Raw genomic sequence first — 57,671 nt, 5'->3', positions numbered from 1 at the left:
CCGGTCGACGCCATCCTGTGGGCCACGGGCTTCAAGGCCGCCCTGGCACACCTGGACCCCCTGCGGCTGCGCAACGAACTCGGCGGGATCACCATGCGCGGCACCCAGGTGGCCGGCGAACCCCGGGTGCACCTGGTCGGGTTCGGGCCGTCCCAGTCCACCGTCGGCGCCAACCGCGCCGGCCGCCAGGCGGTCACCGGCCTGCTGCGGCACTGGAAGGCCACCGCGGCGCCCGCCTGACCGACGCACGGACCGGACACCGCCCGCCTGACCGACGTACGGACCGGACACCGCCCGCACGCCTGCCCCCCCGCGTCCCCACCTACCCGAGCCCGAGCAGGAGTTCGGTGAGCTCGGCCGGCATGGTGATCATGCAGTCGTGGCCGGTCTCCAACTCCCACACCTGCGCCGGGGCGCCGTTGGGCTGCAACGCGGGGACGGGACGCCGGGCGAAGCCTTCGGGCTTGCCGGTGACACAGTGGATGTGCGTCCGGGGGATCGCGCGCACGGCCGGGTTGTCCAGCCGGACCGGTTGCCGCAGGCAGCGCACCGGGTGGTCCGACAGCATCGAGCGCAGCCAGGCGACGTCCGCCGGGTCGGTGACCCCGAACAGACCGGCGGGCGGCGGCATTTCGGGGAGCGGCGGAACCCGCCAGCCGCTCTCGGACTTCTCGGCGCGGTCGATCAGGTCCTGGGTGACGGGCAGGACATCGGCCGCGCTCTCGCCGTCCTCCGGGACCATCGCGTCGAGGTACACCAGCCGCGCGACCCGGTCCGGGACACGGTTGGCCGCCGACGAGATCACCAGCCCGGCGTAGCTGTGTCCCACGAGGACCACCTCGGTGAGGTCCTGCCCGGCGATCAGACCGACGATGTCGTCGACGTGCGTGTCGAGCCCGATGTCGCGGCTGAGCAGATGCGCCGTGTCCCCGTAGCCGGTCAGCGACGGTGCGAGCACCCGGTGTCCGGCCGACGCCAGCAGCGGGACCACCCTCTCCCAGCACCGCCCGCTGTGCCAGGCGCCGTGCACCAGCAGATACGTCGTCATGGTCGTGCTCCTCGCTGTGCTCCGCCGTGTCCGGCCGCGACGGGTCGGGTGAGCGGTACCTGTCCGCCCGGCGGGCCGACGGCCAGGCTTGTCGCCCGTGCCCCGACCGAGCCAGGGCCCCCGTGGTCCTGGGGGTGACAGGACCAGGCACGCGGGCGGCCGTGCGTACTACGGTGGCGAGATGACCGGCGAACCCAACCCGCTGGGCGACTACGTACGCGCCCGCCGTGAACTCGTCTCTCCGGAACAGGCCGGCATTCCGGTGGTGGGGACGCGGCGGGTACCGGGCCTGCGCCGGGAAGAGGTCGCGATGCTCGCCGGCATCAGCGCCGACTACTACCTGCGCCTGGAACAGGGCCGCGACCGCAACCCCTCCGCGCAGGTCCTGGAATCGCTCGCCCGCGTGCTCCGACTGGACGAGGACGCGACGGCTCACCTGTTGCGCCTCGGCGCCGGTACCTCCCGTCGGCGCCGGTCCAGGCCCCGGCCCCGGAAGGAGACCGTGCCCGAGGGCATCGCCAAGCTCGTCGCCTCCCTCCCGCTGCCGGCGATCGTGGAGGGGCGCTACTTCGACGTCCTCGCCGCCAACGCCCTGGCGACCACGCTGTCACCGCGCCTCGTGCCGGGAGGCAACCGCCTGCGGGACCTGTTCCTCGACCCCGCCGAGCAGGCCCTCCACCCGGACTGGAGGGACGCCGCCGGAGGCATGGTCGCCGGCTTCCGCCAGTCCGTCGGCACCGACACCGACGACCCCCGGTTCATCGAACTCGTCGGCGAACTCTCCCTCGCCAGCCCCCACTTCAGCCGGCTCTGGGCCCGCCACGACGTGGAGGCGTGCGAAGGCGAACCCAAGTACCTGGACCACCCCCAGGTCGGTCGCCTCCGACTGAACCGGGAGCGCTTGGGTATCGGTGGTACGGCAGGCCAGACGCTGGTCGTCCACCACCCGGATCCCGGCACCGACGACGCCGACAAACTGGCGCTGCTCGCCTCCGTGGCCGCCACAATCCAAGATCATGTACAGGACAGCCCCTAGGATGGCCGGCCACCGTGCTTGTATGTGTAGAGCGTTGCGTTCGTCGCGGAAAGAAGGCCCATGGGCACCAAAGAGGCCGCACTTACACCATCACCCCTCCTCGGCGACTCTCTGGACGGCCGGTCGGCCGGCCCCATGGTGCCGCGCCTGGTCCTGGGAGCACGGTTACGCCGGCTGCGGGAGGAACGGGACGTCTCCCGTGCGGCCGCGGGACAGGTCATCCGGTCCTCCCGGTCCAAGATCAGCCGCATGGAGGCGGGCCGCCACCGGTTCAAACCGCGTGACGTGGCCGATCTGCTGACCTTCTACGACGTCACGGACGACGCCGAACGCGCCACGTTGATGGCGCTGGTGGACCAGGCCAACACCCCCGCCTGGTGGCAGTACTACAACGACATCGTGCCCGCCTGGACGCAGACGTACCTCGGGGCCGAACAGGCCGCGAGCCTCATCCGCTGCTTCGAGGTGCAGCGGGTTCCCGCCCTGCTCCAGACCCCCGACTACGCGCGCGCCTCCATCCGCCTCGCCCACCCGGACGCTCCCGCGGAGGAGATCGACCGGCGGGTCACCCTGCGGACGACACGGCAGCGGATCCTGGACCGGCCGTCACCGGCCCAGCTGTGGGCGGTGATCGACGAGGCGGCACTGCGCCGACCGGTGGGCGGCGCCCGTGTCATGCGCGAGCAGCTCCGGCACCTGATCGAGATCTGCCGGCTCCCGCAGGTCTCGGTGCAGGTCCTGCCGTTCCACGCCGGCGCCCACGCGGGCGAGGCCGGTCCGGTCACCATCCTGCGTCTGCCCGGCGGCGAGTTGCCCGACGTCGTCTACCTCGAACAACTCACCACCGCTCTCTATCCGGACCGGCCGGCCGAGATCGAGTGCTACTGGGACGTCATGAACCGCCTGGTCGTCGAGGCCGAATCACCGGACGAGACCCCTACGATCCTGCACCGCATCCTCCAGGAGACCTGAACCGACGGGAGATCTCAGTCGACATCCGACGGGAGACCTGCCCCCCCCGGCCCGGCGGCCCTGCTCAGCGCTTGAGGGCCACCCCACCGTACTGATGCACCTCGGCGGGCAGGTCAAGGGCCGCCGTGTCGGGACGCCAGCGCGAGCACGACGTCACGCCCGGTTCGAGCAGTTCCAGCCCGTCGAAGTAGCGCGCGATCTCCTCGGGGCTGCGCAGGATGTACGGGATCGAGCCGCCCTCGTTGTACTGCTGGATGGCCGTGACGTAGTCCTCGCTGGTGCTGGTGCTGTCGTACTGCACGAGGAAGCTGCCTGAGGGCAGGCCGGCCACGAGTTCCCGCACGATGGAGCGCGCCTCGTCATGGTCCTCGATGTGGCCCAGGATGCCCATCAGCATGAGGGCGACGGGCCGGTCGAAGTCCAGCGTCTTCGCGGCCTCCCGCAGGATGGTGCTGGGGTCGCGCAGGTCGGCGTCGACGTAGTTGGTGACGCCTTCCGGTGTGCTGGTGAGCAGCGCGCGGGCGTGGGCCAGGACCAGCGGGTCGTTGTCGACGTAGACGATCCGGCTGTCCGGGGCCACCCGCTGGGCGATCTGGTGGGTGTTGTCGACGTTGGGCAGTCCGGTGCCGATGTCCAGGAACTGCCGGATGCCCTCCTCCGCGGCCAGATGACGGACCGCGCGGGCCAGGAAGTAGCGGGCGGCGCGGGCTCCGGTCTCGATGCCGGGGAAGATCTCGCGGAAGGCGTCGCCGGCCACCCGGTCGACCTCGTAGTTGTCCTTCCCTCCCAGCCAGTAGTTCCAGATCCGGGCCGACTGCGGCACAGACGTGTCGATCTTGGCGAACGCCTCCTGCGCGGAGTTGGCTGCCTCATCAGTCATGGACGCTCCTGCGTGTACGTAGAGGGAGAACCACGAACCGTCGAACACCAGTCGTGGAAGCCCACGTTATGCCCCGAGGAGCGACTCATGTGAACCATCCGCCCCAACTACCTCTGCTCGGCGGCCGGTTGGTGGTTGGTTGGCGGGTCCGTCGTCATGTTTCTCACCCTGTTCTCATCGCAGTGGGTGCAGCGGCGTCAGCTCGGGGGCCGGGCGCCCGGTGACGATCGACTCCGCCAGCAGCTTGCCGCTCAGCGGTCCCAGGGCGATGCCCCACATGCCGTGGCCGCCGCAGACGTGGACGCGGGGCGAGCGGGTCGGGCCGACCAGGGGCAGACCGTCGGCGGTGCACGGACGCGGGCCGGCCCATGCGTCGGTACGGCGGTCGAAGTCGGCCGCGGGGAGCAGTGCACGGGCCGCGGCGACGATCGCCTCGATACGACGGGGATCGGCGGGCCGGTCCGGTGCCGTGAACTCCATCATGCCCGCCACCCGCACCCGGTCCCCGAGCGGAGTGCAGACCACCCGCTGCTCGGCGAAGTACGTGGGCCGGCCGGGCAGCCCCTCCGCGGGCAGGCTGAAGCTGTAGCCGCGCCCGGACTGCACCGGGGTGCGCACCCCGAAGGGCGCGGCCAGCCGGCCGAGCCGGGCACCCGGGGCCAGGACGGCTGCGTCGGCCCGCAGAGAGGTGCCGTCGGAGCTCAGGACGACGACGTCCGAGCCCAAGTCCCGGACCCGGGTGACCTCCAGGCCCGTGAGGACCTTGCCGCCCCGGTCCCGCACCGCGTCGGCCAGCGCCGCGACGTACGCCCCGGGATTCAGATGCCGCTGGCCGTGCAGGAGGACGCCCGCGTCGACGCGGGCCGAGAGCGCCGGCTCCTGCTCGCGGGCCTCGGCCCCGGTGAGCAGGTCGTAGGCGACGTCCTGGCCCGCCGAGCGCACCGCGTCCAGCTCCGCGACGAGCGCGGCACGCCCGGCCGGGGAGGTGAACGCGAGCAGGCACGGGTCGCCCGCGCGGGTCGGCTCGGCGATCCCGCCCTCGGCCAGTTCGTCGTACGCCGACAGCGCCCCGCGGTTGAGCGCGGCGAGCGCGGACATGGCCACCCGCCAGTGCCGGTGGGTGCAGTTGCGGGTGAACGCCAGCAGGAAACGGGCCAGCCGGAGGTCCGCGCGCGGAGGGACGTAGACCGGGGAGGCGGGGGAGAGCAGGGTGCGCAGGCCCAGCTTCAGGGCGGCCGGTTCGGGGAGCGGGACGGTCAGGGCGGGGGACAGCCAGCCCGCGTTGCCCCAGGACGCCCCGGCCGCCACGCCCTCCCGGTCGACCACGGTGACCTCGACCCCCGCCTCCTGGAGGAACCAGGCGGTCGCCAGCCCCGCCATGCCCGCGCCGACCACGACGGCGCTGCGCGGGCTCACGGCCGGACCCCGTCCGCCGTCGCCACGGCGGGCCTGCGCTCGCCGACGAGCGTCGCCTGCTCGAAGGCGTACCCGGCCCGCAGCACCGCCAGGTCCCGCCGGTGCGGCCCCACCAGCTGGACGCCGACCGGCAGTCCCGCCGGGGTGAAGCCGGCCGGGACCGACAGCGCCGGGCAGCCGGTCATCGTGATCAGGTAGGCGGAGCGCATCCAGTCCAGATACGTCTCCATCGCGGTGCCGTCCACCGAGGCGGGGTGGGCGAGTTCGACGGCGAAGGGCGCCACCTGGCTCACCGGCAGCAGCAGAAGGTCGTAGCGCTGGAAGAACTCCCGTACCCGGTGGAAGATCTCGGCCTGGAGGAGCTGGGCGCGGCCCAGGTCGGGGCCGGCGAGTTTGCGGCCCTCCTCGATGTTCCAGACCACGTCGGGGGACATGCGCTGCCGGTGTTCGTCGAGCAGGGGGCCGTAGGCGAGTTCCATCTGCCAGGCGCGCTGGAGCAGGAACGCCTCGTCGGCGCCGGACAGGTCCGGGCAGGTCTCCTCGACCTCGCAGCCCAGCGCCGCGAACACCTCCACCGCGCCGCGCACCACGTCCCGCACCTCGGCGTCGACCGGCACGCTCCCGCCCAGGTCGGGCGACCAGGCGACCCGCAGGCCCCGGACGTCGCTGTCCAGGCCGCCGGTGAAGGCGGACCCTGGCGTCTCCAGGGCGAGCGGGCTGCGCGGATCGGGGCCGGCCAGCACCGACAGGGTCAGGGCGACATCGGTGACCGTGCGGGCCATGGGGCCCTTGACCGACAGCTGTCCCCACGGCGCCTTGTCGGGCCAGGACGGGACCCGGCCGGGGGAGGGGCGCAGGCCGACCACGTTGTTGAAGGACGCCGGGTTGCGCAGCGAGCCGCCGGTGTCGCTGCCGTCGGCGATCGGCTGCAGGCCGGCGGCCAGGGCCGCTCCCGCGCCGCCGCTGCTGCCGCCCGCGCTGCGGGAGAGGTCGTAGGGATTGCGGGTGGCGCCGAAGACCGGGTTGACGGTGTGCGAACCCATGCCGAGTTCGGGCACGTTGGTCTTGCCGATGGTGATCGCGCCCGCCGCCCTGAGACGTTCGACGACCAGATGATCCCGGGTCGGTATGTGGTCGGCGAACATGGGTGAGCCGTACGTGGTGCGGATGCCCGCGGTGTCGTGGAGGTCCTTGTGCGCGACGGGCAGCCCGTGCAGAGGGCCCGGTTCCGCCCCCGACACCAGACGCTCGTCCGCCGCGGCGGCCTCCTCCAGCGCCCGGTCGGCGACGAGGGTGACGATCGCGTTCACCGACGGATCGACCCGCTCGATCTGTTCGAGATGGGCGGTGACGACCTCGCGGGCGGAGAGCTCGCGGCGCCGCACGGCGGCGGCGAGGTCGGTGGCGGTGCGGAAGCACAGCTCGGCGGGGTTCACAGTCCTCCCAGGGTTTCCTTGAGTTGCACGACGGCCAGCACTCCGAACAGGACGAAGGAGCTCGACAGCAGCACGTTCGACAGGAGCTTGTTGCGGTACGGCCTCTCGATGCCGCGCCGGTTGAGGAGCACCAGCAGCGCTCCCGACAGCAGCGGCAGGATCAGCGAGCCGACGGCGGCGTAGGTGAGCACCAGGCGGACCGGGCGCCCCATGAAGGTGACCACCACGGAGGCGACCGCGCAGTAGAGCACGAACCCGCGGAACGGGCGGCTGCGCTGGCCCATCTGGCCCTCGGCGTCGGCCTCCGGGATGCCGCGCAGGGTGCGCAGCGAGTCGGACAGCAGATAGCACAGCGCGTTGAAGCCGCCGACCAGCGCGCTCAGCGTCACCAGGAAGAAGGTGCCCAGGAACAGCACGCGCGCCACCGACCCCAGGTCCGCGCCGAGCGGTTCGGCCAGCGCGGCCAGCCCGTCGTTGCCGGTGATCGTGCGGCCGGTGCCGTACAGCAGGCCCGTGCCCACGATCGAGGTGCACACCACGAACAGGAACGTGACCGCGTAACTCACCCCCGCGTCCGCACGCATGACGGGCAGCCAGCTGCGGTGCTGCCAGCGCTTCTCCCGCACCCAGTAGCTGTACGAGGCCACACCGGCCGTGCCGCCCACCCCGCCGACCAGGGCGAGCACCGTGATCATGTCGCCCTCCGGCAGCCGCGGCCGCAGCGAGGTCACCACGGCGGACGGGTCGTCCATGGTGACGAGCGTGGCCACCGCCAGCACGACCATGCCGAGGAACTTGGCCAGCATGAACCCGCTCATCACCCGCTCGAACACCGCGTACCGGCCCACGTACACGAGCCCGGCCGACACCAGCGCGATCACCACGGCCACCGGCCGCAGGGGCAGCGCGGGGAACAGCGTGGACAGCGCCAGCGAGGCCACCGAGCTGAGCGCCGCCCCGTACAGCAGTCCGATGACCAGCACGAAGACGAAGAACGCGGACGGCAGCCAGCGCCCCGCCGACCGCAGGCTCGCGATCACCGTGAGCCCGGTGGCCAGGTACAGCCGCCCCACCGCCTCGGTGAGCGCGTACTTCAGGACGACGCCGACGAGGATCGCCCACATCAGGGCCATGCCGTAGCCGGCGGCGCCCGCGAGGGAGGTCACCATGTCACCGGCGCCCACGCTGGCGGCCGCCAGGACCAGCCCGGGGCCGAGGACGGCCAGCTGGCCGCGTCGCGTGGCGGGGGCGTGCGAGGGCGGCGCGCTCAGGTACCGAGGGGGACTGTCGGGGGGAGTCGCGGTCACGTCGGCCATCTCCTATGTCGGGGAGTCATGGGAGTCACAGGTCGTACGGCGCATGCGGGCGGCGTCTCTCCGGCAGCGTCGGGCACGCTGACGGAAGGGAACAAGAACCCCTGGGAAAATGACGGAATCGGCCATACGCTCAGACCGATGGACGCACCGCAGACCGGCCCCGTGGCCGATTCACTGGACCGCCGCATCATCAGCGCCCTCCAGGTCGACGGCCGTGCCTCCTGGCACCGCATCGCCGCCGCGCTGGGCGAACCCGAACGCACCGTCGTCCGGCGCGGCACCCGCCTGCTGGACTCCGGACTCGTCCGCATCGGGGCCATGGCCACCCGCGGCCGCAGCACCGTGGTCGCCGTGCGCTGCGCCCCCGGCCAGGCCCGCGTCGCCGCCACCGCGCTGGCCGGCCGCCCCGACTGCGTGTTCGCGCACGTCCTGACCGGCGCCTGGGACTGCGTCGCGGAGGTGCAGTGCCCGCGCGACCGCCTGCCGGGATTCGTCATGGACGAACTCCCGGGGCTGCCGGGTGTCGTACGGACGTCGACCCTTCCGGTGCTGCGCCATGTACGGACGATCCGGGAGTGGCACGCGGGGCTGCTCACCGAGGAGGAGATCGCGGCACTCACCGACGGCGCTACCGTCCCCTCCACAGCCGTAGCCGCAGCCACGGACCCCGACGCGGCCTCGGCCGATGTCCTGCCGCCGCCCGACGACCTCCGTGAACTCACCCGCCCCGACCGGCTGTTGCTGCACGCCCTCGCCGAGGACGGCCGCCGCACCTACGACGAACTCGCCCGCGTCTGCGGCGTGTCCGAGGCCACCGCCCGCCGCCGGCTCGGCACCCTGCGCCGGGACGGCCGCGTCCGCGTCCGCGCCGTCATCGAACCGGCCCTCCTCGGCCTCCCGGTCGAAGCCGTGCTGTGGGTGCGCTCCGCCCCGGCCGCGGTGGCGTCGGTGACAGCGGCACTGGCCCGATCGACCCATGTGCGCTACGCCAGCTTCGTCACCGGCGAACGGCAACTGCTCGCTTTGACCGCGTTCCCGGACGAGGGGGCACTGCATGACTTCGTCACGCGGTCCGCCTGGCTGCGCGACGTCGTCTCGGTGGACGTGTCGATGGTCCTCGGCACGCTGAAGCGCGGTGGGATGCTCGTGTCCCAGTGACGCGGCCGACTGCGTGCCACCGGGGGCGGCGCATGCGATGCCGCGGGTGCACGATCAGCTGTGGTGCGTGGTCGTGCTGTCCGTTTCGGGGCCGGAGGCATGAGGGGGCGGCGTCGTGAAGGAGAGCCCGGTGAAGTCACGGCCCTGGATCACGGGCCCCGAGAAGTGGCCGCCCGAGATCTGGTTGTGGACCTGGCTCTGGTCCGTGCGTACCGAGACGGCCAGCTCACGCCATCGCCGCAGGTCCGTCTCGAAGTCCGCGTCCACCGAGGCCCGCGCCGCCAGTATCGCGCTCAGTGCCTGGGCACGCGTGGGGTCTGCGGGGGATTCTTCGAGGAGGGCCAGTTCGGCTTCTCCCGAACCCGCGGCTGCGGTCGGGTCGTTCGTTTCGGCAGAGCGTCGGAAGGGGCGCCGTACCAGGGAGGACAGGCTCATCCACGCCTGCCGGCCGGCTTCTCCACCGGCTCCTGCGGCCAAAGCCGCCAACAGTGCGACTGATATGGGCTCCACACCCGTACCGCCCTCCGTCTGCGTGGGGCCGTGGGCCCCTCTCGGTGCCGGTCGGCTGGTCTCCACTGTGCGGTGCGGGGGTGGAGGCTTCAAGACCTCCTCGCGGCACGGCCGGTGAGGGGGTGGATGGGGTGGCTGTGTGGTGCCACCCCGGTGGGGTGTCCCGGATGGGGAGTTCAGCTTCGGTCAGGGGTGTGACCGTGGGGAGAACACGCGGCCTGTGTACGCCGCCTTATTCAGATGATGATGCAGCGATAGACGTCGGCCCTGACGGTCGAGGTGGGTTCGGCGGCGGAAGCGGGGGACGCCGCTATGGCAAGAACACCCAGCATGGCGGCGACCGTTACTCCGGCAGCCCGAAGGCCCATTTTGCGCACGTGCGTGTGCCCTTCTTTGTGCGAATTTGACGAGGGGAAAGCTACCACCAGCCCAGGGCAGGTCCGAAATTTTGAACTAAGGTCACCAGTTCGGGACGCGGGGCGTGTTGGGTCGACGATTGGTTTCCTATTGAATTACATCGACCCCGCCACACTGGCGTTCGATTGCGTGGCCGCCGATAGGACCTCGGTGAGGGCCTTTTGTGCGGACATTGTTAAGTCCATGTCATGCATACGCTCGGCAAGAGACAAAGCGATCTCCAGGTGATGCCGTGCCGAGGCGAGGTGGCCCGCTGTGAAGTGGGCCTGCCCCAGACGGCGTTGGGCCTGGGCCTCCTGGTGGGCCGCGCCGATGTCCTGGGCGATGTCGAGCGCGGCCGTGAGGTGCTGGATCGCGCCCGCAGTGTCCCCCGCTCTGCGGTGCGCCTCGCCGAGTCCGATGAGGGTGTCCGCCTGACTCTTCCGATCGGCCAATGCGCGGAATTCTGCGAGCGTTTCCTGGTAGAGTGCGGCCGCCGCGGCTGTCTCACCCGATTCGGTGAGGGCGTCGGCCAGGCTCCCTCGTACAGTTGCTCGATCGTAGCGGTTCCCGGACTTCTCCAGAAAGAAGAGCGCCTTTTCGAACGAGCGGCGGGCGGATTCCAGATCCCCGGCTCGCATGTGCAGGTCGCCCAAATTGTTGAGTGTCTTTCCCAGGGCGGTGTCGTCCCCCGCCTCTCTGAATCCGGAAAGCGCTTTCTCGAAGTGTTCGCGCGCTCGGTCGTGCTGCCCCAGGAAAAGTAATGTCACCGCGATGTTGTTGTATCCGCGCGCTCTGTCCCAGGCGTCACCGGAAACGGCCGTCAGACCGAACGACTTCTGGAAGAGGACGAGGGCCTCGCGGTGCTCGCCCAGGTGCCAGTGGAGAGTGCCGAGCGTCCGCAGGGCTTCCGCCTCCGCCTCCACGTCGTCGGTGGAGCGGGCGATGTCCAGGGCGCGCTCCCCGGTTTCGGCCGCCTCCGGATAGCGGGCGGTGTGCGCGTACACGGCGCTCAGGTGTGCCAGGCCCCGGCACAGGGCGGCCAGGTCGCCGGTGCCCGACCAGTGGTCCACGGCGGGGCGAAGGACGGTGTGCGCGTCGTGCCAGTGGCACTCCGTGTTGAGGAAGCCTGCCATGGCGTAGGCGAGTCGGGCGGCCGTCCCGGGGTGTCCCTGGGCGCGCGCGTGGGCCTCCGCGGCCAGGAGGTTGACCCGCTCGGCGGTGAACCACGACCTGGCGGCCCCGGCGTCGGGCAGACACCGCAAGCCGCTCGGCGGGCCGTCGGGCGGCGGGGCGCACCTGACACGACGGGGATACCCGAGACGGTCGGCATGGTCGGCGGCGGCCGCGTAGAAGTCGGTCAGGCGGCACAGGACGTCGGAGCGCTCCTGTTCGCTGTCGTCGAGGAGGGCCCTGGAGCGGCCGTACTCCCGCAACAGGTCGTGGTACCGGAACCGGTCAGGGGTCGGCTCACGCACCAGGTGCAGGGCGAGCAGCCGCTCCAACCGGCGTTCCGCGGCGGCGAGCGGCAGGCCCAGCGAGGCGGCGGCGGCTTCCGCCGTGAAATCCGGTCCGGTATGCAGGCTCAGGCGACGGAACGCGGTGCGCTCGTCGTCGGAGAGGGTCTGGTACATGAGGTCGAAGACGTGTGACACCTCCAGGTCCGCGTCCCGGATCTCCTCCAGTCGGCCCCCGGGGCGGGCGAGGCGGTCGGCGAGCGTGGTGAGCGTCCAGGAGGGATGGGCGCGGAAGCGGCTGGCGACCAGTTCGATGGCGAGCGGGAGACCACCGCAGTGGTGGACGATGCGGGTGATCTCCTCGGTGTCGGACGCGCGTTCCCCGCCCGCGAACGCGCGGAACAGCGCGACGGCTTCGTCGTCCGGCAGGACGTCGAGCGGGATGTGCCTGGCGTGCGGCAGACCGGTGAGATGGCGTCGGCTGGTGACGATGGTCAAGGACGCCGAACCGCCCGGCAGCAGTGGTCGGATCTGGGCGGTGCTCACCGCGTCGTCGAGGACGATGACGGCCCGGCGCTCGGCCAGCATGGTCCGCCACAGAGCGGTGCGGCCTTCGAGTTCGAGGGGGATGGTCTCGGCGGGAGCGCCGAGCAGCCGGAGGAGCGTGGCCAGTGCGGTGGCCGGGCCCAGGGGGTCGCTGACGGGTGAACTGCCGCGCAGGTCCAGGTAGAGCTGTGCGTCGGGGAACCTCTCGGCGAGCCGGCTCGCGCCGTCCAGAGCTACGGCGGTCTTGCCGATGCCGGCCATGCCGGTGACCGTGCTCACGGACTCGACACTGATCACCGCCCCTTCCTCCGCCTCCGTCTCGACCATCGAGCTCAGGGCGCGCAGTTCCGTCCCGCGGCCGACGAGCGGTGGCTGGTGGGGAAGGTTCCGCGGCGGGAGCGGGTGCGCGAGCGGGGGCGACTGTGCGTGCGGGGTCCGGTCGGCCGTCGGCCGCGGTGCCGAAGCCGTGCCGGTGGGAGCTCGCCCGCTCCGGACGAGATCGGTGGCCGGCACGCGGTCGAGGATCCCGCTGTGCACGCGGTTGAGTTCGGCGCCCGGACGGGATCCGAACTGCGTCAACAGGAACTGACGGACCTCCTGATGGACACGGAGGGCTTCGGTGTACCGGTCGGTGCCGTAGTACGCCAGCATCAGCTGTCCGGCGAGCGTCTCGTCCCCCGGGTGCCGCTCGACGAGGGAGGACAACTCGGGGGTGAGTTCCGCGAACCGGCCCAGCCGCAGCAGCGCGGCGATCCGGGAGACGGTGGCACCGAGTCGCCGTTCCGCCAGGGTCCGGCGCGCGGACTCCGGCCACAGGCCCGGCAGACCGGCCAGGGCGTCGCCCCGCCACAGCCGCTCCGCCCGGTCGAGGAGGGCGGCCGTGCGTTCGTCGTCCCCGTCCGCCGCCGGGTCGCCGGCCCGCGCCACCAGATGCTGGAACCGGTGCCAGTCCACGGATTCGCGTGCGGCCTCCAACGTGTACGTGTGGGCGCGGCTGATGATGCGGGGCGCGCCGGTGGCGGGCGGGTCGTCCATGCGCAGCCGTCGGCGGATCCGCGACACGTAAGTGTGCACGTTCGCGCGGGCGTTGGGTGGAGGTTCGCCGTCCCAGAGCCGGTCGACGAGCGTGTCCAGCGCGACCGGACGTCCGACCTCCAGCGCCATGACGGCGAGGGCGGTCCTCTCCTTGTCCGAGCCGAGCTCCACGCGTCGGCCGTTCACCCCGAGGCCCACCGGGCCCAGTACCTGGAATTCCACCAGCGCCTCCCGCTGGTCCGGCCATTCGACGAACATGGCAGGGGGTAATGGACGTGGTAACGGATGGACGAGCATGGCAGGAAGCGAGGGGTGTTACCAGATGGGCCCACGCGCTGGCTGAATCGTTTCTCTGTGCATCGACGCGTTCCCGCCGTCCCGCATCGTTTCGGGGATCAGGAGGGTAGGACCGCCTTGATCGACGCATGGGCGGCCGGTCGGGGGAGGACGGGCGCATGTCTGCGGCGCGGGAGGACGACCGGCACGGAAGCGGCAACATCATCAGCGGCGCGGCCCATCTGTACGGGCCCACCGTCCAGGCGCGTGACGTGCACGGCGGCATCCATGTCCAGGCCGCCGCGCCGCCGCGGCCGCCCACGCCCCGTCAACTCCTGCCTGTTCCAGCACACTTCACCGACCGGGTGGAGGAACTGGCCGCCTTGGACCAGCTGTTCCAGCAGCGCAGGGAGGCCGACGCGCAGCCGCTGATCGTGATCAACGGGCCCGCGGGCATCGGCAAGACCGCGTTCGCCTCCCGGTGGCTGCGCACTCACGCGGCCGCGTTCCCCGACGGGCAGCTGTACGCCGACCTGCGGGGACACACCGCGGGCGGTCCCGCGAGCCCGGGTGAGATCCTCAGTCAGTTCCTGAGGGCGTTCGGTACCTCCACCGTGCCCGGAGACCTCGCCGAACAGGCCTCCCTGTGGCGATCGGTCACCGCGGATCTGCGCATCGCGGTGATGCTGGACAACGCCTTCACCGCGGCACAGATCCGGCCGTTGTTGCCGGGCGGACAGGGCGGGCTGGTCGTCGTGACGAGCCGCCGCAGACTCACCGGGCTGGTCATGGACGGGGCCGTGTTCCACCGCCTGCGCTCGTTCGGTGCCGCCGCCGGAGTGGAGTTGTTCGTGCGAGGCGCCGGCGAGGGCCGTGTCGCGGACGAACTGCCCGCGGTCCGCAGGGTCGTCTCGCTCTGCGCGGGTCTGCCGCTGGCCGTGTGCCTTGCCTCGGCACGGCTGGCAGCCCGGCCCGGCCAGCCGGTCGCCGCACTCGCCGAGGCGCTGACGCCGGACGACGGCCGCCTGGCCGCGCTGGAAGTGGAAGGGGAGGGGACGGTGCACAAGGCCCTGAACGCGTCGTACGCGGTGCTCGGCCCGCAGGCCGCGCGCCTGTACCGGGCACTCGGTCTGCTGCCGGTGCCCACCTTCGACGCGTCTACGGCTGCGGCCGCCTGCGCGGAGCCGCCGGCCTGGGCGGAACGGCAACTGGACGAACTCGTCGAGGCCAACCTGCTGGAGGACATCGGCCCGGACACCTACCGCTTCCACGACCTCGTACGGGTGCACGCCCGCGAACGGGCGACGGCCACGGAGACCGCGGCGGCCCGTGAGCGGATCCGGCGCCGGGCGGCCGACTGGTACCTGCGAACCGCCACGGAGGCCCAACGACTCATCACCCCCGCGCAGTTGACGCTGCCGCGCACCTACGCGCACCCCGGTCGGCTGCCCGTTCCCTTCACCGACGACCGCGGCGCCCTCGGATGGCTGGACGCACGGCGCACTCACCTGATGGCGATCCTGCGCATGGCCGTGGAGCAGGGCTGGCACGCCACGGCGTGGCAACTCGTGGACGCCATGTGGCCGTTGTTCCTCCGTCTGCGCCACTACGAGCTGTGGATCGAGGCGCACCGGATCGGGCTGGAGGCGGCGCGCGACGACGGGGACCGCGAGGCCGAACGGCAGATGCTCAACTCCGGGGCCATCGGCCTGAGCGCGGCACGGCGTACCGACGAGGCCGCCGAGTGGTACACCGCTTCCCTCCGGGCGGCCCGCGAAGCGGGCGACCGACGGGACGAGGGGCAGGCGTTGCTGGGCCTCGGCGGCTGTCACATCGAGGCCGGCCGGTACACCGAGGCCGCGTCCGAGCTCGACCACGCCGTGCGGACCTGGGAGGCCTGCGGATACCCACGGGGAGTCGCCCTGGCGAGGATCCTGCTCGGTGAGGTCGCACTCGCCGAGCAGGATCTCGACCGGGCCGTGCACTGCTTCACCCTGGCCCGGCAGGGGCTCCTCGCGGTGTCCGACCCGCACGACGCCGCCCGAGCACTCGCCTTCCTGGGCCGGGCACACGCCCGCACCGGCGACCACACCACCGGAACGGCCCAGATGCGTGAGGCGCTGGAGGTGTTCACCTCCTCCGGCGCCGTGCACTGGCAGGCGCGCGCCCTGGAGATGCTCGGCGACAGTGCACAGGAGCAGGGCGACGATCCGGCGGCCCGGGACTTCCACGCACGGGCTCGCGCTCTGTACGAAATCACCAGCCCGGCAGACGCCCGCCGACTCGCCTGAGAGGCGCTCCTCGCCGGGTTCACCGCTCGCCAGGGGGCGCGGGCCCCAACGAGCGGCACCTCACCCCGCGCTCAGTACACGGATGTCGTCCAGATCGCGCACCTCCCGTCCCGCCACCAGCCAGGCGTGCAGGCAGGAGGCCAGCAGCGGCCGGTCCGCGGGAACGCGCCGGCCCAGGAAGAGCGCTCGCCGACCCGGTCCGTCGAGCACCGCCCAGCCGCCCCCGACCAGGGGCACCGCCGCGAGTCGACAGCCCGGATGCGCGGCCGTGACGCCCTCCAGCCACGACACCGCGGCCGCCGGCGACCGCGCGCACCCCGCGTACAGCACGTCCGAACATGTCAGCCAGGGACGTTCCCGGCAGGCGTCGGCGTCGGCCACCACGTGCTCGTCGGTGACCGGTGCGCCGAGGTCCGCCGCGGGACCGACCCGGGCCGTCAGGTCGTAGGCCGAGCCGGCCGAGGTCACGCGGAGGACCAGGGACGGGGCCGGCGGGTGGGGGAGAGGGGCCGGCGAGGGCAGTGCCGAAGCGGTGTCCGTCAGTCGTCGCAGTGTGACGCGGACGAGGTGTCTCACGCCACGACCTCCCGCCGGACCTGCGTCCAGGAGTCCAGGGCGGGCGGCTCCGGCAGGGGGACGGTCTCCGGTGCGTGAGCGGGCTGGCCCAGTCCCAGTAACCGGTACATCAGTCGCCGCATGTTCCTGTTGAACCGTCCGGGTTCGGAGCTGATGCGCGCCGCGATCCCGGTGTACTCCTCGCGCCGGTACTCGGCGGCGGCGTAGTCCAGCTGAGCGGCGAGCGCGTACGTGGGCGAGAGCGCCGGCGCGGTCACGGAGAGGGTTGCGGCAGGTGAGTCGGGGTTGATCTCACGCTCCGGCGAGCCGGTCAGCAGGATGGGGGCTTCGGTGAGCGTTCCGTACAGCGTGACGGAGCCGTGGTCGCCGAGGATCAGATCGGCGGCGACGAGTACGGCCCGCCAGTCCGCCTCGGGCGGCACCACCGCGATGCCCAGGCGGGCGCAGCGCGCCAGCCAGGCACGGACCTGCCATGAACCGTGCCCCGACCACACGTTGGGGTGGACGAGGATGACAGGGCGGAAACGCCGGGCGGGCAACTCGGCGATGAGACGCGGAAGCAATGCCTCGAAACGCCCGAAGGACGAGTGCGTCCCCCAGGTCGAGGCCACGACCACCAGTTTCCGCCCGCCCGTGAGGCCGAGCGCCCGACGGTAGACGGCCCGCGACGGCAGGCTCGCCGCGATCCGGTCGTGCACGGGGTCCCCCACCACGTGGGTGAGCGGCAGGACCTCCGGGCAGAACCGTTCCAGGACGGACAGCTCGGCGTGATGGGGTACGGCCACGGCTGCGGGCAGCCTGCCTCCGGGGGCCACGTCCTCTCTGCGCAGCCCGGCCACGCCCGGGTGTCGTTCCGTGTGCAGGCGCTTGAGGTAGCACGCCCCGTGCGGCAGCGTGATCAACGGAGCCGAGATTCTCTCCATGCCCCGGGGGCCCGCCGCCAGCGCCAGGTCGAACGTCATCCGTACCGCCTCGTCCCACGGCAGCACCGCGCCGCCCAGCCCGCGGAGGAAGCCCGGGACCTCGTCGCCGAAGACGTGCGGCGGTGCCGTGAACACGACCTGGACCCTGAAGTCGGCCTCCAGCAGCGACAGGATGTCGACCAGCCGCTTGCCATAGGCCAGGGTGTGCACCACGACCAGCACGGTCTTGCGTTCGACCAAGGTCAGCCACTCACGTTCGGCGACCGACGGATCCGTACTCATGCTCAACGCCGACATGACGATCCCCGTTGTCCGTACGGGCCCGGGGCCGGGCCCTCGTGCCGAAGGTGGTGCCCCCTCGGCGGGACGGAAGGCTTGCGTCGGCCTTGCGGAAACCTTGCAGGGCGCTGCGAGCGGGGTCGGTCACGAGCCGCGCGGGAACGGACGGTCCCCGCGCGACCCCCGGACCGGGGTGGCTCAGGACGTCTGAGCCGTCTGGTAAAGGTTCTGGGCGTCCGCGCCGAAGTACGGGCCGTACATGGCGTTGGGCAGGAAGTTGTACTTGAAGCTGTTCACCGAGGACTGCAGGCCGGTGCCGGTGGTCTCGTTGAACTGGGTGAACCAGGGGCCGCCGCTGGAGCCGCCGGTCATGTTGCAGGTCAGGCCGTGGTCGCTGGAGAGCAGGAAGTCGCGGTAGGTGGTGCCGCTGCAGTAGATGAACTTCTGGCCGTCGTAGGGGGCGGCGGCGGGGAAGCCGAAGGCGTACATGGCCTTGTTGTAGCCGGTGTTGAAGGCCAGGCCCTGGCCGCCGACGACGTCGGTGAGGTTCTTGCCGTCCAGCGGGGCGACGACGGCCGCGCCGATGTCGTAGTTGATGTCCTCGCTGGCCGTCCACTGCGGGGTGGACAGGGTCTTGGACGCCGCCCAGGTGCCGTAGGGGGCCTGGCCGTCGTGGTAGCCGGGGACGAAGACCCAGTCGGTGTGCCAGGCGCCCTCCAGCTTCACGCAGTGCCCGGCGGTGATGACGGTGCTCTTGTTGGCGCTGGTGACCGCGTTGCCGGAGCAGGAGGCGGTGCGGCCGTCGTAGGTGAAGAACACCCGTCCCGCGGTCTTTACGACGGCTCCGCCGCCGGTCCAGGGAGCACCGCCGCTGGGGAACGCCAGGACTCCGGCCTCGGCGGCCGGCGCGCTGGGCGCGACGCGGGTCTCCTTGCCCTTGCGCGGGGTCGACGCCTGGGCCGCGGACGCCTCGGCGCGGTCGAGGGACAGGACGTCGAGCGGGGTGGCCCCACGCATCCGCTCCGGCGTCCAGAAGTCACGGGCGTGTTCCTGCGCGGTGAGGGTCACCGCTCCCGGGTCCGTCCCGGCGGCGCTCGGTGGCGCGGCGACGACTCCGGTGGTCAGCAGGGCGGCGACACCGGCGAGGGCGCCGAGAACGGTGCGGCGGGTACGGGACGATGCGTGAACTCTGCGGAGGCTGGCTATCACGCGGTCTCCTTCTGCGGTGGGGGCCGGGCGGTCGGGTCATCCGCCCGGGCAGGCAGGGGTGTGGTGCGTGCGGTCCGGAAGGCAGCGTGTCACCGCGAACATGGTTTGGGCAGGTGCACATCAGGACGATGGCCGAAAAGGGACGGTCGCTCGCTCGACGGCGGGATCGCGGAGGCGGCGCGGTGCAGTGCGGAGCGATGTGATGCGGCGAGGTGCCGCGCGGCGCGGTGTCGTGTTCGGCTCGTGCCGTGTTCGGCTGGTCATGGCCGGCCGACGTGCGGTGGTGTGTTCGGATGGGCATGACAGGCTGACGTGCGGTGGAGAAGGCCGTGGCAAGGCACACCGACAGGAGACTTCGTGACGTACGACATCACCGCCATCCGCTCCCGGTTCCCGGCCCTGCGTGCCGGTACCGCCCACTTCGACGGCCCCGGCGGCACCCAGACGCCCGAACCCGTCATCCGGGCCGTCGCCGACGCCCTGTCACAGCCGCTGTCCAACCGGGGGCGGGAGACGCTGGGCGAGCGCAACGCCGAGGCCATCGTCACCGGGGCCCGGCAGGCGCTCGCCGATCTGCTGGGCGCGAACCCGGCAGGGATCGTCTTCGGCCGCAGTGCCACCCAGCTCACCTACGACTTCTCGCGCACCCTCGCCAAGGGCTGGGCGCCCGGGGACGAGGTCGTCGTCACCCGGCTCGACCACGACGCCAACATCCGGCCGTGGATCCAGGCCGCCGAGCAGGTCGGTGCCACCGTGCGGTGGGCCGACTTCGACCCCGCCACCGGGGAGTTGACCGTCGACGACATCCGCGCCGCGCTGTCCGAGCGCACCCGGCTGGTCGCCGTCACCGCCGCCTCCAACCTGATCGGCACGCGGCCCCCGGTCGCCGAGATCTGCGCACTGGCCCACGACGCCGGTGCGCTCACCTACGTCGACGGCGTCCACTACGCCGCCCACACCCTCGTGGACCTGGAAGCGCTCGGCGCCGACTTCTTCGTCTGCTCGCCGTACAAGTTCCTCGGCCCCCATCACGGAGTCCTCGCCGCGCGGCCGGAGTTGCTGGAGACGCTGCGCCCGGACAAGCTCCTGCCCTCCACCGACGCGGTCCCCGAGCGGTTCGAACTGGGCACGCTGCCCTACGAGTTCCTCGTCGGCAGCACGGCGGCGGTCGACTTCCTCGCCGGGCTCGACGCGCAGGCCGAGGGAACGCGGCGACAGCGGCTCGGCGCGAGCTTCGCGGCACTCGAAGGACACGAACAGACCTTGCGCACGCAGATCGACAAGGGACTGGCCGCGCTCGAGGGCCTCAGGCTCCACTCCCACGCGGCCGACCGCACGCCCACCGTCCTGATGACCTTCGAGCGGCGGGCCACGGCGGACGCCTACCGCTTCCTCGCGGAGCGGGGGATCCAGGCACCGGCCGGGGCCTTCTACGCGATCGAGGCCTCCCGCCGGCTGGGACTCGGGGACACGGGTGCGCTGCGGATCGGCCTCGCGCCCTACAACAGTGCGGAGGACGTCGACCGGTTGCTGGCAGGGTTGTCCGACTTCCTGGGGTGAGGCGCCGGTTCAGCCTCTTGGCCGGCCGCGCCCGCTCCCGCTCACCCCTTCCCGGTGAGCAGCCGCCGCGGGTTGGCGACGCGCAGGGCGTGCGCGGCGGCCTCGCCCAGGCCGAACCCGGCCTGCCGCGGCGGCTCCGCGTACGGGCGGTCGGAACCCTGGACGACCGCGCCCGCGCCCAGCTCGTGCATGACCGTCTCGACGGCACGTCGACCGTACGACGACGTCTCGACGAACACGCCGGAGTCCACGCCGAGTTCGCCCCCGTCGCCCCGGGCGGCGAACCGCTCCCCGTGCAGCGGGGCGAGCCCGGCGAGCAGCGCGAAACACACCCGCAGCCGTGGGTGGCGCGGTCGGCCGAAGGCACGGAACGCGAACCAGGCGGCGTGCATCTGCTGGACGTAGGGGACCATCGCCGGCCACCACCCCGGGCCCTGGGACCCACCGGGCGCCGGACCGGGGTGCACGAACAGCGGCAGGTCGCGCTCCTCCAGCAGATCGAGCAGGGGGGCACAGCGTGTGTAACCGGCCGCGTCGGCAAGGGCGTTCGCCGGGAGCTGGAGGCCGACGAAGCCGTGGTCGAGCGCGGTGGCCGTCGCTCGTGCGTCGACGTTCCTGACACACGCGGCGGCCCACGCCCCGAACGGCTCGGGAAGCGCGGCGGCGCCCTCGTGATACGCGTCGAGCAGCGGTCGCGCCCGGCCCCCGGGCAGCCACTCGATGCCCAGCGGCGACGACAGCGAGACCAGCGCCCGGCCGAGACCGTCGGCGGCGGCGAGCTCGGCCCGTCGCGCCGGGTCGTGGTCGGCGGGCGCGATCTCGTACGGCGGCTCCCCGTCCAGGAACAGGGTCCAGCCGTCCAGGTACGGCGGTTCGCGGCGGGACCGCAGGGCCGCCACCAGCTCGGGGCTCCACAGATGCTGGTGCACGTCGACATCGGTCATGCGGTTCCTCCTCACACGGATACGGGGTCCCCACGATCACCCCGCACAGGCCCTTACCGGATGCTCGCACGTCCACGTCCACGTCCACGTCCACGACCGCGTCCGCGTCCGCGTCCAGGTGCGGGGGCGGGGCACGGGCGCCGGAGTACACCGTGCGGGCCCGCGCCGACGGCTCAGCGGGCCGGGGAGGTCGACCCGATCTCGACCACGCGGGCCCACTCGGGCGGCGCGTCCGGCACGTAGAAGGGGTCGTTCTCGTCGTACGAGTCGTACGACCCGCTCGCGAACCCGCGTGGGAACAGCCCCACCACCGTCCGGCACGGCGGCCGTGACTCCGGCCAGGGCGTCTGACCGTCGGTCAGGACCACGACGGCATCGGGGCGGGGCCGGGTCCGCAGCGCCTGGGCGAAGCCGGTGCGCAGATCCGTGCCCCCGCCGCCCATCAGCGGGATGCCCTCGCCGAGACAGAGCGGGTGCACGATCCGGGCCGCCGCGTCGCACGGCACCACGGTGACCAGATCCCGGCGGCCGCCCACGGCCCGCGCGATCGCGGCGACCTCCAGGAGCGCGCTGCCCAGCTCGGTGTCGCTGACCGACCCGGAGGTGTCGATGACCACGGAGACCCGGGGCGGCCTGCGCCGCAGGCTCGGCAGCACGACCCCGGGCACCCCGGCCGAGCGGCGCGCGGGACGGCCGTAGGTGTAGTCCTCGCCCGCGCCGGAACCGGAGACCGCCGAGCGGACCGCCGCGCCCAGCAGCTCCCGCCACGGCTGCGGCGCGTGGAACGCCTCCTCGGCCCACCGCCGCCACCCCTGCGGAGCCTTGCCCGGACGGGCCCTGATGCCCTGGGCCACCCGGAACCGCACCGCGTCCCGTTCCTGCTCGCTGAGACCGTGGGCGCCGTCCGGGCCCAACTCCCAGTCCCGTTCCAGCCCGTCGGCACCGCTGCCGCAGTCCAGCCAGGCCCAGTCCTGCATCCACGGCCCGAGCCGGAACCGGCTCAGGTACTCCTCCATGAGCTGCCCCTCGGGCAGGCGCAGGGTGCCCGGACGGACGACGCCCTCGGGTTCGGCCAGTCCGTCGCCGTAGACGTCGTCGTTGATCTCGCAGTCCGCGGCGATGTTCATCCGCAGCCTTTCCCCGGCCCCGGTCAGCCCCTGTTCCCGCGCGAGCCGGTCGCTGCGGCCGTGGTGGTCGCGCAGCAGGTGCGAGACCTCGTGCACCCACACCCCGGCCAGCTCCTCCACCGGGGTCCGGTCCACGAAGGCCGGCGAGGCGTAGCACCGCCAGTGCCGGTCGACCGACATCGTCGGCACCCGCCGCGACTCCACGATGTTCAGCGCGAACAGGGCCGTCGCCAGGTAGGGCCGGGCCCGGGCGGCCTGCAGTCGGGCGGTGAACAGTTTGTCGCGGTCCAGCGGCCGGGGCCTGCCCCGCGGGCCCTCGGCCGTGGGGCGGTCCTCGCGTGTGTCCGTGCTCATCGGGCGTTCCTCCGGCCGGACTTCGCGGCGGCCGTGGTGCGGGCCGCCGCCTGGTCGGCGCGTCGGGACAGGGAGACCACGCCCGCGAGCCGCTCGATCGTGTCGGGTACGTCCCAGTCCTCCTGGCGCAGGGAGGCGAGGGTGGTGGCCGGGACGACGACGAGGTCCGGGGCTCCGGTCTCCAGCGCCCGCACGAGCAGGGACCAGGCCGCGTCCCAGCGGGCCCGGTCGGGGCGGGCCCGGACCGCGGCCACCACTCCGTCGAGCACGGCCTGGCGCAGATCGCCGCGTTCGGGCAGGACGGCACCGGCCGGGTCGGCGAGGACGTCCTCGGGATCGGGGAGGTCCATCCGGTCCAGGCTCGCCAGCAGCTCCAGCCCCGGACCGTCCCCCACGGTGCCCCTGACCAGCAGGGACAGTACTTCCCGGGAGGATCCGGCCGCGGTCGCGAAGGCGATCAGGTGCAGGGTCATCTCCCAGCTCCGCGGCGACGGCCAGGCCCCGCCCCGGCGGGTCTCGTTGGTGGGGAGCCGGTGCACGAGCGTGGGCCGGGCGGCCAGCAGCCCGCACACCGCGCGGCGCGCGAAGTCCACGGCCTGGGGGAGCTTGCGCGGATCGAGCCGCGGCAGCGTCGCCCGGGGCCAGGTGCCGCCCAGGCCGCGGACCACCACCTCGTGGTCGTGGGTCCACCGGAGGTGGACGAACCGGTTGGCCAGCGGCGGGCTCAGCTCCCAGCCGTCGGCGGCCGAGGAGCGCGGGTTGGCGGCGGCCACGATCCGTACGCCGGGCGGCAGTTGCAACGCGCCGATCCGTCGCTCCAGCACCAGGCGGAGCAGGGCGGCCTGCACGGCGGGCGGCGCGGTGGACAGCTCGTCCAGGAACAGCAGCCCCCGGCCGGCCCGCACCAGACGCACGGCCCAGTCCGGCGGGGCCATCGGGACGCCCTGGGCCGCCGGGTCGTCGCCGACGATCGGCAGTCCCGAGAAGTCGGACGGCTCGTGCACGCTGGCGATCACCGTCGTCAGCGGGAGGTCCAGGGCCGTGGCGAGCTGGGTGAGGGCCGCGGTCTTGCCGATACCGGGCTCGCCCCACAGCAGGACGGGCAGATCGGCGGCGACGGCCAGGGTCAGGGCCTCCAGCTGCTCATCGGCACGCGGTTCGGTGCCGGCGTCGCGCAGCAGGGCCAACAGGTCACCGGCGACGTCGAGTTGCGCGGCGGGCTCGGTGGTGGTGGGAGCGAACGGGGTGCTTGTGGGCATGTGTGATCACCTTTGGGGTCGGGAGTGTGCGGGCAGGGAGGAAGCACGAAGAGGGGCCGGGGGCCGGGAAGCGCGAAGAGGGCCCGGGGGCCGGGAACACGGGTCAGGCTCGGCAGAAGGTCAGGCCAGGCTCAGCAGAAGGTCACGGCTGGCTCGGCAGAAGGTCACGCCAGGCTCAGTAGAACGTCACGCCGTTGAGCCGCGCGCGCCGCCGCAGGGGACGCCGACGGTCGTCGGGCCGTAGCCGATCGGGGCCGTGCCCGATCAGGCCCGCCCTGAACAGCCCGTAGGTCAGCCGCCGTTGGGCGGCCGCCTCCAGCTCGTCCCGCAACGCGCCGTCACGCAGCAGCGCTTCGGGCCCCAACAGCCCCTCCACGACGGCCAGCGCGCCGGCGATGTCACCGTGGTCCAGGCGTTCACGGACCCCGGAGAGGCAGTCCGGCCGGCGGTGGGCCTCGTCGATCTCCCGTAGACAGGGCAGCGGGGTGCCGGTCAGCTCGGCCAGGAGTTCCTCGCGCCGGATCTCGGCCGGATCGTGGTCCAGCGGGACGAGGATCCCGTCGACCAGGCCGATGCGGTGCCGGGCGCCCCGGCACTCCACGATCCGCGGCTGCCGCGCCGGATCCGGTGCCGCCCGGGACGGGCCCGGCGGCGACCATCCCGGTACGAGGGCCGAGGCGACCAGGGGATGCAGCCGCCCGGCGTCGATCGCACCGGCACGCAGCAGGTCCAGGTCGGGCGGCACCCAGGTCGCCGCGTCCGGCAGCACGGGCAGCGAGGAACCACCGCCGCGCGACGCGGACGCCGCCGAGATCCGCGGTCCGCGCGTCTCGTCCGCCGGGAGTTCCAGGACCAGCCGCTGCCGTCCCCCGAGCCGTACCAGCACGGCACCGGCCGAACCCGGCCCACCGGCCGAACCCGGCCCACCGGCCGAACCCGGCCCACCGGCGGAACTCGGCGCACCGCCGGATCCCCGCCCACCGCCGGACCCCGGCCGCCCTTCCGCGCGCAGCAGCGTCCGGGCCTCGGCCGCCCACCGGTCGACGGCACAAGGGAGCCCTTCAGGCACCTCGCGCAGCAGATCCGGGTCGACCGGGGGAGGGCCGTCGGCGACGGTCCCGGCCCTGATCCGCAGCTCGTGGGCGCTGCGCGCGTCCCACAGGTGCCGGTGCAGATCGAGACGGAACCGCCGGTTGGGCCGAGGATGCGGATAGCGGCGGGCGTCGGTGCCGGCGCGGGGCCCCTCCCACAGCGCGAGACTGATCCGCTGGCCGGCGTCCGCCCAGGCGGGCGGGGTCCGGGCCACGAGATGCACCGGGCCACGCCTCCCGCGCCCCGGCACGCCGTACCGGGCGAGTGAGAGGGTCAGCCCCGGGCGCAGCAGGCCGTCGGGGGCGATCCTGGGCATGTGCCAGCGCAGTAGGTCGGGAGCCAAGTGCCGTAGATCGTCGCGGACTTGGGCGGCGAGTTCAGTGCCGTGAGTGCGTGCCAGAGTCCGTGGACCGAGATCGACGTCGATGCCGGCGGCGGCACAGGCTCCTGCCCAGTCCCCGGCGAGGCGGCGGGCGGTGGCGGTCTCGATCATGGAGGGCGGCACGGCGAACTCACGCACGCGCAGCCAGAAGGAAAGGCGCCAGGAAGAAAGACGCCGGGAGGAAAGTCGGGTGTCCCCGTTCGCGATCGAAGTGAGCATCAGCACTCACCTTGCGCGGATGGGGCCCCCAATCTGAAACCAGAAGGAGTAGTCATCGCGGGGGAGCGTAACGCCCGCGCTCTCGATCTGTCAGCTCTTTTTCAGGGCCTCGGTGAACGGTGTGACCGGCCGCGGCAGCCGCTCGCCGTCCACGGTGATGTCCACGGCCTCGTTGTAGAAGGCCAGCATCCCCTGCACGTCGGCCACTTGGGGGAGCGGAGCCGGATAGCTCCACAGGATGTTGCGCGGTACGTCCCCCTCGCCGCGCCAGGTCCAGTACTGGGCGGCGCCCTTGTAGGGGCAGCTGGTGCTGTGGTCGGTGGGCACGAACAGGTCGAGGCGGACGTCCTCGCGGGGGATGTAGTACCGCGTCGGCAGACTGGTCTCGAACACCAGCACCGGCTTGCGGGTGTCCGCGACCAGCATGCCGCCGACCTCGACCTGCACATGACGGCTGCTGGGGACGGCGTCGACCCGCTTGTGCGGATCCCGGGGGTGGACGAAGATCTCCTGCTCCTCCTCGTACCAGTGGTCGAGGCCGCTGTGCCAGTGCCGGAACCACGCGAACGCGATGTGCCCGGCCAGGTCCTGGGCGGGGAAGGTCCAGGCCGCGTTCTCCACGACCGTCCCGTCGACGTCGAGGTCGTAGAAGACGCTCGATCCCGTGTGGGCGCCCGTCGGCGGGTTCTTGGCCGGGCGGAGCAGGTCCGTACGGACCTCCTCGCGCGGGAAGGCGTACAGCGGCACGGGCACACCCGGTTCCCACACGAGGACGGGATGCCGGCTGTCCACCACGGTGACCTCGCCCTTGACCCCGCGCACCCACCGCTCACTGGGCTCCCACGCGAGCCCTTCCGGTGTCGTACGGATGCCCTGCGCCGCCGGATGGGCCGGGTGGGAGGGGTGAGCGGGATGCATGGTCATGACCTGGTCTCCTTCGGCTCGCCCCGGAGGTGCCGAGTACCTGTCTCCGTCCCCTCCATCATGGCCCGCCGGGTCCGTCCCTGTCCGCCCGAAGCGGCCCCCGACTCTCAGCGGGTCTCAGCGGGGCGCGAGGCCGGCCCAGGCGTCCTCGTCCGACGCCAGACTCCCGTCCATCGCCTCGCGGGGAGGCATGACCGGAACGTCCTGGCTGGTGCGCAGCGCGGCGGCGGCCGCCAGGTGGCCCAGGCGCAGGCGGGCCCGTTCGGCGCGGTTCTCCAGTACGGCGGCCAGGTAGCCGGCCGCGAAGGCGTCGCCCGCGCCGACGGGTTCCACCACCTTGACCGGCAGCGAGGGGACGAACGTGCGCCCGCCGTCGGTGTACGAGGTCGCCCCGTGCTCGGCGTCCTTGACGACCACGACGGGCGCCGGGGAGAGCAGGTCCGCGATGTCGTCCGGGCGGGCGGTGCCCCACAGGGCCTCGGCCTCGTCCCGGCCGACGAAGACGAGGTCGGCGGCGCGGGCGAGCGACAGCAGACGGCGTGCGGCCTCGGCGGGGTCCGGCCAGAGCGCGGGGCGGTGGTTGACGTCGAAGGAGACGACCGGTCCGCGCCCGCCGCGCTCGCCGTCGAGCAGTGTCTCCAGCAGCTCGGCGCAGCTGTCCGAGAGGGCCGCCGTGATGCCCGACAGGTGGATGACGCGGGCGCGCCGGAGGGCGGGGTGGCGCGCCAGCTCCGGGCCCATCCGGGTCGCCGCCGAGCCGCCGCGGTAGTAGTGCGTACGGGTGCGGTCGGGCCCGGGGTCCTTGAAGTAGACGCCGGTCGGGCGCTCCGGGTCGGTCTCCACGGCGCTCACGTCCACGCCACGTGCGGTGAGTTCGGCGAGGACGCGCCGGGCGAAGGGGTCGTCGCCCAGGCGGCTCAGCCAGGCGGCGCGGTGCCCGAGGCCCGCCAGCCCGCAGGCGACGTTGGACTCGGCACCGCCGACGGCCAGCGTGAGGGAGCTCTGCTCGGCGAGCGGGCGGGCGTCCGGCGGGGCGAGGACGGCCATCGTCTCGCCGACGCACACCACGTCGGCCGACCGTTCCCGGTCGTCGTCGTCGGCGGCGGCGGTACGGGGCGGGGGCGGGGTGGGCACGGGGCTCTCCTGGCGGACGGGGGCGTACAGACGGACAGGTCGTACAGACGGACAGGTCGTACGGACGGGTGCATACGAGCGGACGGGTGCGTACGGGACTGGGGAATCGGGACGTCACGCCCCGGCGGCCAGCCGCAGCATCACCTTGCTGCTCCCGCTCCCCGGATCCGCGGCCACGGCGAGCGCCTCCCCCGCCCGCTCCAGCGGGAAGCGGTGGGTGATCAGCGGGGTGACGTCCAGGCCGTCCCGCAGGGCGCGCAGCGCGTCGTCGATCTCGTCGACGAAACGGTACGAGCCGATCCAGGTGATCTCCCGGGTCACCAGGTCCCCGAGGGCGGCGGGCGCGGCCGTACCGGGCAGGTTGCCGACCTGGACGAGGGTGCCGCCGCGGGCCGTGGACCGCAGGACCGGGCCCAGCGCGCCCGGGGCGCCGGACGCCTCGAAGCCCACGTCCACGTCCTCGGGCAGCGGCTCGCCGCGGGAAAGGTCCCGTGTGTCGTCGGCGCCCATCGCCAGGGCGACCTTGAGGGAGGACGACGACAGATCCGCCGCCACGACCGTCCCGGCGCCCCGCAGCCGAGCGGCGGCCACCACCAGCGAACCGATCGGCCCGCAGCCGTTGACCAGCACCGTACGGCCCCGCAGCTCGGGTACCCGGCCCACGGCGTGCAGGGCGACGGCCAACGGCTCGGCCAGCGCGCCCTGTTCGGTGTCGACGCCCTCCGGGAGCGGCCTGATCTGGTCCGCGGGGACCGTCCGGTACTCGCTGAACCCGCCGTCGGTGTGCGGATCGAAGGCCGCCGAACCGAAGTAGCGCACCCGCGGGTAGAGGTTGGTCCGCCCGGCGATGCGCGGGGGAAGCACCCCGTCGCCGACCGGCCGGGCCGGATGGACGGTCACCGGTTGTCCGACACCGAGTCCGCCGCCGACGCGGTCGCCGAGCCCGTCGCCCAGCCCGGCCACCCGCCCCGCCACCTCGTGCCCCAGCACCATCGGATGCGCGAGAGCAGCCGTCCCCGAGGCCCCCTTCCTCCAGTACGCGATGTCGGAGCCGCAGATCCCGCCCCACTCCAGGGCGAGCAGTACCTCGCCCGGCCCCGGCACCGGCATGTCGCGTTCGTCGATCCGCACGTCACCGGGTCCGTGTACGACCACTGCCCTCATACGGCGTCCTCCAGGCGGACGAGGTCGCGTCCGCGGGTCTCGGGCGCGAGGTACGCGCTGACGAAGGTGATGAGCGAGTAGACGATGAGCATCGCCGCGATGGGCCACCAACTGCCGGTCACGGCCGTGAGGGTGGCCGCGAGGACCGGGCCGATCGCGGTGGCGAGGATGCCGCCGATCTCCTTGGCGAGCGCGAGCTGGGTGAACCGGGTGCGGGCGCCGAAGAGTTCGGCCATCGTGACGCTCTCCAGCGAGAACAGGCCGAGGACACCGACGTTCAGACCGAGGACCATGCCGAGCATCACGCCCGGTGTCGAACCGGAGGTGATCAGGAACATCACCGGGAAGGCGAGGACCGCGGTGAGCAGGGTGAGCGTGAGGTAGACAGGGCGGCGCCCGAAGCGGTCACCGAGCAGGCCGACCACCGGCACGGTGGCGAAGCCCAGCAGCGAGCCGTAGACGATCGCGTCCGTGGGGACGGACCGGCCGACGGCCAGGTTGGTGGCGATGTAACCGACGAGGAACGTCTGCACCAGGCCGGAGTTGCCCGCCTGCCCGAACCGCAGCCCCAGCGCCAGGAAGAACGACCTGCCCTTGCGCTGCCGGATCCCCGCGGCCAGGACATCGCCCGTGTGCTCGTCGGCCGTGGCGATCGCGGTCTCGACCTCGTCGCGAGCCAGCGCCACCCCGTCGACCACGTCGGCGCGCTCCTCGAAGACCGGGCTCTCCTTCAGTCCCCGCCGCAGCCAGACCGCGAAGAACATCAGCGCGAAGCTGAGCAGGAACGGCAACCGCCAGCCCCAGGACATCAGTTGGTCCTCGCTGAGCACGGCGAGCAGGACCGCCCACAGCCCGGAGGCGGCGAGCGTCCCGGAGTTGGTGCCCAGCGACACCAGCGAGGCGACCAGCCCGCGCCGCCGGACGGGCGCGTACTCGGCCAGCAGCACGGTCGCGCCGGCGATCTCGGCCCCCGCGCCGAAGCCCTGCACGAGCCTGAGCGCGACCAGCAGGATCGGGGCGAGGATGCCGATGGTGGCGTAGGTGGGCAGCGCGCCGATGAGGGTGGTGGAGGCGCCCATCAGCAGGATGGTGAGGTACAGGACCTTCTTGCGGCCGATCCGGTCGCCCATCCGCCCGAAGTAGACGGCCCCCGCGAGCCGGGCCACGTAGCCGACCCCGTAGGTCGCCATCGCGGCGATCAGCCCGATGGCCGGGCTGACGTCCGGGAAGAAGATCTTGTTGAAGACGATCGCGGCGGCCAGCGAGTAGAGCTGGAAGTCCATGAACTCCATGGCAGTGCCGAGCCAGCCCGAGACGGCCGCCCGGGCCAGATCGCGGGTGCCGCGTGGCGCGGTGGGCGTCTGCTGAGCGGCTATGACGCTGTCCTTGATCGGGAACTCCGTTGTTCGGGGAGTGAAGTGACGCTCTTTCAAAGAGGGAGAAGAGGGAGAAGAGGGAGGGGAGTCAGATCTCGACCTGTCCGGCGCGCAGCGCGGGGATCCGGTCCGTGACGGCGGCGACGAAGCTGTCGTCCTCCGCCAGGTCGGCCGCGCCCACGGATCCCAGCAGGTCACGCACCGGCATCGTCCGGCCGGTGCTCACCGTCCAGGCGGCGAGGGCGAGTTCGAGCACCGGCGTACCGGCGCCGTCGGCCCGCAGCTCCCGCAGGGCGGGCAGCCAGCGCTCCTGGATCTTCAATGATCCGTCGGAGCCGATCTGCCGCAGCAGGTGCCGCATCGCGGGGTTGCGGAAACGCGCCACGAGGTCGTCGGCGTACCCGGCCGGATCGGGCCCGCCCGCGGGCAGGGTGGGCGCGACCTCCGCGCACAGTGCCCGCACCAGCCGCTCGCCCCACTCCGTGGCCATGGTCTCGGCGATCGTGGTGAGACCGGCGGCCGTGCCGACGTACGCCAGCGCCGAGTGGGAGCCGTTGAGCAGCCGCAGCTTGGTGAGCTGATACGGCGTCACATCCGGGACGAACAGGGCGCCGTCCTTCTCCCAGGGCGGCCGGGGCGCGGCGAAGGAGTCCTCCAGCACCCACCGCCGATAGGGCTCGGCGGTCACCGGCAGCGCGTCGCGCACCCCCAGAGCGGCCAGCGCCCCGGCCCGATCGGCCTCCCCGACCGCGGGCACGATCCGGTCGACGACCGTCGAGGGGAAGGCCACGGCCTCGGCCATCCGCTCCAGGACCCGTGCCCGGTCCGGCCAGTTGGAGGCCCGTACGAAGTCCTCGACCACGCGGCGCAGCACACCCCCGTTGTCCGCCATGTTGTCGCAGGAGACGACGCTGACCGGCGGCGCCCCCGCGCGCATCCGGGCGGCGAGTCCGGCGGCAAGGCGCCCGATCACGGTGGTGAGGGGGCCGTCCGGACCGGCGGCGAGGTCGGCGGCGACGGCCGCGGTGTCCAACCCGCCCGTCACCGGGGAGCGTTGGTAGCCCTTCTCCGTCACGGTCAGCGTCACGACGGTGACCTCGGGGTCCGCGAGCATCGCGTCGACGGCCCCGGCGTCCGGTCCCATGGCCAGCGCGTCCACGACCGAGCCGACCACCCGGCAGTGGTCGCCGTCCGGCCGGCGCTCGGTCAGCGAGTACAGACAGTCCTGCTCCCGCAGGGCGCGTACCGTCTCCGCCGACCGGGGCGCGACCGCCGCGATGCCCCAGGGCTCGCCGGTCAGGGCGGCGGCCCGCTCGGTGTAGACCGCCTGGTGCGCCCGGTGGAAGGCACCGAGGCCGAAGTGGACGACACGGGTGCGCAGTTCGGCGGGATCGACCTCGGGGCGCAGCTCGGGCGCCAGCCGGGAGAGCGTCGTACGACTCAGCGGGGCGCTCACCAGTCGTGCACCGACCCGTCGAGACGGCGTGCGACGGGGAGATAGCGCCGCTGGTAGGGGAAGCGTTCGGCCGCCTTGTCGTCGTACTCGACTCCGAGGCCGGGCTCCTCGGAGGGGTGGAGCATGCCGTCGGCGAAGGTCACCCCCGTGCGGAACACCTCGGCGGTCTCGTCGGGATGGCCCATGTGCTCCTGGATGCCGAAGTTCGGCACGGCGAGGTCCAGGTGCACGGCGGCGGCCATGCTGACGGGGGAGAGGTCGGTCGCCCCGTGCGAGCCGGTGCGCACCTGGTGGAGCGCGGCGAGGTCGAAGATGCGCCGCAGATGGGTGATGCCGCCGGCGTGCACGACCGTCGTACGGACGTAGTCGATGAGCTGTGCGGTGATCAGGTGCTGGACGTCCCAGATCGAGTTCATGACCTCGCCGACCGCGATCGGCGTGGTGGTGTGCTCGCGGATCAGGCGGAAGGACTCCTGGTTCTCGGCCGGGGTCGGGTCCTCCATCCAGAACAGCCGACAGCCCTCGACGCTCTTGCCGAACCGGGCCGCCTCGATCGGTGTCAGCCGGTGGTGCACGTCGTGCAGCAGGTGGAAGCCGAAGCCGAACCGTTCCCGCACGGCCTCCAGGTACGTGGGCGCGAAACCGAGATACGCCTCGGTGTCCCAGGGCTGCTCCTCGGGCAGCTCGGTCGCGGCCGGCTCGTAGACCTTGCCCTTGCGCACGCCGTAGGTGCCCCCGACCTCGGGCACGGCGGCCTGCGCCCGTACGGCCTTGTAGCCCATCTCCAGGTACCGCTCGACGTCGTCCAGGAGTGAGGGCACGTCGGTGCCGCTGGCGTGGGAGTAGACCAGGACGCCGTCGCGGGAGCGGCCGCCGAGGAGCTGGTAGACGGGCAGCCCGGCCACCTTGCCCTTGATGTCCCACAGCGCGGTGTCCACGGCGGCGATCGCGGTCATGGTGACGGGGCCGCGCCGCCAGTAGGCGCCCTTGTACAGGTACTGCCACATGTCCTCGATACGGGCGGCGTCCCGGCCGATCAGCAGCGGGACCACGTGGTCGCGCAGATAGCTCGCGACGGCAAGCTCACGGCCGTTGAGTGTGGCGTCCCCGAGGCCGACGACACCGTCGGTGGTGGTGATGCGCAGGGTGACGAAGGTGCGGCCGGGCGAGGCGACGAGCACCTCGGCACGTTCGATCTTGCTCACGGGACTCACAGAGCTCCTTGGTGGTCGCGAAGTACTTGTATACAAGCATCTGTCGTACAGAGGAGCAATACTTGTGCCGCGGCTCTACGTACGATGTGCGCATGGCTCAAACGAACGGGCGGACGAGTCGGCGCGACATCTACCTGAAGTTGCGTCAGATGGTCCTGACCCTCGAACTCGCCCCGGGCGCCGCCCTCTCGGAGAACGAACTCGCCGCGTCCCTGGGCGTCAGCCGCACCCCGGTGCGCGAGAGCCTGATCCTGCTGGCCCAGGAAGGGCTGGTGCAGGTCTTCCCGAAGATCGGATCCTTCGTCTCCCGGGTCGACCCGGCCCAGGTCGCCGACGCCCAGTTCCTGCGCGAGGCCGTGGAACTCGCCTCCCTCGACAGCCTGCCCGACAGGCTCGACACCGCGGTCGTCGCGGAACTGCGGGACAACCTCGCACGCCAGCGGCGCGCCGACCTCGGTCTGGAGGAGTTCTTCGCCCTGGACGAGGCCTTCCATCACGGCCTGATGCGGCTCGGCGGGCACGGCGACGTCTGGAAGACCGTCGCCGCCGCCAAGGGCCACCTCGACCGGGCCCGACGCCTGGGCCTGCACGAGAACGTCTCCCCGGCCGTCTTCGCCGCCCAGCACCACGAGATCTTCGACGCGGTCGTCGGCGGCGACCTCCCGCTCGCCCGCACCGCCATGCGCACCCACCTGCGGGCCGTCTTCGACGACATCGAGCGCATCCGCGCGCACTCGCCCGAACTCTTCGCCGCCGACGCCTCCACCGTGCCGGTCCGGCGCAACGTCGTGGTCTGGGAGTGAGTGCGCGGACGCAGGGGCGTATACGGCCAATCGAGTGGTGACGATCACAAAGCGGGCGTACGGTCGAACAGTGGACGGAACCGTTCACTGACTCCACCCGGGGCCCCGGGCCCCAACACGCCATGGGTACAGCGCAGCCGAACTCCTCGTCGCAGACCACCGCCCAGCAGAAAGCAGGCGGTGGTGGAAACGCCATGGCCCTGCTGGTCATCGCGTCCTGCCAGCTGATGGTGGTCCTCGACATCACCATCGTGAACATCGCGCTGCCGGAGATCCAGCGCTCCCTGGACTTCTCCACCACCAGCCTGTCCTGGGTGGTCAACGCCTACACGCTGACCTTCGGCGGCCTGCTGCTCCTCGGCGGACGGGCCGGGGACATCCTCGGCAGACGGCGGGTCTTCGTCTTCGGCGTACTGCTGTTCGTCCTCGCCTCCCTGCTCGGCGGTCTCTCCCAGAACTCCGGCCAACTCCTCGCCGCACGCGCCCTCCAGGGCGTCGGCGGCGCCATCGCCTCCCCGACCTCCCTCGCGCTGATCAGCACGACCTTCCGCGAAGGGCCGGAACGCAACCGGGCCTTCGGGGTCTTCGCCGCGGTCTCGGCGGGCGGCGGCGCGATCGGACTGCTCGCCGGCGGCGTCCTCGTGGAGTGGCTGAACTGGCGGTGGGTGCTCTTCGTCAACGTGCCCATCGGCCTGCTCATCGTGCTCGCCACCCCCCGCTGGATCAGGGAGTCCGAACGCCACCCGGGCCGCTTCGACATCACCGGCGCCCTCACCTCCACCGTGGGCATGGTGCTGCTGGTGTACGGCTTCATCCGTGCCGCGCAGGACGGCTGGCGGGACGCGCTGACCCTGGCCTCCTTCGGCGCGGCCGTCGTCGTCCTCGCGGTCTTCGTCCTGGTCGAGCGGAGATCCCGGCAGCCGATCACGCCGTTGCACATGTTCGCCGACCGCAACCGCGCGGGCACCTACGGCATCATGCTCTGCCTCGCCGCCGCGATCTTCGGCATGTTCTTCTTCCTCACGCTCTTCGTGCAGAACGTGCTGGACTTCAGCCCGCTCGCCGCCGGCCTCGCCTTCCTGCCGGTCAGCGCGGTCATCGCGATCGGCGCCGGACTGGCCTCACGGTTCCTGCCCACCTACGGCCCCAAGCCCTTCATGGTGGTGGGCGCCGTCCTCGCGGCGACCGGCCTGGCCTGGCTCACCCTCACGGACGTCCACTCCACCTACGCCGGCAGCGTCCTCGGGCCGATGCTCGTCTTCAGCCTGGGCATGGGCATGGAGTTCGTCTCGCTCACCCTGATGGCGCTGTCCAACGTGTCCGTCCAGGAGACCGGCGCCGCCTCCGGCCTCCTCAACGCCACCCAGCAGGTCGGCGGCTCGCTGGGGCTGTCCATCCTGGTCACCATGTTCGGCACGGCCAGCACCAACGAGGCCGAGAAGCAGGTCCCGCGCTTCCTCGCCCAGGCCACCCCGGCCGAGCGGGCGCAGTTCGAACGCACCAATCAACTGCCGGGCCGCTGGGCCGACGAGGTCCTCACCGCCGGGGTCTCGGCCGCCTTCGTGGTGGCGGCCATCTTCACCCTGGCCGCGGCCCTCATCGCGGTCCTGGTCATCCAGGTCCGCCCCTCCGACCTGGAACGCCTCAAGGGCGACTCGGCCCCCGGCCCGGTCTGAAACGGTCCCGGTTCCCCTGCGAAACACCGCAAAACACCCTGCGGCACGTGACCCGCCTCTCATGGCCAGAACCCGACACAGCCGAGACCATGGTGTCCTTCACCGGCAGGCCGAAGGGAACGGGAATGCTCCGCAAGGTACTCGTCGCCAACCGTGGTGAGATCGCGATCCGCGCCTTCCGCGCCGGATACGAGGTCGGCGCGCGCACCGTCGCCGTCTTCCCGCACGAGGACCGCAACTCACTGCACCGGCTCAAGGCCGACGAGGCCTACGAGATCGGCGAACCCGGGCATCCCGTGCGGGCCTACCTCTCCGTGGACGAGATCGTCCGCGCCGCCCGGCAGGCCGGCGCCGACGCCGTCTACCCCGGCTACGGCTTCCTCTCCGAGAACCCCGAGCTCGCCCGCGCCTGCGAGGAGGCGGGCATCACCTTCGTCGGACCCAGCGCCGACATCCTGGAACTGACCGGCAACAAGGCCCGCGCGGTCGCCGCCGCCCGCGCCGCCGGCGTCCCCGTACTGGGCTCCTCGGCCCCCTCCACCGACATCGACGAACTGGTCCGGGCCGCCGACGACATCGGCTTCCCCGTCTTCGTCAAGGCGGTCGCCGGCGGCGGCGGACGCGGCATGCGCCGGGTCCAGGACCCCGCACAGCTGCGGGAGTCCATCGAGGCGGCGGCCCGCGAGGCGGCCTCCGCGTTCGGCGACGCCACCGTCTTCCTGGAGAAGGCCGTCGTCGACCCCCGCCACATCGAGGTCCAGATCCTCGCGGACGGCCAGGGCAACGTCATCCACCTGTTCGAGCGCGACTGCTCGGTGCAGCGCCGCCACCAGAAGGTCATCGAGCTGGCGCCCGCGCCCAACCTCGACCCGGAACTGCGCGAGCGGATCTGCGCCGACGCGGTGAGGTTCGCCCGCGAGATCGGCTACCGCAACGCCGGCACCGTCGAGTTCCTCCTCGACCGCGACGGCAACCACGTCTTCATCGAGATGAACCCGCGCATCCAGGTCGAGCACACGGTCACCGAGGAGGTCACCGACGTCGACCTCGTCCAGGCCCAGCTGCGCATCGCCGCCGGCGCCACCCTCGCCGACCTCGGGCTCTCCCAGGAGACGGTCACCCTGCGCGGCGCCGCCCTCCAGTGCCGTATCACCACCGAGGACCCCGCCAACGGCTTCCGCCCGGACACCGGCCGCATCAGCGCCTACCGCTCGCCCGGCGGCTCGGGCATCCGTCTCGACGGCGGCACCACCCACGCCGGCACGGAGATCAGCGCGCACTTCGACTCCATGCTGGTCAAACTCACCTGCCGGGGCCGGGACTTCACCACCGCGGTCAACCGCGCCCGGCGTGCCGTGGCCGAGTTCCGCATCCGGGGCGTGGCCACGAACATCCCGTTCCTCCAGGCCGTCCTGGACGACCCGGACTTCCAGGCGGGCCACGTCACCACGTCGTTCATCGAAGAGCGCCCGCACCTGCTGACCTCCCGGCACTCCGCCGACCGCGGCACCAAGCTGCTCACCTATCTGGCCGACGTGACGGTCAACAAGCCGCACGGCGAGCGGCCCGACCTGATCGACCCCACGACCAAGCTGCCCCGCGTCGACACCGGCACCGAACCGGCCGCCGGCTCCAAGCAGATCCTCACCGACCGCGGCCCCGAGGGCTTCGCCCGCTGGCTGCGCGAGTCGCGGACCATCGGCGTCACCGACACCACCTTCCGCGACGCCCACCAGTCGCTGCTGGCCACCCGGGTGCGGACCAAGGACCTCCTCGCCGTCGCCCCGGTGGTCGCCCGCACCCTGCCCGAACTGCTCTCCCTGGAGTGCTGGGGCGGCGCCACCTACGACGTGGCCCTGCGCTTCCTCGCCGAGGACCCCTGGGACCGGCTGGCCGCCCTGCGCGAGGCCGTGCCCAACATCTGCCTCCAGATGCTGCTGCGCGGCCGCAACACCGTCGGCTACACGCCGTACCCGACGGAGGTGACCGACGCCTTCGTCCAGGAGGCCACCGCCACCGGCATCGACATCTTCCGCATCTTCGACGCGCTCAACGACGTGAACCAGATGCGGCCCGCCATCGACGCCGTCCGCGCGACCGGCACGGCCGTCGCCGAGGTCGCCCTGTGCTACACCTCCGACCTGTCCGACCCGAACGAGCGGATCTACACCCTCGACTACTACCTCCGGCTGGCCGAGCAGATCGTCGACGCGGGCGCCCACGTCCTGGCCGTCAAGGACATGGCGGGCCTGCTCCGCGCCCCCGCCGCCGCCAAGCTGGTCTCCGCGCTGCGCCGCGAGTTCGACCTCCCCGTGCACATCCACACCCACGACACGGCCGGCGGCCAGCTCGCCACCTACCTGGCGGCCGTCCAGGCGGGCGCGGACGCGGTGGACGGAGCGGTGGCCTCCATGGCCGGGACGACCTCCCAGCCGTCGCTGTCGGCGATCGTCGCCGCGACCGACTACTCCGACCGGCCCACCGGCCTCGACCTGCGGGCCGTCGGCGACCTGGAGCCCTACTGGGAGAGCGTCCGCCGCATCTACGCCCCCTTCGAGGCCGGCCTCGCCTCCCCGACCGGACGCGTCTACGATCACGAGATCCCCGGCGGCCAGCTGTCCAACCTGCGCACCCAGGCCGTCGCCCTCGGCCTCGGCGACCGCTTCGAGGACATCGAGGCGATGTACGCCGCCGCCGACCGCATCCTCGGCCACCTCGTGAAGGTCACGCCCTCCTCCAAGGTCGTCGGCGACCTCGCCCTGCACCTGGTCGGCGCCGGCGTCAGCCCCGAGGAGTTCGAACAGACACCGAACCGCTTCGACATCCCCGACTCCGTCATCGGCTTCCTGCGCGGCGAACTCGGCACCCCGCCCGGCGGCTGGCCGGAGCCCTTCCGCAGCCGGGCCCTGGAGGGCCGCGCCGAGGCCAAGCCCGTCCAGGAGCTCACCGCCGAGGACCGCACCGGACTGGAGAAGGACCGCCGCGCCACCCTCAACCGCCTGCTCTTCCCCGGCCCGACCCGCGCGTTCGAGACCCACCGTCAGAGCTACGGCGACACCAGCCTCCTCGACAGCAAGGACTTCTTCTACGGCCTGCGCCCGGGCAAGGAGTACGCCGTCGACCTGGAGCCCGGCGTCCGGCTCCTCATCGCCCTGGAGGCCGTCGGCGAGGCCGACGAACGCGGCCTGCGCACGGTGATGTCCACCCTGAACGGCCAGTTGCGCCCCATCCAGGTCCGGGACACCGCCGCCTCCTCCGACATCCCCGCCACCGAGAAGGCCGACCGCTCCGACCCCGGCCATGTCGCCGCGCCGTTCGCCGGAGTCGTCACCCTCACCGTCGCCGAGGGCGACGAGGTGGACGCCGGCGCCACGGTCGCCACCATCGAGGCGATGAAGATGGAGGCCGCCATCACCGCCCCGAAGGCCGGCCGGGTCTCCCGCCTCGCCATCAACAAGATCCAGCAGGTGGAGGGCGGTGACCTGCTGGTCGAGATCGCCTGAGCCCCGGAACCTCCGAGCCCCTCGGCGCCGGAACCGAGGCACCCGCTTCCATATGGCCCACCGCCATTGCGGCCCGCTCCCGCCCGCCCGAGTCTGGACGTCCGGACACGGGTGCCGGACGGCGAGGAGGACGGGCGATGGCGACGGGCAGTGGCGCACCGGATGCCGAGCGGCGGCGACTGGCGGAGGCGGACGCGGGGACGGTGCCCTGGCGGCGCTGGGGGCCGTACCTGAGCGAGCGTCAGTGGGGCACCGTCCGGGAGGACTACAGCAGCAACGGCGACGCCTGGTCGTACTTCACCCACGACCAGGCCCGCTCCCGCGCCTACCGCTGGGGCGAGGACGGCATCGCCGGCGTCAGCGACGACAAACAGCGGCTGTGCTTCGCCCTGGCCCTGTGGAACGGCCGCGACCCGATCCTCAAGGAGCGGATGTTCGGCCTGACCAACGCCGAGGGCAACCACGGCGAGGACGTCAAGGAGTACTACTTCTACGTCGACAACACGCCCACGCACTCGTACATGAAGTACCTCTACAAGTACCCCCAGGGCGAGTTCCCCTACGGCGACCTCGTCGCCACCAACCGCGCCCGGGGCCGCCGCGACTTCGAGTACGAGCTCCTCGACACCGGCGTCTTCGACGAGGACCGCTACTTCGACGTGGTCGTCGAGTACGCCAAGGCCGGCCCCGAAGACCTCCTGGTCGAGATCACCGCCCACAACCGCGGCCCCGACGAGGCCGTCCTGCACCTCCTTCCGACCCTGTGGTTCCGCCACACCTGGTCCTGGGCCGGCGGCACCGCGGTGCCCCGCCTGACCCGCGACCAGGGCGCGATCCGGGCCGACCACGACGAACTCGGCACCCGCAGGCTCTACTTCGAGGGCGGCGAGACCCTCTTCACCGACAACGAGACCAACGACGAACGGATCTTCGGCACCCCGAACAGCGCGCCCTACGTCAAGGACGGCATCGACCGCCGCGTGGTCCACGGCGAGACGGTCGCGGTCAACCCGGAGGGCACCGGCACCAAGGCCGCCGTGCACCAGGTGCTGACGATCCCCGCAGGGGACAGCGCCCGTCTCCGCCTGCGCCTGACCGACACCGAACTCACCGACGCCTGGGGCGAGTTCGGCCCGACCATGGACACCCGCCGCACCGAGGCCGACGCCTTCTACGCCGCCCTCGCCCCCGACGGCATGGGCGAGGAGGAGCGCCGCCTCGTCCGCCAGGCACTCGCCGGGATGCTCTGGAGCAAGCAGTACTACTACCTGGACGTCGAACGCTGGCTCGCCGAGCACGGCGTCGACCCGCTCTCCGCCGACCCGCGCGTCCGCAACAGCTCCTGGTACCACATGGTCAACGACGAGATCATGTCGATGCCGGACACCTGGGAGTACCCCTGGTTCGCCGCCTGGGACCTCGCCTTCCACACCCTCCCCCTGGCCATGGTCGACATCGGCTTCGCCAAGGGCCAGCTGGACGTGCTGCTGCGCCGCCTGTATCTGCACCCCAACGGCCAGATCCCGGCGTACGAATGGAACTTCGGCGACGTCAACCCGCCCGTGCATGCCTGGGCGGTGCTCTTCGTCTACGAACTGGAGAAGCACCGCACCGGCAGGGCCGACCGCGCCTTCCTGGAGAACGCCTTCCAGAAGCTGATGAAGAACTTCACCTGGTGGCTCAACCGCAAGGACGTCGACGGCAACAATGTCTTCCAGGGCGGCTTCCTCGGCCTCGACAACATCGGCGTCTTCGACCGCAGCGCGCCCCTGCCCACCGGCGGCCACCTCGACCAGGCCGACGGCACCGCCTGGATGGCCCTGTACTGCCAGAACCTCCTGGACATCGCCATCGAACTCGCCGTCGAGAACCCGGTCTACGTCGAGCAGGCCCAGATGCTCTTCGAGCACTTCGCCTGGATCGCCGTCGCCATGAACCGCATCGGCCGCGACAACGCCAGCCTGTGGGACGAGGAGGACGGCTTCTTCTACGACGTGTTGCGCCTGCCCGACGGCAGCGCGACCCGGCTGAAGGTGCGGTCCCTGGTCGGCTTGATACCGCTGGCGGCGACCAGCGTCATCGGCGGCCGGACCGACCAGCGGTTCCCTCAACTCGTAGAAGGAGCAAAGGATTTCATCAGGCGACACCCGGCCGTCGAGGCCTTCGTCACCCAGCACGCCAGCGCGGACCCCACCGTCGACGGCCGGTATCTGTTCGCCCTGTTCGGCGAGGACCGGCTGCGCCGCATCCTGGCCCGCATGCTCGACGAGAAGGAGTTCCTCGGCCCGCACGGCATCCGCTCGCTCTCCCGCCACCACGCCGAGCACCCGTACACCTTCGAGGTGCACGGCCAGAAGTTCGGCGTCGGCTATCTGCCCGCCGAGTCCGACTCGGGCATGTTCGGCGGCAACTCCAACTGGCGCGGCCCGGTGTGGTTCCCGATGAACATCCTCCTCATCCGCGCCCTGCTCAACCTGCACGGCTACCACGGCCCCGACTTCACGGTGGAGTGCCCGACCGGCTCCGGGCGCCGGCTCAACCTCTACGAGGTCGCCCGCGAGATCTCCGACCGGCTCACCTCCACCTTCCTGCCCGACACGGACGGCCACCGGCCCGTGCACGGGGCGCAGAGCGTGTTCGCCAAGGACCCGCACTGGAAGGACCTGATCCTCTTCTACGAGTACTTCCACGGCGACAACGGCGCCGGCCTCGGCGCCTCCCACCAGACCGGCTGGACCGGCCTGGTCGCGGCCACCGTGACGCTGTTCCACACCATCAGCGCCGACCAGTGGCACCAGGGCGGACGGGAGTCGCTGCGGCCCGTGGACGAGCGGCCAGTGGACGAGCGGTCCACGGGCGAGCGGTCCACGGGCGAGCGGTCCACGGGCGAGCGGGAGGAGCCGCTGTCGTGACGGTGATCTACGAGATCAACACGCTCGTCTGGCTGGGGGAGTTGAGCCGCCGCTACGGCCGCCCCGTCACCCTGGGCGATGTGCCCGGCGAGGTCTGGGACGAGGTCGCCAGGCCCGGCATCGACACCGTCTGGCTGATGGGCGTCTGGGAGCGCAGCCCCGCCGGACTGCGGATCGCCCTGCGCGACGAGGGCCTGATGGCGTCCTTCCGGGCCGCCCTGCCCGACGTCACCGAGACGGACATCGCCGGATCCCCGTACTGCGTACGGAACTACGTCGTCGACGCCTCCCTCGGCGGCCCGGAAGGACTGGCCGCCGCTCGCGCCCAACTGGCCTCACGCGGGCTGAAGTTGATCCTCGACCACGTCCCCAACCACGTGGCCCCGGACCACCCCTGGCTCACCGACCGCCCCGACTGCCTCATCCAGGGCACCCCGGAGGACCTGGCCCACGCTCCGGACGCCTTCCTGGAGACCGGCGGACACATCTACGCCCGGGGCCGGGACCCCTTCTTCGCGCCGTGGCCGGACGTGGTCCAACTGAACGCCTTCAGCGACGAGTTGAGGGCGGCCGCGATCGACACGCTGATCTCCGTCGGCGACCAGGCGGACGGTGTGCGCTGCGACATGGCGATGTTGCTGATGAACGACGTCTTCGCCAAGACCTGGGGAGACCGCGCGGGCCCGATCCCCGCCGACGACTTCTGGCCGTACGTCATCCCGCGCGTGCGCGAGCGCCACCCTCACCTCCTGTTCGTCGCCGAGGCCTACTGGGACCTCGAATCGGCCCTCCAGCAGCAGGGCTTCGACCACTGCTACGACAAACGGCTCCACGACCGCCTCGCCCACGAGGAAGCCGACTCCGTGCGCGCCCACCTGCACGCCGACCTCTCCTACCAGCAGGGCCTGGTGCGCTTCCTGGAGAACCACGACGAACCCCGCGCCGTCGCCACCTTCCCCGGCGCGCGCGGCCGGGCCGCGGCCGTGACCGTCGCGACCCTCCCCGGCGCGGCCCTCTGGCACGAGGGCCAGTTCGAGGGCCGCCGCGTCCGCCCGCCCGTCTTCCTCGCCCGCAGGCCCGAGGAACCGGTGGACGAGCCGACCCGGGAGTTCTACGGCCGCCTGCTGGAGGCCGCGTCCGCCGTACGCCGTGGCGCATGGCGCCAACTGACCCCGACGGGCTGGCCGGACAACGACAGCCACCGCGCCCTGCTGGCCTGGAGCTGGACGGACACGGATGCGCGTCACTTGGTCGTCGTCAACGACTCCGGCCGCCCGGCCCAGGCGCGGGTGCCGCTGCCGTGGGACGACCTCCGGGGCCGCGAGCACCGGCTGACCGACCTGCTCACGGGGCAGACGTACGACCGCGCGGGCGACGAACTGGCCGACGCGGGCCTGTTCGTGGCGCTGGACGCATGGCAGGTCCACGTCCTGTCCCTGACGGGCTGAGGCAGGGGCCTTCCGCCTCGCTGTGTGCGCGAAGTCTTGACGTGTACGTGTCGCAGTGGCTTCTATGGGAGCGCTCCCACCCCTGTTTCCTCTGATGCCTGAGTTTCTTGGCGCTCACTCTTGGAGTCGCAGTGAGAAGAACAAGAAGCACGACACTGGTTCGTTTACTGGCCGGACTCGCGACCCTGTTGGGGATCGCCCTGCTCGGAGCGCTGTTCCCGGCCGTCGCGGTGGCGGAGCCGTCCGGCACGCGGGCCACCGGCCTCCACATCAGCAACGGCCGCCTGCTCGAAGCCAACGGCAACGACTTCGTGATGCGGGGCGTCAACCACGCCCACACCTGGTACCCGAACGAGACGCAGTCCCTGGCCGACGTCAAGGCCCTGGGCGCCAACACGGTCCGTGTCGTCCTCGCCGACGGCCATCGCTGGACCGCCAACAGCGCCGCGGACGTGGCCAACGTCATCACCCAGTGCAAGGCCAACCGGCTCATCTGCGTCCTGGAGGTGCACGACACCACCGGCTACGGCGAGGAGGCCGCGGCCGGCACCCTCGACCAGGCCGCCGACTACTGGATCGGCCTGAAGAACGTCCTGGCCGGCCAGGAGAACTACATCATCATCAACATCGGCAACGAGCCCTGGGGCAACACCAACCCCGCGGGCTGGACCGCCCCCACCATCGCCGCGATCCAGAAGCTGCGGACCGCCGGTTTCCAGCACACGATCATGGTGGACGCGCCCAACTGGGGCCAGGACTGGCAGGGCGTCATGCGCGCCAACGCCCAGAGCGTCTACGACGCCGACACCACCGGCAACCTGATCTTCTCGATCCACATGTACAGCGTCTTCGACACCGCGGCGGAGATCACCGACTACCTCAACGCCTTCGTCAACGCCAAACTCCCGCTCCTCATCGGTGAGTTCGGCGGTCCCGCCGACCAGTGGGGCGACCCCGACGAGGACACCATGATGGCCACCGCCGAGCAACTCGACCTCGGCTACCTGGCCTGGTCCTGGAGCGGCAACACCGACCCGATCCTCGACCTGGCGATCGACTTCGACCCGAGCCGTCTGAGCTCGTGGGGCCAGCGCATCTTCAACGGCGCCAACGGAATCGCCCAGACGTCGAAGGAAGCCACGATCTTCGGTGGCGGCACCGCCGACACCCAGGCACCGACCGCCCCCGGCACCCCGACGGCCTCCGCCGTGACCGCCACCTCGGCCACGCTGACCTGGGCCGCGTCCTCCGACAACGTTGGCGTGACGCGCTACGACGTGGTCCGCGTCAACGGCACCTCGGAGACCGCGGTGGCCTCCTCCGCCACCCCCTCCACGACACTCACCGGCCTGACCGCCGACACGGCGTACACCTTCGCCGTCTACGCCCGCGACGCCGCCGGCAACCGCTCCGCCCGCTCGGCCACGGTGAACGTCACCACCGACGACGCGCCCACGGGCACCTGCTCCGTCGGCTACCGCGTCGTGGGCGACTGGCAGGGCGGCTTCCAGGGCGAGATCGCCGTCCGCAACACCGGCACCGCCGCCGTCACCGGCTGGAAGCTCGGCTTCACCTTCGCCGACGGCCAGACCGTCACCAACATGTGGGGCGGCACCGCCACCCAGAGCGGCGGCACGGTCAACGTCACCCCCGCCTCCTACACCAACACCATCCCCGTCGGCGGCTCCGTCAGCGTCGGCTTCATCGGCACCAAGGGAGCCACGAACGCGGCTCCGACCGCGTTCACCCTCAACGGCGCGCCCTGCAGCACGAGTTGACGGGAGGTCCGTACCGGTCGGCGGGGGCGGGAAGCCCCCGCCGACCGGCACGCAATGGACCACCTGTGTCCCTTGGAGCGGTCTATGAATCCGCGCGGTGCGTGTGTTGAACTGCTCGACACAACCCGTACGCGACGGTGGGGTGGCCGCGATGCCTCTTGAGGGCGAGTACGTACCGAGTCCGGCGCAGTGGATCCGCGAACAGGTCGAGCTGTACGAGAGTTCGGGTGGCACTGAGGGGACGACGCTCTGGGACACGGGTCTGCCCGTGGTCATCGTCACGATGCGCGGCGCGACGAGCGGCAAGATCCGCAAGGTCCCGCTGATGCGCGTGGAGCACGAGGGGCGGTATGCGGCCGTGGCCTCGAAGGGCGGCTTCCCGCGTCACCCGGTCTGGTACCTCAACCTGAAGGCCGACCCGCACGTGGAGCTTCAGGACGGGGCCGTGCGCCGGGACATGACGGCCCGTGAGATCACCGGGGACGAGAAGGCCGAGTGGTGGAAGCGCGCGGTCACCGCGTATCCGCCGTACGCCGAATACCAGGAGAAGACCGACCGTGTGATCCCCGTCTTCGTGCTGGAGCCCACGCCCGCTCCCGCGGCAGGGTCGGCGGACGCCCCACCGTCGTAGACGAGAACCTGACCCGCGCGGAGAGGCGGCGGCTCACGAGGACGGCCGCACGCGGAACACCACGCTCACCCGCTCGGCGAGGTCGTCCTCCGTCATCGTGGTGTCGACCCGGACGGTGTGCAGATGGAGACGCGTGGTCTCCTCCTGGAGCCGTCGCGTGAACATCTCGTCGCGGGCGGCGAGATTGCGGGCGGCCGTGGCCGGATCGCCGGTCCTCCACACGAACCCTTCACCCGGCACGGCCCGGCTCTGGAAGGCGGCCTGGCGAAAGCCGGGTGTGGGCAGGAGCCAGACGGCTTGTTCGGGAGCGGCGAGCAGGGGTTTCACGAGCCGCGGCAACAGCCGGAACCCCTCGACGACGACATCCGGCTCCCGCGGCAGCCGCAGCAGGTCCTCGACGATCAGGCCGAAGCCCTCGCCGTGAAACCAGTGGAACGTCTCCAGCATCACGTCCGGAGAGCGGTCCACCCACCGCTCGTCCATGTCCATGGCCATGAACTCGTGCAGCAGGGGGGCCTGTTCAGGCGTGGCCCGTCGGGCGTGCTCCGCCATGACGTCGTCGGTCGCGTACAGACGCCACCCGTGGCGCCCGGCGAGCCGTCGCGCCGTGGTCGACTTGCCCCCTCCGCTGCCGCCACCGATCCAGCGGACATGCCGCAACCGTGCGCGGAGTTCCGCGGCGTCCGTCTCCTCCTCACCCGGTCCGGGCTGCATCCTTCTCCCTCCGCCACGGCGACCAGAGCGACGAGGACCCAGTCTGCGGCAAGGCCCGCACCGTTGGTCGATAGGTTGGGGGAAAGAGGCCGACGCCGCCGTCGAAGGGAATCCGTCATGCGTACGTCAGCCCCGGTCGAGGTCCCCGACGGGCTGATCGCGTCGTACGCCAGGGCCTTCGGGGAGGAGGGGCGGGACTGGATCGCCCGGCTGCCCGCTCTGGCCGCGGAGGTTCTGGAACGCTGGGAGTTGAGGCGCGACGGGGCACCGGGTTCCGGGGAGGCGTCGCTGGTGCTGCCGGTGGTGCGTGCGGACGGTCACCGGGCGGTGCTGAAGCTTCAGCTGCCGCGGGAGGAGGTCACCGCCGCGCTCGTCGGGCTGCGCGCCTGGGACGGCGACGGGATGGTGCGGTTGCTGGACCACGACCCGGAGAACGGGAGCATGCTGCTCGAACGGCTGGGGGGCCGGTCCCTGGCGTCGGTCGAGGACGACGACACGGCCATGGGCATCCTGGCCGGACTGCTGGCGAGGCTGGTGGCCGTCCCCGCCCCACCGGAGCTGCGCGGTCTCGGGGACATCGCGGCCGCGATGCTGGAGCAGGTCCCGCGGTCGGCGCAGGCGTTGGCGGATCCCGCCGACCGGCGTCTGCTGCGCGACTGGGCGTCGGCGGTGGCCGAACTGGCCGACGAGCCGGGCGACCGGATGCTGCACTGGGACCTGCACTACGACAACGTCCTCGCCGCCGACCGCGAGCCCTGGCTCGCCATCGACCCCGAACCGCTCGCCGGGGACCCCGGCTTCGACCTGTGGCCCGCCCTGAACAGCCGGTGCGACCAGGTGGAGGCCGCGGGGGACCCGTCACGCGTCGTACGGCGCCGCTTCGACCTGCTCACCGAGACGCTCGGCCTGGACCGCCGACGCGCGGCCGGCTGGACGCGGGGACGGTTGCTGCAGAACGCGCTCTGGGACATCGAGGACGGGGAGAGGGCGCTGGACCCGTCCGCCGTAGCCATGGCGGAAGCCCTGCCGCGCTGACGCGGGCCCGCCCGCTCAGCGCGCCGACGCGGCCCCCGACGGCGTCGGCACCAGCCCCAGCCGCTGGGCCCGCAGCACCGTGCTGATGCGGTCGTGCGTGCCGAGCTTGCGGTAGATGTTGGCGATGTGTTTGTGGACCGTACGGTCGGAGATGCCCAGCCGGCGGCCCATCGCACTCGCCGTGAGGGCGTCGGTGAGCAGCAGGAGGACGGTCGTCTCCCGCGGGGTCAGGCCCAGGTCCGCGACCGGCTCGGCGGTGTCCCCGTGCGCGGTGGCCAGCCGCTGCCACCGCTGCAGAAGCTGCCGCTGCTGCTCGACCGCGGCCAGCAGGGGTTGCAGGCGCTCGGCGAGGCGGACCTGGTCGTCGGTGAAGTCCCGGCCGGAGCGGTAGACGAGACAGCCGGTGATCGGGGTGGTCGACTGCGGGAGCGGTATCCCCAGGACGTGGTCCACGTCCATGAGGTCGTCGAGCAGACGCGCGGTCGGGCTGGCCGACCAGGACGCTCCGACCACCTGGCGTGCCGTGACGGGCGTCCTGCCGGGCCCGTGCGCGTAGTGCCCGGCGAAGGGGTAGCCCGCCCGCAGCAGGCCGATCGCCTCGCCCTCCAGCCGGTCGAGCGCCGTGTCGCTGCCGGGGGAGAGGCCCACCGTGCCCGCGCGCTCGTTCCAGTCGTCGAGCTTGTAGATCACGGCGTCGCCGCCGCACAGCTCGGGCAGAGCGGCCGCCAGCAGGGGCCACAGCCGCTCGGGGTCGTGCTCGTGCAGTGCCGCGACGGCCACCGACGCCATGCGTTCGTAGGCTCCGGCCAGCCCCTGTGCCATGTCCCTCTCCGTGTGTCAGGCCCGTCCGCGTACGCAGTTGTACCCATACCGGCACAGCCTCTCGCTGTTACAGAATCCAGTCGAGCAACAGCGACGTTCTCGGATGTACTCCAGCACATCGGGCGCTCCGGCGCACGAGGCGGGAGGACCAGGCCGCGTCCGTCTTCCGGCGCGCGGCCTGCGCGGAACCGTGTGGGCCACCGGCGCGGGGGACCGGCGGCCCACACGGGGACGCGGCACTACACGACGGGAACGTCCAGCCCCGGCCCGTAGGCCGGGTCCGGGTTGAACACCGGGTGATAGCTCTCCGGCGGCGCGAGATAGCTGCCCGGCAGACCGCCGGTGTCGATGACGATCTGGTCCACCGTGATCGCCGCGTCGACCATGAACAGCCGCAGCACATGCTCACCGGGTTCGGGCACGGTCACGTGCGCGGTCAGCTTCTCGACGCCCTCCTCGACGTTGCGGGCCCACGCGTCGCCCCGGTTGCCGGTGGCGATCGCCTGGCCCGACAGGACGGTGACCGGCCCGTCGTCGAGAGCGACGGCCAGCCGCCGGTGCCCGCGCTCGTCCAGGGACGGCAGCCGGAAGACGGTGACCGGGAAGGTCCCGGTGCCCGCGAAGCGCACCCGGTACCTCAGCTCCGGCGCCCGGCGGGAGATGTCGTCGGTCACGGACGCGGCCGTCGACGGCACGGCTTCGAGCGCGGCGCTGCGCCGGCCCAGTCCGCGTACGGTCCGCCAGCGGGCGCCGCCGCGCGCGATCCGCCTCTCGGTGTGCACGGCGTCGATCGAGACGTAGCCGTGGGCCTCCACGAAGCCCCGCGCCCGTCCGCGCGCCCGCTCCCCGTCGTTGACCACCCGCAGCGGCACCTCGACCTGCCGCCCGGCGCCGGACACGGTGACCGTGACGTCGTGGGTGCCCTCGGGAGCACGCGCCCAGTCGATCTCCACCCAGACCCGCGTCTGCTCGGTGACCGAACCGCCCGCCGTGCTCAGCAGCACCCAGGGCGCGCCGGCCTCGGCCGTCCAGTCCACGGGCAGGAAACCGGTGGTGAAGACGTCCACGAAGCGGCGGTCCCGGGTGTAGGAGGAGAACGACAGCGGCCGGACCGCTCCGGTCTCGTTGCCCTCGGCCGCCACCCCGAGCCCCGAGGTCTCCTGCCGGGCGAGCCGGGTGACGGCCGGTCGGCCGGGCGCCTTGGGGATCTGGGAGGGGTACGGATTGACGATCCCGTCCCATTTCCCGCCCGCCACCTCGGTGTTGTACCGCCGGGTGATCGCCGCCTCCGCCGTGTGCGCGGCCTCGGCCAGGTCCGCGAAGCGGTTGGTCCCGGCCCCGCGACCCTGCCGCACCGCGAGCGCGTTGCGGTCCGCCCAGTAGTACTTCAGGTTCATCAAGTAGGCCCCGTGCACCGGGTATTCGACGAGCTCGTAGTAGGCGTCCCGGTACGCCTCGGGCAGCTTGGCGCCCAGTGCCCGGGTCCGCTCCAGCAGCCGGTCGTAGGACGCCAGCCGGCGTCCGGCCTCGTCGCCGTGATGGACCACGGAGAACATCGCGCGGTCGATGAACTCCGGCCGCCGCTCGGCCGCGAGACGGTAGTACTCGGTACGGATCGCGGCGATCTCCCGGCCGTACCGCCGCCCGAACTGCCGCCCCGCCCACTCGGCGACGAAGGCCTCCACGTCGTTCGCCCCGTCGGCCTTCCAGCGGTCCACGTCCCAGGCCATGTCCAGGGAGAAGGACAGCCCGGTCTCGATCGACTTGACGTCCCCAACGTTGAAGATCCACATCCGGTCGACGCCGTGCTCGTACACCCGACGCAACTCCTGCCAGACCTTGGCCAGTTGGGTGGTGTCCAGCCACAGATAGCTGCGCGGGCGGCCCCAGTAGGAGAGGTGGTAGTAGATGCCGTTGCCGCCCGGCCGGGCCCGCTCGGCGTCGTTCGGCAGCTGGCGCATGTTGCCGTGGTTGTCGTCGGGCCAGATCAGCGTGACGTCCTCGGGGACCTGAACGCCCGCGTTGTACAGCTCCAGGACCTCCTTGTACGGGATGAAGATCTGCGGCTCGGCCGCGGTGCCGACCTCCTCGGCCAGGATCCGGCGCTGGTCGGCGATGATGTCGTTCATCACCACCACCTTCTCCGGGATCGTCGTCGCGTACTTCGTCTCCAGCGCGCTGTCGTGCAGCCCGCGCATGCCGAGGGTCCAACTGCTCTCGTACGACGCGTTCTGTCTCGCCCGGGCTCTCCAGTAGGCGGAGATGACGGCCGGGTTCACCGTGTAGTCGTAGACCGGCGGGGTCCCGTCCACGCCGGGATGCTCCTTGGCCCACGGCTCCCACTCGTGGACGCCGTTGCGGAGCAGCGCCTCGGGGTGGCTGGAGCCGACGACGATGCCGTAGCGGTCGGCGAGTTCGGGGTTCTCGCGGTGCTTGTTGAAGAAGTCGGAGTACGGATGCATGGCGGGCCAGAGGTAGTTGGCCTTCAGACGCAGCAGCAGCTCGAAGACCCGCTTGTACGTCTCCGGGCCGATGTTCTTGTCCGGCTCCTGGGTCCGGTGGGACCAAGTGGTCAGGTTCTGCTCGTCGTTGATGAAGATGCCCCGGTAACGGACGGACGGCTCGTACCGCTTGAGGGGACCCGCGGGCACGGTCACGGTGTCGCGGCGCTCCACGGGCACGTCGGCCCACCAGTACCAGGGCGAGACGCCGATGCGTTCCGAGGTGTCGTAGACGCCGAAGATCGTGCCGCGCCGGTCGCTGCCCGCGATGACCAGGGCCCGGTCCACGCCCGGCAGCGGGCGCTCCACCACTTGGGTCACCGAGGCCTCCCAGCGCCCCTTCACCCCCGAGACGTCCAGCCTCCGGTCGGCGACCAGCCGGTCCACGACCGGACTCGCGCCGAGCGTGCCCACCACGACCAGCAGCGCCGTCCGCTCGGGCAGCGCGTGCAGCAGCCGCGGCCGTACGCCACCGACCCGTTCCACGTCCGCCTGGAGGTCCCCGGCCGCGCGGACCACGGCGGGGTCGTCCGCCGCGTCCACGAACACGTCGACGGCGGCGCCCGCCCGGGTCAAGGGGAATGCCGGCCCGCCCGACGGCGCGGACCGGGCGGGGGAGGGGAGGAGGGCCGGGAGCAGCGGGGCGACGCCGACGGCGGCCATGCCCCGCAGGAACGACTTGCGGCTGAACGGCTGCGGCGGGACCTGCGGTTCGCGGTGCGGCACGAGACGCTTCCTTTCCGCGCCCACCCGCGACGGCTGAGAGTGCGGGCCGGCGGCGGAACCGAGCGCAGGGTCGGTCGGGTGGAGCCGGAAGGGGTGGTGCGTGAGCCACGCTCAGGCATGGGCATGCTGCCCGTCTAGAAAGCGCTTGCCATGAAGCCTAGGTCAGGTACGGACGGGGCGTCCAGAGTCCTGCGGGAGCGGGGTGCCGCAGGGGGCGGAGCCGTACGCACGTGACGGACGGCGGCACCTGACGGTCACGGACGGCACCGTGACCGTCACGTCAGACGGTGCGCACCGCGCCGCGGATCGCCGACTCGCCGACGGAAAGGAGCGGTTCCTCGCGGATGTACGCCCCCGGGCCCGGGGCGTGGACCATCATGCCGTTGCCGGTGTACACGCCGACATGGCTCAGGTCGTCGTGGAAGAAGACCAGGTCCCCCTCCCGCAGATCGGTGAGCGGGATCACCGTGCCCACGCTCGCCTGGGCCTGCGCGGTGCGCGGCAGCGCGACCCCGGCGGCCTTCCACGCGGCCTGGGTCAGTCCGGAGCAGTCGTACGACCCCGGCCCGGACGCACCCCACACGCACGGCCTGCCGATCTGGGCCCGCGCGAAGTCGACCACCTTGGCGGCCTTCGTGTCGTACCCGGGGTCCGCGGTAAGGGCGGGGAGACCGGCCGTGGTCGCGGGGTTCGGGGCCGCGGCGAGATCGGCCGTGGGCACGGGAGCCGGGGCGACCGGGGGAGCGACCGCGGGTACGGGCGCCGGAGCGACCGGGAAGTCCGCGGCGGGGGCCGGCGCGGGGCTCGGGATGAAGGGCAGGCCCGAGGTGAGCGGGTCGGCCGGGGGTACCGGCAGGTCGGGCGTGGGGGTGGGCGCGTAGGCGGGCGGGTGGTCCGGGGCCGCCGACAGGCTGGACAGGTCAGGGAAGCTCGCGGTGAAGTCGGCCTGGTAGGGGGCCTGAGTCTGGGGCTGAGTCTCGGGCTGGGCCAGCCACTGGGGCCCGGTCTCGTCGATGGCCTGCTGGGGCGCGGTCTGCCAGATGTCCTCGACCGGGCGGGACTCGACGGCCGGCGGGGCGCTGAACAGCTCCGCGCCGGGCAGTTGCGTACTGGGCGCCTGCGTACTGGGCAGTTGCGTACTGGCCGACTGCGCGCTCTGGGCGGTGGCCAGCAACTCGCGGGCCCGCTCGAGCTTCTGACGGTTGCGCTCCTTGGCCGCGTGCAGCGGCGACCGCCCCGGATCGTCGGCGGCGGGCAGTGCCCGCAGGGCGTCCGGCCGCGTCTCGGGCGCGCTCGGCAGCGCCGGGGCGGAGGAGCCGGCGGCCAGGTCCGGGACCGCTCGCTCGGAAGTCGTCCGGTTCTCCAGTGCGAGCGGCTCGCGCTGCGCCGGTCGTTCCGCGGGAGGCGCGGGCCGGGGCGCGGTGGCCGGACGGGCCGGTGTCCGGTCGGCCGGAAGGGACGCCCGGAGGGTCGGGCCCACCTTGTCGCGGGCCGCCTCGAACCACTGCCGCGTGACTTCGGCGAGGGCCGGGTCGGCCGACTGGCGGGCACCGGTGCTCGCCGGGGCGGCGTTCCGACGCTCACCGTCGGCCGGCGCCGCGCCGCGCTGTCGAGGGAACTTCCCCGCGCGGGTCGCGTTGTAGGTGCCCGTGTCGTTCTCGGCCCGGTCGTAGAGGCTGTTGACGCGCTGCTGGACCTCGTCACGGCTCGGGCTGTCGTCCCCTGTGGCGGCTGCCGCGCCCGTGGTCTGCGAGAGCAGGGCCACGGAGGTGAGAGCCGCCGTGGCGAGCGCGGAGTTGCGCATTCCCGGGAGGCTGATTCCTCCGGGGCGCGGGGTTCGTTCCGGCGCCATGGGAGACGTACTCCTTCCTTGCTGGGCCTTACGACGCGGCGGATTCGCCGGAGAGAGTCGTGCGGCCGACGCTTAACCTAACCAATGTGTGTGACAAGTGTGAAGATTGATAGGTCACTTGTCCGATACGTTCCTGTGACCTTCGTCCCGTTGAGGTTTATCCCGCGGTTTGTCTCGTGGCCGTTCGCGTGGCCGGTCTCGCGTGGCCGGTCTCGCGCGCCGTCGCTGCCGCCAGGACGCGTAGTGGTCGAGGACCGTCTCCTCGATCGGGCGGTAGGTGAGGCCCAGTTCACGCAGGCTCCGGCTGTTGTCCACGCGGAACCGGATGCCGAGGTGCTTGCCGATGTAGTCCTGGGTGAGACCGAAGGCGGGCCCCAGGACCCGGACCGGCCAGTGCGGGAGCGCGGTGCGCGGGAGGCGGAGGTCGCGGGGGTAACGGCGGCGGATGATGCGCGCCATGTCGTGGAAGGACGTCATGGTCGGCGCCGCGACGATGTAGCGGCCCTCGGCCTCGGGGTTCTCCGCCGCCGCGATGTGCGCGTCGGCCACCTCGCGCACGTCCGCGGTGGTGAAGCTGAAGTCCGGGGCGCCGTAGCAGAAGTAGCCCTTGAACAGCTCGTCCAGCAGGAACAGGCTGCCGGACTCGGAGGCGGGGGTGAGGGACGGGCCCAGGATCAGCCCGGGGTTGACGGTCACCAGGCGCCAGCGGCTCTGGGCCGCCGCGGTCTCCCGGGCCGCCTGTTCCGCGAGCGTCTTGGCGTAGTGGTACGGGTTGTTCTCCACGGTGCTCGTGGTGTTGACGTACTTCTCCGACAGCACCTGGTCGTCCATGGCGAGGACGTCGGCGTAGTCGCCGAAGATCGTGCCGACGGTGGAGGTGAGGACCACGCGCTCGACCGTCGGCGTCCGCTCCACGCCTGCCAGGACGTTGCGGGTGCCGAGCAGGGCCGGTTCGACCATGTCCCGGCGGCCGTCCTTGATCCTCTCCGGCATGAAGAACGGCGACGCCACGTGGTGGACGACCCGGCAGCCGCTCAGCGCCGCGTCGAAGGAGCCCTCCACCAGCAGGTCGGCCTCGAACAGCGACAGTTGACCGGGGAAGGCCTCCTGCATCTCCCACAGCGGCCGTACCTTCGCCGCGTTCGCGGTGTCGCGCACGGTGGTGTGGACGCGGTGGCCCCGTTCCAGCAGCCGCCGGACCAGATGGCTCCCGACGAAACCGCTGCCGCCCGTCACCGCGACCGCCGTCGCCCCGCCTTCGCCCACGCGCCCACTCCTCAGTCCGGTCACCGAACCTGTCCGGGAGCGCGGCGGTCCGCGCCCCCGGACAGGTTCGGGCATGTACCTGCCGTAAGGGAAGAGCTCCCGTCGGGTCGGCGGCCGGACGAGTCAACTGCCGTGCCCGGGGCCCGTGTTCACAGGGAGCCGGTACGCCGTGCCGCCTCGGGCCGGTGGATGCCGCGCGGCCGGTAGCCGAGCTCGTCGGAGCGGCCCAGCAGGTCGGCCAGGAGCCAGACGATCGCCAGCCACATCTCGGTGCCCTGCAGGCCCGGCTCCGGACCGGGGCCCGCCGTGCCGGGCCCGAAACCGAAGCCCAGGCCGTCCCGCCAGCGGGGCAGGGCCGACGCCAACTGCCGCTCCGCCCAGGCGCGGATCTCCGCCGTACGGTATCCCTCGCCCCCGGCGCCCGCCCCGAGCTGCCGGGTGCACAGCCACAGCGGATGGGCGACGTCCAGCACATTGCAGGCGTTCTCCCGGCCCGCGCCGAAGTACCGGGAGTCCCGTGCGTGGTCCAGAACCGTGTCCACAACCCGCTCCGGATGCGGCACGGGCAGCCCGAACTGCGCGAACGAACCCCGCGTCAGCCGGTAGTAGCCGTTGACCACCTGCAGCCGCCCCGCCTCGGCCGACGGCTCGCCCCACATCCCGGTCCACGGGTCGGCACGGGTCAGCAGCCAGCCGAACAGGGCCTCCGGCGCACCCGGATCCGCACCGCCGCTCTCGCCGCGCGCCAGGTTCCAATGCACGGCCGTGGCCCAGGAGTCGATCCACGCGCCCGCGCCCCACGCCCCGTCCCGCCACGGCAACGCCTCCAGCCGCGCCACGAGGTGACGTGCCGTCATATGGCCCGCCCCGCGCACCGGATGGGGAAAGGAGGAGCCCAGCAGATCGAGCGCGTAGCCCACGCAGAGGACGTGGTACAGCGAGGCGCCCTCGTCCGGGAACCGGTCGTCGTACGGCAGCGCCTCGTCGAACTCCGGGACCAGCCCGGTGTCCGGGTCCTGGAGCGCGCGCAGGCGCTCGGCGTGCTCCTGGGCCGGCAACTGCGCGGGCGCGGAGCCCAGCAACAGGTCGGCGATCTCCACGGCGTCGCAGTGCGCCCGTACGGTGGGTTCGGCGCCGACGCGGTCGACGTACCGCTCGCCGTTCCAGTGGCGGGCGAGGAGATCGGGGGCCTGGGTACGGGCCGCGTCGGCGAAGCGGCTCAGGTCGGTGCCGCCCACCGTGACGGCCCGCTCGGTGCCGCCCGCCGTACCGGCCCGCACGGCACCCGAAGTGCCGGTGTCCGTATCTCCCCCGCGCCGCGCGCCGCTGCCGCCGTCCCGCCGGTCGCGGATCGGCCGGGCCGGGTTGCCGGCGGCCACCGTCCACGCCGGAACGTCCTTGGTGACCACCGCGCCCGCGCCGATCACACAGTGGTCGCCGATCGTGACGCCGTCCACGACGACCACGTGCGAGCCGATCCACACGTCGTCCCCGACCTTGATCCCCCGGCTGGTGTGGGCCTGCTTGAAGACGGGCCGGTCGGGGGCCGTGGAGTGGTTGAAGCCGAGCAGAGAGGTGTGCGCGCCGATCCGCACCCCGGAGCCCAGGGTCACCGCACCCCGCACCGTGGTGAAGGGGTTCAGCGTGCAGTCCGTGCCGGTGGTCACGTCCCCGGTGAGGTAGGCGTGGGCGGCGATGTACGAGTCGTCCCCGAGCCGCAGCCGGTCCGGGAACACGGCCGCCGACTCGGCGACGTAGCAGCGCTCGCCGATCTCCGTCTTCCCGCCGATCTCCCGCTGCCGCTCCTCCTGCGCGCGCCGCTGTTCCTCGGTCGCCTCCTCGGCGAACACCCAGGGGCAGTGGTCGAAGTGCCGTACGGACGTCGGCTGTCGTTGATCCATACACCGCACGCTAAGCACCCCTGGGCCGCGCCGGAAGTACGTCTCAGGAGCCGGGCGGACCGCGGGCCCGGCGTGCTCGGATCCCTGCTCGGCGTTCCCCTGGGCATCCCCTGGCCCCCGCGGGCGTCGCGATCGCCGTCCCGGCGCCTAGGCCCCACCGGACCCGGGCGCCCACTCCGCTCGCCGTGCTCAGTCGGCGCTCACGTTCGCCGTGAGCAGGCGGAGCAGTTGCTTGGTGAGGGCGTCCTGCTCAGGGGTGAGGCCCATCGCGTCACCGATGGAGACGGGGACGGTGGCGGCCCGGTCCCGGAGCCGGGCGCCCTCCTCGCTGAGGCGGATGGCCACCGAGCGCTCGTCGTCCGCGCGGCGCTCGCGATGCAGCAGGCCGTTCGCCTCCAGCCGCTTCAGCAGGGGCGACAGCGTGCTGGACTCCAGCTGGAGGGCGGCACCCAGCTCGCGCACCGAGATCGCGTCCTGCTCCCACAGCACGAGCATGACCAGGTACTGCGGATAGGTCAGGCCCAGCTCGTCCAGCAGCGGCCGGTAGCGGGCGGTCACCGCCCGGGAGGCGGCGTAGAGGGCGAAACAGAGCTGGTCGTCCAGGAGGAGCGATCCCTCGGCCGGTTCGGGGGCGGGATCCACGCGGCGGCTCCCGGCTTCGGCGCTGATCATGGATGTGCACCACCTTGTCGTTCGAGTTCCCTCGATTCTATCGCCAGCGAATCCATCGACAGCTAATCAATCGGAGACAGATATATCGAGGGCCAATAAGTTGCGCACGACTTAATCGAGCGCTACTCTCCTTCGTGTGCCGCCGCTCCGGATCGGGATCCCCGCCGGAGACCGCCCGCGGCACCCGATCCGAGGAGATCGCCATGACCGAGATCCGTCCCGTTCTGGAACCCGCCGCGCAGGCGTTCGTCGAGGCGACCGCGAACCCGCCCTACCTCTTCGACCTGCCGCCCGCCGAGGGCCGCAAGGCCGTCGACGAGGTCCAGGCCGGCGACATCGCCAAGCCCGAGATCGACGAGGAGTGGATCACCGTTCCCGGCGGCCCCACCGGCCAGGTCCGCACCCGCATCATCCGGCCCGCCGGCACCCACGGCCCGCTCCCGGTCATCCTCTACCTGCACGGCGC

41 protein-coding genes and 1 pseudogene (1 of these 42 running past the window's edge) are annotated in these 57,671 nt (G+C 72.2%); 15 read left to right on the top strand and 27 right to left on the bottom strand.

Features of this window, described 5'->3' with window-relative positions; translation table 11 throughout:
- On the top strand, positions 1-240 hold the end of the coding sequence (locus K4B79_RS31105; RefSeq protein ID WP_232030625.1) for an NAD(P)-binding domain-containing protein. The gene continues 921 nt to the left of window position 1, outside the view; only the last 240 of its 1,161 coding nucleotides appear in the window; the start codon falls outside the window, past its left edge; it ends in the stop codon at positions 238-240.
- Positions 241-322: 82 nt separating this feature from the next.
- Here the strand turns inward: K4B79_RS31105 and K4B79_RS31100 are convergent, their stop codons facing one another.
- Positions 323-1,048: an alpha/beta hydrolase gene (locus tag K4B79_RS31100; protein ID WP_232030624.1), complete on the bottom strand. Its 726-nt coding sequence runs from the start codon at positions 1,046-1,048 to the stop codon at positions 323-325.
- A 181-nt stretch (positions 1,049-1,229) separates the two neighbouring features.
- Between K4B79_RS31100 and K4B79_RS31095 the strand changes: the two genes are divergently transcribed.
- Positions 1,230-2,084, top strand: a complete 855-nt coding sequence (locus K4B79_RS31095) for a helix-turn-helix domain-containing protein (protein ID WP_232030623.1) — start codon at positions 1,230-1,232, stop codon at positions 2,082-2,084.
- 60 nt (positions 2,085-2,144) lie between these two features.
- On the top strand, positions 2,145-3,056 hold the full coding sequence (locus K4B79_RS31090; protein ID WP_232030622.1) for a helix-turn-helix domain-containing protein: 912 nt from the start codon (positions 2,145-2,147) through the stop codon (positions 3,054-3,056).
- A gap of 64 nt (positions 3,057-3,120) precedes the next feature.
- On the opposite strand, the gene K4B79_RS31085 is transcribed toward K4B79_RS31090, so the two are convergent.
- The 4 genes from K4B79_RS31085 to K4B79_RS31070 all read right to left on the bottom strand — a co-directional run bounded on the left by K4B79_RS31085 (position 3,121) and on the right by K4B79_RS31070 (position 8,104).
- The gene (locus K4B79_RS31085; RefSeq protein ID WP_232030616.1) at positions 3,121-3,936 is read right to left on the bottom strand and encodes an SAM-dependent methyltransferase; all 816 of its coding nucleotides are present in this window, start codon (positions 3,934-3,936) and stop codon (positions 3,121-3,123) included.
- Between the two features lie 174 nt (positions 3,937-4,110).
- The gene (locus K4B79_RS31080; protein WP_232030614.1) at positions 4,111-5,352 is read right to left on the bottom strand and encodes an NAD(P)/FAD-dependent oxidoreductase; all 1,242 of its coding nucleotides are present in this window, start codon (positions 5,350-5,352) and stop codon (positions 4,111-4,113) included.
- Positions 5,349-6,788: an amidase gene (locus K4B79_RS31075; protein ID WP_232030612.1), complete on the bottom strand. Its 1,440-nt coding sequence runs from the start codon at positions 6,786-6,788 to the stop codon at positions 5,349-5,351. Before K4B79_RS31075 ends, K4B79_RS31080 begins: the two co-directional genes overlap by 4 nt.
- Positions 6,785-8,104: an Nramp family divalent metal transporter gene (locus K4B79_RS31070; protein WP_232030610.1), complete on the bottom strand. Its 1,320-nt coding sequence runs from the start codon at positions 8,102-8,104 to the stop codon at positions 6,785-6,787. The genes K4B79_RS31075 and K4B79_RS31070 overlap by 4 nt, the downstream gene beginning before the upstream one ends.
- Positions 8,105-8,242: 138 nt before the next feature.
- Between K4B79_RS31070 and K4B79_RS31065 the strand changes: the two genes are divergently transcribed.
- Positions 8,243-9,262: an Lrp/AsnC family transcriptional regulator gene (locus K4B79_RS31065; protein ID WP_232030608.1), complete on the top strand. Its 1,020-nt coding sequence runs from the start codon at positions 8,243-8,245 to the stop codon at positions 9,260-9,262.
- Positions 9,263-9,316: 54 nt separating this feature from the next.
- On the opposite strand, the gene K4B79_RS31060 is transcribed toward K4B79_RS31065, so the two are convergent.
- Complete coding sequence (locus tag K4B79_RS31060) at positions 9,317-9,697, bottom strand: hypothetical protein (protein WP_269464164.1); 381 nt, start codon at positions 9,695-9,697, stop codon at positions 9,317-9,319.
- 587 nt (positions 9,698-10,284) lie between these two features.
- Positions 10,285-13,464: an AfsR/SARP family transcriptional regulator gene (locus K4B79_RS31055; RefSeq protein ID WP_232030604.1), complete on the bottom strand. Its 3,180-nt coding sequence runs from the start codon at positions 13,462-13,464 to the stop codon at positions 10,285-10,287.
- Between the two features lie 197 nt (positions 13,465-13,661).
- Between K4B79_RS31055 and K4B79_RS31050 the strand changes: the two genes are divergently transcribed.
- Positions 13,662-15,773 (top strand): tetratricopeptide repeat protein, encoded by a 2,112-nt coding sequence (locus K4B79_RS31050; protein ID WP_232030602.1) that lies wholly within the window; start codon positions 13,662-13,664, stop codon positions 15,771-15,773.
- Between the two features lie 60 nt (positions 15,774-15,833).
- On the opposite strand, the gene K4B79_RS31045 is transcribed toward K4B79_RS31050, so the two are convergent.
- The 3 genes from K4B79_RS31045 to K4B79_RS31035 form a co-directional block, all read right to left on the bottom strand.
- The gene (locus K4B79_RS31045) at positions 15,834-16,349 is read right to left on the bottom strand and encodes a hypothetical protein (protein WP_232030601.1); all 516 of its coding nucleotides are present in this window, start codon (positions 16,347-16,349) and stop codon (positions 15,834-15,836) included.
- Positions 16,346-17,569 carry a hypothetical protein gene (locus tag K4B79_RS31040; RefSeq protein ID WP_232030600.1) on the bottom strand — a complete coding sequence of 408 codons (1,224 nt, stop codon included), beginning with the start codon at positions 17,567-17,569 and terminating at the stop codon, positions 16,346-16,348. The genes K4B79_RS31045 and K4B79_RS31040 overlap by 4 nt, the downstream gene beginning before the upstream one ends.
- A 180-nt stretch (positions 17,570-17,749) precedes the next feature.
- Positions 17,750-18,757, bottom strand: a complete 1,008-nt coding sequence (locus tag K4B79_RS31035; protein WP_232030906.1) for a trypsin-like serine peptidase — start codon at positions 18,755-18,757, stop codon at positions 17,750-17,752.
- A 360-nt stretch (positions 18,758-19,117) separates the two neighbouring features.
- On the opposite strand from K4B79_RS31035, the gene K4B79_RS31030 reads away from it, so the two are divergent.
- The gene (locus tag K4B79_RS31030; RefSeq protein ID WP_232030599.1) at positions 19,118-20,320 is read left to right on the top strand and encodes a cysteine desulfurase-like protein; all 1,203 of its coding nucleotides are present in this window, start codon (positions 19,118-19,120) and stop codon (positions 20,318-20,320) included.
- 41 nt (positions 20,321-20,361) lie between these two features.
- Here the strand turns inward: K4B79_RS31030 and K4B79_RS31025 are convergent, their stop codons facing one another.
- The 10 genes from K4B79_RS31025 to manD all read right to left on the bottom strand — a co-directional run bounded on the left by K4B79_RS31025 (position 20,362) and on the right by manD (position 32,956).
- The gene (locus K4B79_RS31025; protein ID WP_232030598.1) at positions 20,362-21,264 is read right to left on the bottom strand and encodes an amidohydrolase family protein; all 903 of its coding nucleotides are present in this window, start codon (positions 21,262-21,264) and stop codon (positions 20,362-20,364) included.
- Between the two features lie 173 nt (positions 21,265-21,437).
- Entirely contained in the window at positions 21,438-22,745 is a 1,308-nt protein-coding gene (locus tag K4B79_RS31020) for a vWA domain-containing protein (RefSeq protein ID WP_232030597.1), read from the bottom strand.
- Positions 22,742-24,004 carry an AAA family ATPase gene (locus K4B79_RS31015; protein ID WP_232030596.1) on the bottom strand — a complete coding sequence of 421 codons (1,263 nt, stop codon included), beginning with the start codon at positions 24,002-24,004 and terminating at the stop codon, positions 22,742-22,744. The genes K4B79_RS31020 and K4B79_RS31015 overlap by 4 nt, the downstream gene beginning before the upstream one ends.
- A gap of 175 nt (positions 24,005-24,179) precedes the next feature.
- The gene (locus K4B79_RS31010) at positions 24,180-25,697 is read right to left on the bottom strand and encodes a hypothetical protein (RefSeq protein WP_232030588.1); all 1,518 of its coding nucleotides are present in this window, start codon (positions 25,695-25,697) and stop codon (positions 24,180-24,182) included.
- 90 nt (positions 25,698-25,787) lie between these two features.
- Positions 25,788-26,621 carry a DUF427 domain-containing protein gene (locus K4B79_RS31005; RefSeq protein ID WP_232030586.1) on the bottom strand — a complete coding sequence of 278 codons (834 nt, stop codon included), beginning with the start codon at positions 26,619-26,621 and terminating at the stop codon, positions 25,788-25,790.
- 117 nt (positions 26,622-26,738) lie between these two features.
- The gene (locus tag K4B79_RS31000) at positions 26,739-27,755 is read right to left on the bottom strand and encodes a sugar kinase (protein WP_232030584.1); all 1,017 of its coding nucleotides are present in this window, start codon (positions 27,753-27,755) and stop codon (positions 26,739-26,741) included.
- Positions 27,756-27,869: 114 nt separating this feature from the next.
- A complete protein-coding gene (locus K4B79_RS30995) occupies positions 27,870-28,919 on the bottom strand; it encodes an L-idonate 5-dehydrogenase (RefSeq protein ID WP_232030582.1) in 1,050 nt (349 codons plus the stop codon).
- Complete coding sequence (locus K4B79_RS30990) at positions 28,916-30,352, bottom strand: MFS transporter (RefSeq protein ID WP_232030580.1); 1,437 nt, start codon at positions 30,350-30,352, stop codon at positions 28,916-28,918. Before K4B79_RS30990 ends, K4B79_RS30995 begins: the two co-directional genes overlap by 4 nt.
- Positions 30,353-30,383: 31 nt before the next feature.
- Positions 30,384-31,751 (bottom strand): mannitol dehydrogenase family protein, encoded by a 1,368-nt coding sequence (locus tag K4B79_RS30985; protein WP_232030578.1) that lies wholly within the window; start codon positions 31,749-31,751, stop codon positions 30,384-30,386.
- On the bottom strand, positions 31,748-32,956 hold the full coding sequence (gene manD / locus K4B79_RS30980) for a D-mannonate dehydratase ManD (RefSeq protein ID WP_232030576.1): 1,209 nt from the start codon (positions 32,954-32,956) through the stop codon (positions 31,748-31,750). Before manD ends, K4B79_RS30985 begins: the two co-directional genes overlap by 4 nt.
- 101 nt (positions 32,957-33,057) lie before the next feature.
- Here manD and K4B79_RS30975 point away from each other — a divergent pair, with 101 nt between their 5' ends.
- The 7 genes from K4B79_RS30975 to K4B79_RS30945 all read left to right on the top strand — a co-directional run bounded on the left by K4B79_RS30975 (position 33,058) and on the right by K4B79_RS30945 (position 45,716).
- Positions 33,058-33,768 (top strand): GntR family transcriptional regulator, encoded by a 711-nt coding sequence (locus K4B79_RS30975; protein ID WP_232030574.1) that lies wholly within the window; start codon positions 33,058-33,060, stop codon positions 33,766-33,768.
- A 194-nt stretch (positions 33,769-33,962) separates the two neighbouring features.
- Complete coding sequence (locus K4B79_RS30970; protein WP_232030905.1) at positions 33,963-35,444, top strand: MFS transporter; 1,482 nt, start codon at positions 33,963-33,965, stop codon at positions 35,442-35,444.
- 125 nt (positions 35,445-35,569) lie between these two features.
- Positions 35,570-38,947: a pyruvate carboxylase gene (locus tag K4B79_RS30965; protein WP_232030572.1), complete on the top strand. Its 3,378-nt coding sequence runs from the start codon at positions 35,570-35,572 to the stop codon at positions 38,945-38,947.
- A 137-nt stretch (positions 38,948-39,084) separates the two neighbouring features.
- Positions 39,085-41,859, top strand: coding sequence for an MGH1-like glycoside hydrolase domain-containing protein (locus tag K4B79_RS30960; RefSeq protein WP_232030570.1), 2,775 nt, complete (start codon positions 39,085-39,087; stop codon positions 41,857-41,859).
- A complete protein-coding gene (locus K4B79_RS30955) occupies positions 41,856-43,307 on the top strand; it encodes an alpha-amylase family glycosyl hydrolase (protein WP_232030569.1) in 1,452 nt (483 codons plus the stop codon). Before K4B79_RS30960 ends, K4B79_RS30955 begins: the two co-directional genes overlap by 4 nt.
- Before the next feature lie 131 nt (positions 43,308-43,438).
- The gene (locus K4B79_RS30950; RefSeq protein WP_232030567.1) at positions 43,439-45,085 is read left to right on the top strand and encodes a cellulase family glycosylhydrolase; all 1,647 of its coding nucleotides are present in this window, start codon (positions 43,439-43,441) and stop codon (positions 45,083-45,085) included.
- 151 nt (positions 45,086-45,236) lie between these two features.
- Positions 45,237-45,716, top strand: coding sequence for a nitroreductase family deazaflavin-dependent oxidoreductase (locus K4B79_RS30945; protein ID WP_232030565.1), 480 nt, complete (start codon positions 45,237-45,239; stop codon positions 45,714-45,716).
- A gap of 33 nt (positions 45,717-45,749) precedes the next feature.
- Here K4B79_RS30945 and K4B79_RS30940 read toward each other — a convergent pair whose 3' ends face one another.
- Entirely contained in the window at positions 45,750-46,430 is a 681-nt protein-coding gene (locus K4B79_RS30940; RefSeq protein ID WP_232030563.1) for a hypothetical protein, read from the bottom strand.
- A gap of 117 nt (positions 46,431-46,547) precedes the next feature.
- On the opposite strand from K4B79_RS30940, the gene K4B79_RS30935 reads away from it, so the two are divergent.
- Positions 46,548-47,465, top strand: a complete 918-nt coding sequence (locus K4B79_RS30935; protein WP_232030561.1) for an aminoglycoside phosphotransferase family protein — start codon at positions 46,548-46,550, stop codon at positions 47,463-47,465.
- A 15-nt stretch (positions 47,466-47,480) separates the two neighbouring features.
- Here the strand turns inward: K4B79_RS30935 and K4B79_RS30930 are convergent, their stop codons facing one another.
- From K4B79_RS30930 to K4B79_RS30905, 6 genes are all read right to left on the bottom strand, one after another.
- The gene (locus tag K4B79_RS30930) at positions 47,481-48,287 is read right to left on the bottom strand and encodes a helix-turn-helix transcriptional regulator (protein ID WP_232030559.1); all 807 of its coding nucleotides are present in this window, start codon (positions 48,285-48,287) and stop codon (positions 47,481-47,483) included.
- Positions 48,288-48,526: 239 nt separating this feature from the next.
- Positions 48,527-51,451, bottom strand: coding sequence for a glycosyl hydrolase 115 family protein (locus K4B79_RS30925; RefSeq protein WP_232030904.1), 2,925 nt, complete (start codon positions 51,449-51,451; stop codon positions 48,527-48,529).
- Between the two features lie 343 nt (positions 51,452-51,794).
- A complete protein-coding gene (locus K4B79_RS30920) occupies positions 51,795-53,318 on the bottom strand; it encodes a C40 family peptidase (protein ID WP_232030557.1) in 1,524 nt (507 codons plus the stop codon).
- A gap of 162 nt (positions 53,319-53,480) precedes the next feature.
- Positions 53,481-54,632, bottom strand: a complete 1,152-nt coding sequence (locus K4B79_RS30915; RefSeq protein ID WP_232030555.1) for an NAD-dependent epimerase/dehydratase family protein — start codon at positions 54,630-54,632, stop codon at positions 53,481-53,483.
- A 149-nt stretch (positions 54,633-54,781) separates the two neighbouring features.
- Complete coding sequence (locus K4B79_RS30910) at positions 54,782-56,533, bottom strand: acyltransferase (RefSeq protein WP_232030553.1); 1,752 nt, start codon at positions 56,531-56,533, stop codon at positions 54,782-54,784.
- Positions 56,534-56,722: 189 nt separating this feature from the next.
- Positions 56,723-57,205, bottom strand: a complete 483-nt coding sequence (locus K4B79_RS30905) for a MarR family winged helix-turn-helix transcriptional regulator (RefSeq protein ID WP_232030551.1) — start codon at positions 57,203-57,205, stop codon at positions 56,723-56,725.
- Positions 57,206-57,408: 203 nt separating this feature from the next.
- On the opposite strand from K4B79_RS30905, the pseudogene K4B79_RS30900 reads away from it, so the two are divergent.
- Positions 57,409-57,671, top strand: a pseudogene (locus K4B79_RS30900) (esterase); the annotation flags it as partial.

The sequence above is a fragment of the Streptomyces lincolnensis genome, from assembly GCF_021173675.1.
Classification (GTDB): Bacteria; Actinomycetota; Actinomycetes; order Streptomycetales; family Streptomycetaceae; genus Streptomyces; species Streptomyces lincolnensis_B.
The sequence above is the reverse complement of the archived record's forward strand: the minus strand, read 5'-3'. Positions and strand labels throughout refer to the sequence as shown.

What these genes read in the sequence shown, in the direction of transcription:
- K4B79_RS31025 (WP_232030598.1), bottom strand. Translation starts at nt 21,264, where the DNA reads ATGACCGATGTCGACGTGCACCAGCATCTGTGGAGCCCCGAGCTGGTG.
- K4B79_RS30970 (WP_232030905.1), top strand. Translation starts at nt 33,963, where the DNA reads ATGGCCCTGCTGGTCATCGCGTCCTGCCAGCTGATGGTGGTCCTCGAC.
- K4B79_RS31085 (WP_232030616.1), bottom strand. Translation starts at nt 3,936, where the DNA reads ATGACTGATGAGGCAGCCAACTCCGCGCAGGAGGCGTTCGCCAAGATC.
- K4B79_RS30930 (WP_232030559.1), bottom strand. Translation starts at nt 48,287, where the DNA reads ATGGCACAGGGGCTGGCCGGAGCCTACGAACGCATGGCGTCGGTGGCC.
- K4B79_RS30975 (WP_232030574.1), top strand. Translation starts at nt 33,058, where the DNA reads ATGGCTCAAACGAACGGGCGGACGAGTCGGCGCGACATCTACCTGAAG.
- K4B79_RS31050 (WP_232030602.1), top strand. Translation starts at nt 13,662, where the DNA reads ATGTCTGCGGCGCGGGAGGACGACCGGCACGGAAGCGGCAACATCATC.
- K4B79_RS31015 (WP_232030596.1), bottom strand. Translation starts at nt 24,004, where the DNA reads ATGCCCACAAGCACCCCGTTCGCTCCCACCACCACCGAGCCCGCCGCG.
- K4B79_RS30920 (WP_232030557.1), bottom strand. Translation starts at nt 53,318, where the DNA reads ATGCGCAACTCCGCGCTCGCCACGGCGGCTCTCACCTCCGTGGCCCTG.
- K4B79_RS30935 (WP_232030561.1), top strand. Translation starts at nt 46,548, where the DNA reads ATGCGTACGTCAGCCCCGGTCGAGGTCCCCGACGGGCTGATCGCGTCG.
- K4B79_RS31005 (WP_232030586.1), bottom strand. Translation starts at nt 26,621, where the DNA reads ATGACCATGCATCCCGCTCACCCCTCCCACCCGGCCCATCCGGCGGCG.
- K4B79_RS31055 (WP_232030604.1), bottom strand. Translation starts at nt 13,464, where the DNA reads ATGTTCGTCGAATGGCCGGACCAGCGGGAGGCGCTGGTGGAATTCCAG.
- K4B79_RS30940 (WP_232030563.1), bottom strand. Translation starts at nt 46,430, where the DNA reads ATGCAGCCCGGACCGGGTGAGGAGGAGACGGACGCCGCGGAACTCCGC.
- K4B79_RS30925 (WP_232030904.1), bottom strand. Translation starts at nt 51,451, where the DNA reads ATGGCCGCCGTCGGCGTCGCCCCGCTGCTCCCGGCCCTCCTCCCCTCC.
- K4B79_RS31070 (WP_232030610.1), bottom strand. Translation starts at nt 8,104, where the DNA reads ATGGCCGACGTGACCGCGACTCCCCCCGACAGTCCCCCTCGGTACCTG.
- K4B79_RS30960 (WP_232030570.1), top strand. Translation starts at nt 39,085, where the DNA reads ATGGCGACGGGCAGTGGCGCACCGGATGCCGAGCGGCGGCGACTGGCG.
- K4B79_RS30905 (WP_232030551.1), bottom strand. Translation starts at nt 57,205, where the DNA reads ATGATCAGCGCCGAAGCCGGGAGCCGCCGCGTGGATCCCGCCCCCGAA.
- K4B79_RS30910 (WP_232030553.1), bottom strand. Translation starts at nt 56,533, where the DNA reads ATGGATCAACGACAGCCGACGTCCGTACGGCACTTCGACCACTGCCCC.
- K4B79_RS31090 (WP_232030622.1), top strand. Translation starts at nt 2,145, where the DNA reads ATGGGCACCAAAGAGGCCGCACTTACACCATCACCCCTCCTCGGCGAC.
- K4B79_RS30945 (WP_232030565.1), top strand. Translation starts at nt 45,237, where the DNA reads ATGCCTCTTGAGGGCGAGTACGTACCGAGTCCGGCGCAGTGGATCCGC.
- K4B79_RS30995 (WP_232030582.1), bottom strand. Translation starts at nt 28,919, where the DNA reads ATGAGGGCAGTGGTCGTACACGGACCCGGTGACGTGCGGATCGACGAA.
- K4B79_RS31010 (WP_232030588.1), bottom strand. Translation starts at nt 25,697, where the DNA reads ATGCTCACTTCGATCGCGAACGGGGACACCCGACTTTCCTCCCGGCGT.
- K4B79_RS31095 (WP_232030623.1), top strand. Translation starts at nt 1,230, where the DNA reads ATGACCGGCGAACCCAACCCGCTGGGCGACTACGTACGCGCCCGCCGT.
- K4B79_RS31020 (WP_232030597.1), bottom strand. Translation starts at nt 22,745, where the DNA reads ATGAGCACGGACACACGCGAGGACCGCCCCACGGCCGAGGGCCCGCGG.
- K4B79_RS31040 (WP_232030600.1), bottom strand. Translation starts at nt 17,569, where the DNA reads ATGTCGGCGTTGAGCATGAGTACGGATCCGTCGGTCGCCGAACGTGAG.
- K4B79_RS30965 (WP_232030572.1), top strand. Translation starts at nt 35,570, where the DNA reads ATGCTCCGCAAGGTACTCGTCGCCAACCGTGGTGAGATCGCGATCCGC.
- K4B79_RS31100 (WP_232030624.1), bottom strand. Translation starts at nt 1,048, where the DNA reads ATGACGACGTATCTGCTGGTGCACGGCGCCTGGCACAGCGGGCGGTGC.
- K4B79_RS31060 (WP_269464164.1), bottom strand. Translation starts at nt 9,697, where the DNA reads ATGAGCCTGTCCTCCCTGGTACGGCGCCCCTTCCGACGCTCTGCCGAA.
- K4B79_RS31065 (WP_232030608.1), top strand. Translation starts at nt 8,243, where the DNA reads ATGGACGCACCGCAGACCGGCCCCGTGGCCGATTCACTGGACCGCCGC.